Source organism: Microcoleus sp. BR0-C5 (genome assembly GCF_036705045.1).
GTDB lineage: Bacteria > Cyanobacteriota > Cyanobacteriia > Cyanobacteriales > Microcoleaceae > Microcoleus.
Window position 1 is genome coordinate 8,022 of the sequence record NZ_JAUBTR010000036.1, and the last position, 57,671, is coordinate 65,692.

45 protein-coding genes (1 of these 45 only partly in view) are annotated in these 57,671 nt (G+C 45.9%); 20 read left to right on the top strand and 25 right to left on the bottom strand.

All coding sequences use genetic code 11. The features are described 5' to 3' along the window. Nucleotides 1–215: 215 nt before the first annotated feature. Complete coding sequence (locus QUB08_RS18015; RefSeq protein WP_333225990.1) at nucleotides 216–821, top strand: chorismate lyase; 606 nt, start codon at nucleotides 216–218, stop codon at nucleotides 819–821. Between the two features lie 157 nt (nucleotides 822–978). Here the strand turns inward: QUB08_RS18015 and QUB08_RS18020 are convergent, their stop codons facing one another. The 13 genes from QUB08_RS18020 to QUB08_RS18080 form a co-directional block, all read right to left on the bottom strand. Next, nucleotides 979–2,283, bottom strand: a complete 1,305-nt coding sequence (locus tag QUB08_RS18020; protein ID WP_333225991.1) for a cytochrome P450 — start codon at nucleotides 2,281–2,283, stop codon at nucleotides 979–981. 201 nt (nucleotides 2,284–2,484) lie between these two features. Next, the gene (locus QUB08_RS18025; protein ID WP_333225992.1) at nucleotides 2,485–7,827 is read right to left on the bottom strand and encodes a PAS domain S-box protein; all 5,343 of its coding nucleotides are present in this window, start codon (nucleotides 7,825–7,827) and stop codon (nucleotides 2,485–2,487) included. Nucleotides 7,828–8,461: 634 nt separating this feature from the next. Next, nucleotides 8,462–10,486, bottom strand: a complete 2,025-nt coding sequence (locus QUB08_RS18030; protein WP_333225993.1) for an ABC transporter ATP-binding protein — start codon at nucleotides 10,484–10,486, stop codon at nucleotides 8,462–8,464. Between the two features lie 278 nt (nucleotides 10,487–10,764). Further along, entirely contained in the window at nucleotides 10,765–11,277 is a 513-nt protein-coding gene (locus QUB08_RS18035; RefSeq protein ID WP_333225994.1) for a hypothetical protein, read from the bottom strand. 334 nt (nucleotides 11,278–11,611) lie between these two features. After that, complete coding sequence (locus tag QUB08_RS18040; RefSeq protein ID WP_333225995.1) at nucleotides 11,612–11,815, bottom strand: hypothetical protein; 204 nt, start codon at nucleotides 11,813–11,815, stop codon at nucleotides 11,612–11,614. 162 nt (nucleotides 11,816–11,977) lie between these two features. Further along, the gene (locus QUB08_RS18045) at nucleotides 11,978–12,415 is read right to left on the bottom strand and encodes a DUF3574 domain-containing protein (RefSeq protein WP_333225996.1); all 438 of its coding nucleotides are present in this window, start codon (nucleotides 12,413–12,415) and stop codon (nucleotides 11,978–11,980) included. Nucleotides 12,416–12,785: 370 nt separating this feature from the next. After that, the gene (locus tag QUB08_RS18050) at nucleotides 12,786–13,136 is read right to left on the bottom strand and encodes a hypothetical protein (protein ID WP_333225997.1); all 351 of its coding nucleotides are present in this window, start codon (nucleotides 13,134–13,136) and stop codon (nucleotides 12,786–12,788) included. 333 nt (nucleotides 13,137–13,469) lie between these two features. After that, the gene (locus tag QUB08_RS18055) at nucleotides 13,470–14,552 is read right to left on the bottom strand and encodes an ABC transporter ATP-binding protein (protein ID WP_333226036.1); all 1,083 of its coding nucleotides are present in this window, start codon (nucleotides 14,550–14,552) and stop codon (nucleotides 13,470–13,472) included. 190 nt (nucleotides 14,553–14,742) lie between these two features. Next, nucleotides 14,743–15,606 (bottom strand): carbohydrate ABC transporter permease, encoded by an 864-nt coding sequence (locus QUB08_RS18060; protein ID WP_333225998.1) that lies wholly within the window; start codon nucleotides 15,604–15,606, stop codon nucleotides 14,743–14,745. A 71-nt stretch (nucleotides 15,607–15,677) separates the two neighbouring features. Further along, nucleotides 15,678–16,586: a sugar ABC transporter permease gene (locus tag QUB08_RS18065; RefSeq protein ID WP_333226037.1), complete on the bottom strand. Its 909-nt coding sequence runs from the start codon at nucleotides 16,584–16,586 to the stop codon at nucleotides 15,678–15,680. A gap of 336 nt (nucleotides 16,587–16,922) precedes the next feature. Then, entirely contained in the window at nucleotides 16,923–18,236 is a 1,314-nt protein-coding gene (locus tag QUB08_RS18070) for an ABC transporter substrate-binding protein (RefSeq protein ID WP_333225999.1), read from the bottom strand. 694 nt (nucleotides 18,237–18,930) lie between these two features. Further along, nucleotides 18,931–20,325: a DUF4912 domain-containing protein gene (locus tag QUB08_RS18075; RefSeq protein WP_333226000.1), complete on the bottom strand. Its 1,395-nt coding sequence runs from the start codon at nucleotides 20,323–20,325 to the stop codon at nucleotides 18,931–18,933. Between the two features lie 183 nt (nucleotides 20,326–20,508). After that, the gene (locus QUB08_RS18080) at nucleotides 20,509–20,691 is read right to left on the bottom strand and encodes a hypothetical protein (protein ID WP_333226001.1); all 183 of its coding nucleotides are present in this window, start codon (nucleotides 20,689–20,691) and stop codon (nucleotides 20,509–20,511) included. A 385-nt stretch (nucleotides 20,692–21,076) separates the two neighbouring features. On the opposite strand from QUB08_RS18080, the gene QUB08_RS18085 reads away from it, so the two are divergent. The 5 genes from QUB08_RS18085 to QUB08_RS18105 all read left to right on the top strand — a co-directional run bounded on the left by QUB08_RS18085 (nucleotide 21,077) and on the right by QUB08_RS18105 (nucleotide 26,515). Continuing rightward, nucleotides 21,077–21,286 carry a ribbon-helix-helix domain-containing protein gene (locus QUB08_RS18085; RefSeq protein WP_333226002.1) on the top strand — a complete coding sequence of 70 codons (210 nt, stop codon included), beginning with the start codon at nucleotides 21,077–21,079 and terminating at the stop codon, nucleotides 21,284–21,286. Beyond that, nucleotides 21,276–21,407 (top strand): hypothetical protein, encoded by a 132-nt coding sequence (locus QUB08_RS18090; RefSeq protein ID WP_333226003.1) that lies wholly within the window; start codon nucleotides 21,276–21,278, stop codon nucleotides 21,405–21,407. The genes QUB08_RS18085 and QUB08_RS18090 overlap by 11 nt, the downstream gene beginning before the upstream one ends. 70 nt (nucleotides 21,408–21,477) lie before the next feature. After that, complete coding sequence (locus QUB08_RS18095; RefSeq protein WP_333226004.1) at nucleotides 21,478–21,855, top strand: hypothetical protein; 378 nt, start codon at nucleotides 21,478–21,480, stop codon at nucleotides 21,853–21,855. A gap of 236 nt (nucleotides 21,856–22,091) precedes the next feature. Further along, on the top strand, nucleotides 22,092–22,490 hold the full coding sequence (locus QUB08_RS18100; RefSeq protein ID WP_333226005.1) for a hypothetical protein: 399 nt from the start codon (nucleotides 22,092–22,094) through the stop codon (nucleotides 22,488–22,490). Between the two features lie 122 nt (nucleotides 22,491–22,612). Continuing rightward, entirely contained in the window at nucleotides 22,613–26,515 is a 3,903-nt protein-coding gene (locus tag QUB08_RS18105) for an nSTAND1 domain-containing NTPase (protein WP_333226006.1), read from the top strand. Nucleotides 26,516–26,582: 67 nt separating this feature from the next. Here the strand turns inward: QUB08_RS18105 and QUB08_RS18110 are convergent, their stop codons facing one another. Both QUB08_RS18110 and QUB08_RS18115 read right to left on the bottom strand, forming a co-directional pair. Beyond that, a complete protein-coding gene (locus tag QUB08_RS18110) occupies nucleotides 26,583–27,719 on the bottom strand; it encodes a hypothetical protein (protein WP_333226007.1) in 1,137 nt (378 codons plus the stop codon). A 362-nt stretch (nucleotides 27,720–28,081) separates the two neighbouring features. Further along, a complete protein-coding gene (locus tag QUB08_RS18115) occupies nucleotides 28,082–28,372 on the bottom strand; it encodes a type II toxin-antitoxin system Phd/YefM family antitoxin (protein WP_333226008.1) in 291 nt (96 codons plus the stop codon). A 130-nt stretch (nucleotides 28,373–28,502) separates the two neighbouring features. Between QUB08_RS18115 and QUB08_RS18120 the strand changes: the two genes are divergently transcribed. Both QUB08_RS18120 and cysS read left to right on the top strand, forming a co-directional pair. Next, entirely contained in the window at nucleotides 28,503–29,078 is a 576-nt protein-coding gene (locus QUB08_RS18120) for a Uma2 family endonuclease (protein WP_333226009.1), read from the top strand. Nucleotides 29,079–29,149: 71 nt separating this feature from the next. Continuing rightward, entirely contained in the window at nucleotides 29,150–30,718 is a 1,569-nt protein-coding gene (gene cysS / locus QUB08_RS18125) for a cysteine--tRNA ligase (RefSeq protein WP_333226010.1), read from the top strand. Nucleotides 30,719–30,769: 51 nt separating this feature from the next. On the opposite strand, the gene QUB08_RS18130 is transcribed toward cysS, so the two are convergent. Beyond that, nucleotides 30,770–30,958, bottom strand: a complete 189-nt coding sequence (locus QUB08_RS18130) for a DUF433 domain-containing protein (RefSeq protein ID WP_333226011.1) — start codon at nucleotides 30,956–30,958, stop codon at nucleotides 30,770–30,772. A 111-nt stretch (nucleotides 30,959–31,069) separates the two neighbouring features. On the opposite strand from QUB08_RS18130, the gene QUB08_RS18135 reads away from it, so the two are divergent. Further along, complete coding sequence (locus QUB08_RS18135; protein ID WP_333226012.1) at nucleotides 31,070–31,297, top strand: hypothetical protein; 228 nt, start codon at nucleotides 31,070–31,072, stop codon at nucleotides 31,295–31,297. Further along, nucleotides 31,294–31,578 carry a type II toxin-antitoxin system mRNA interferase toxin, RelE/StbE family gene (locus QUB08_RS18140; protein ID WP_333226013.1) on the top strand — a complete coding sequence of 95 codons (285 nt, stop codon included), beginning with the start codon at nucleotides 31,294–31,296 and terminating at the stop codon, nucleotides 31,576–31,578. Before QUB08_RS18135 ends, QUB08_RS18140 begins: the two co-directional genes overlap by 4 nt. A 28-nt stretch (nucleotides 31,579–31,606) precedes the next feature. Here the strand turns inward: QUB08_RS18140 and QUB08_RS18145 are convergent, their stop codons facing one another. Next, complete coding sequence (locus tag QUB08_RS18145) at nucleotides 31,607–32,575, bottom strand: alpha/beta hydrolase (RefSeq protein WP_333226014.1); 969 nt, start codon at nucleotides 32,573–32,575, stop codon at nucleotides 31,607–31,609. Between the two features lie 145 nt (nucleotides 32,576–32,720). Here QUB08_RS18145 and QUB08_RS18150 point away from each other — a divergent pair, with 145 nt between their 5' ends. Next, nucleotides 32,721–33,833: an AI-2E family transporter gene (locus QUB08_RS18150; protein ID WP_333226038.1), complete on the top strand. Its 1,113-nt coding sequence runs from the start codon at nucleotides 32,721–32,723 to the stop codon at nucleotides 33,831–33,833. 409 nt (nucleotides 33,834–34,242) lie between these two features. Here QUB08_RS18150 and QUB08_RS18155 read toward each other — a convergent pair whose 3' ends face one another. Then, nucleotides 34,243–35,178 (bottom strand): OmpA family protein, encoded by a 936-nt coding sequence (locus QUB08_RS18155; protein WP_333226015.1) that lies wholly within the window; start codon nucleotides 35,176–35,178, stop codon nucleotides 34,243–34,245. A gap of 342 nt (nucleotides 35,179–35,520) precedes the next feature. On the opposite strand from QUB08_RS18155, the gene QUB08_RS18160 reads away from it, so the two are divergent. Continuing rightward, nucleotides 35,521–36,192: a hypothetical protein gene (locus QUB08_RS18160; RefSeq protein WP_333226016.1), complete on the top strand. Its 672-nt coding sequence runs from the start codon at nucleotides 35,521–35,523 to the stop codon at nucleotides 36,190–36,192. Nucleotides 36,193–36,287: 95 nt separating this feature from the next. Beyond that, nucleotides 36,288–38,276 (top strand): abortive infection protein, encoded by a 1,989-nt coding sequence (locus QUB08_RS18165; RefSeq protein WP_333226017.1) that lies wholly within the window; start codon nucleotides 36,288–36,290, stop codon nucleotides 38,274–38,276. 214 nt (nucleotides 38,277–38,490) lie between these two features. Here QUB08_RS18165 and QUB08_RS18170 read toward each other — a convergent pair whose 3' ends face one another. From QUB08_RS18170 to QUB08_RS18190, 5 genes are all read right to left on the bottom strand, one after another. Further along, nucleotides 38,491–39,663 carry a DUF4335 domain-containing protein gene (locus QUB08_RS18170; RefSeq protein ID WP_333226018.1) on the bottom strand — a complete coding sequence of 391 codons (1,173 nt, stop codon included), beginning with the start codon at nucleotides 39,661–39,663 and terminating at the stop codon, nucleotides 38,491–38,493. Between the two features lie 3 nt (nucleotides 39,664–39,666). Next, entirely contained in the window at nucleotides 39,667–40,293 is a 627-nt protein-coding gene (locus QUB08_RS18175; RefSeq protein WP_333226019.1) for a DUF3038 domain-containing protein, read from the bottom strand. A 105-nt stretch (nucleotides 40,294–40,398) separates the two neighbouring features. After that, nucleotides 40,399–40,521, bottom strand: coding sequence for a hypothetical protein (locus QUB08_RS18180; RefSeq protein ID WP_333226020.1), 123 nt, complete (start codon nucleotides 40,519–40,521; stop codon nucleotides 40,399–40,401). Nucleotides 40,522–40,849: 328 nt separating this feature from the next. Beyond that, nucleotides 40,850–41,356 carry a hypothetical protein gene (locus QUB08_RS18185; RefSeq protein ID WP_333226021.1) on the bottom strand — a complete coding sequence of 169 codons (507 nt, stop codon included), beginning with the start codon at nucleotides 41,354–41,356 and terminating at the stop codon, nucleotides 40,850–40,852. A gap of 172 nt (nucleotides 41,357–41,528) precedes the next feature. Then, on the bottom strand, nucleotides 41,529–43,733 hold the full coding sequence (locus tag QUB08_RS18190) for a cation:proton antiporter domain-containing protein (protein ID WP_333226022.1): 2,205 nt from the start codon (nucleotides 43,731–43,733) through the stop codon (nucleotides 41,529–41,531). A 564-nt stretch (nucleotides 43,734–44,297) separates the two neighbouring features. Here QUB08_RS18190 and rpsB point away from each other — a divergent pair. The 5 genes from rpsB (at nucleotide 44,298) to fusA (ending at nucleotide 52,847) form a co-directional block, all read left to right on the top strand. Continuing rightward, nucleotides 44,298–45,128: a 30S ribosomal protein S2 gene (gene rpsB / locus QUB08_RS18195; protein ID WP_333226023.1), complete on the top strand. Its 831-nt coding sequence runs from the start codon at nucleotides 44,298–44,300 to the stop codon at nucleotides 45,126–45,128. Between the two features lie 449 nt (nucleotides 45,129–45,577). Next, on the top strand, nucleotides 45,578–46,237 hold the full coding sequence (gene tsf / locus QUB08_RS18200; protein WP_333155030.1) for a translation elongation factor Ts: 660 nt from the start codon (nucleotides 45,578–45,580) through the stop codon (nucleotides 46,235–46,237). Nucleotides 46,238–46,539: 302 nt separating this feature from the next. Continuing rightward, nucleotides 46,540–47,475 carry a hypothetical protein gene (locus tag QUB08_RS18205; protein ID WP_333226024.1) on the top strand — a complete coding sequence of 312 codons (936 nt, stop codon included), beginning with the start codon at nucleotides 46,540–46,542 and terminating at the stop codon, nucleotides 47,473–47,475. Between the two features lie 217 nt (nucleotides 47,476–47,692). Beyond that, a complete protein-coding gene (gene recG, locus QUB08_RS18210; protein WP_333226025.1) occupies nucleotides 47,693–50,206 on the top strand; it encodes an ATP-dependent DNA helicase RecG in 2,514 nt (837 codons plus the stop codon). A 556-nt stretch (nucleotides 50,207–50,762) separates the two neighbouring features. Then, nucleotides 50,763–52,847 (top strand): elongation factor G, encoded by a 2,085-nt coding sequence (fusA, locus tag QUB08_RS18215; protein ID WP_333226026.1) that lies wholly within the window; start codon nucleotides 50,763–50,765, stop codon nucleotides 52,845–52,847. A 121-nt stretch (nucleotides 52,848–52,968) separates the two neighbouring features. Here the strand turns inward: fusA and QUB08_RS18220 are convergent, their stop codons facing one another. Then, nucleotides 52,969–54,105 (bottom strand): HNH endonuclease, encoded by a 1,137-nt coding sequence (locus tag QUB08_RS18220; RefSeq protein ID WP_333226027.1) that lies wholly within the window; start codon nucleotides 54,103–54,105, stop codon nucleotides 52,969–52,971. A 216-nt stretch (nucleotides 54,106–54,321) separates the two neighbouring features. Here QUB08_RS18220 and QUB08_RS18225 point away from each other — a divergent pair, with 216 nt between their 5' ends. Next, a complete protein-coding gene (locus QUB08_RS18225; protein WP_333226028.1) occupies nucleotides 54,322–54,756 on the top strand; it encodes a hypothetical protein in 435 nt (144 codons plus the stop codon). Between the two features lie 123 nt (nucleotides 54,757–54,879). On the opposite strand, the gene QUB08_RS18230 is transcribed toward QUB08_RS18225, so the two are convergent. After that, nucleotides 54,880–56,262, bottom strand: a complete 1,383-nt coding sequence (locus QUB08_RS18230; RefSeq protein WP_333226029.1) for a UDP-N-acetylmuramoyl-tripeptide--D-alanyl-D-alanine ligase — start codon at nucleotides 56,260–56,262, stop codon at nucleotides 54,880–54,882. 409 nt (nucleotides 56,263–56,671) lie between these two features. Here QUB08_RS18230 and QUB08_RS18235 point away from each other — a divergent pair, with 409 nt between their 5' ends. Continuing rightward, nucleotides 56,672–57,671, top strand: partial view of a hypothetical protein gene (locus QUB08_RS18235; RefSeq protein ID WP_333226030.1) — the 5' portion only. Its footprint extends 281 nt past the window's final position; 1,000 of the gene's 1,281 nt are visible here — the first part of the coding sequence; it begins with the start codon at nucleotides 56,672–56,674; its stop codon lies off the right edge, out of view.

Consider the following 57,671-nt stretch of genomic DNA (forward strand, 5'->3'; position numbering starts at 1 on the left):
AAGATGCCTGTTCCACACCAACTCAATTTTATTCAACAACAGGCAAGATGCCTGTTCCACACCAACTCAATTTTATTCAACAACAGGCAAGATGCCTGTTCCACACCAACTCAATTTTATTGTGGAACGGGCCGAAGAGCCCGTTTCTAAACAGATTTAAATTGTAGATTGCAGAAGCGTTATAATAAACAAAAAATTAAGTTTTGTAAAGACCCTTGACTGCAACATTTACACCCAAAAACAGCCGCACCTGGCACGCTCTCAACCCCCTGTGGCAAGGAGCAGAAGACGCAGTACAGAAGGGTTTGCCCCACACCAAGCTCGCACCGGCGTGGCAAATACTGCTCCTGGGCGACGGTTCCCCCACCCGTCACCTGCAACTGCTGACAGGGGAACCGACAGAAGTTGATGTCATCGATATGTCTTTAGTGGGTGAAGACGCAGACGGCGCACCAGAGCAAATTGTCGCGGTTCCGGGGCCGCGCCTGCGCCGCCAAGTGTGGCTGCGGACAGCTTCGGGACAGCGCCTGGCCTATGCGACTTCTTGGTGGGAAGCAAGCCACGTAGATGAATATTTACAAAATAAATCTTTGCCAATTTGGGCTAGTTTAGCGCGGCTGCGGACAGAGTTGTATCGCGATGTGCAGGGCATTTATTGCGGTGATTCGGTGGCTTTGGAGTCAGCTTTTGAAGAGTCGGGGCCTTTTTGGGGGCGACACTATTTGTTTTGGCATCACGGGAAGCCATTGACTCTGATTTATGAGGTGTTTTCGCCTTATCTAACTAAGTATTTGGGGTCGATGCAATTGGATGTTGATTGAGACTGAGATATTGCACCATTATCAATCAGGCTTTCAGGGCGGGCTAGAAGCCCAACCCCTACTCCGCACAATAAAATTCATCTCTTGTGGAACAGGCCGGAAAGCCTGTTCTCAAGAAGAAGAGGAAGAAAATAAGGAGGGTGTAGAACAGAAGCTTCTACCTATTCATAGTTGTTCGATGAAACTTCACTCGCAAACCGTCGCGGGGATGCGGAGTCGGTACTGTGACCAAATCCAAATCTTGATCGGGTAAAAGCTCCCATTCAAACTCCCGAACAATCTTTGCTGCAAACAACTTCATTTCTAATCGGGCAAATTCTTTGCCCAAACATTCTCGCAAACCTCCACCAAAGGGCAAGTAACTGAACGGTTTAGCCGATCGATCCGAGCTAAATCGATCGGGGTCGAAGCGATCGGGTTCGGGATAAAGTTGACTATCCTGATGCGTCTGATTGATTTGATAAAGCACCGTCCAACCCTGGGGAATTTCGTAGCCGGCGAACTCGCAAGCATTAATTACCTGACGAAAACCGCCTCCCACTGGCGGAACCAACCGCAGCACTTCTCGCATAACCTGCTCTAAATAAGTCATTTGTTTGAGTTGTTCCAAGGTTAGCGGTTCAGTTGCGGGGAACTGCTGCTGTTCGGCGCGGACTTTTGCCATCACATCGGGATTTTGAGCTAGGAGAAGACAAAAAGAGGCGATCGCCGAAGTTAAAGTTTCGTGTCCCGCAAACAGCAACAATAGCACTTGATCTTTTAACTCATCCAAACTCAAACTATTTCCCTCGTCATCGCGAGCCGAAATCAGCAAACTCAAAGCATCATTGCCGCTAGGGGTTCCTTGTTGGCGATCGCGAATAATCTTTTCAAGTTCTGCCAACAGCAGCTTGCGGGACTTTTTCGCCTTGCCAAACTGAGTCCACGGCACATCTAAAGGAATCGAAAATAAACCATTGCACCAAGTTTCAAAATTATGTCCCAGCGACGTTTCCGAACCATTTTCAATCCCTACCAACAACTTAGCCGCAACATCAAAAGTATAATTTCTCAGTTCAGGATACCAAGTCATGGTTTCCATTCTGCCCCATTTTTCCAAATAGCGCTGAGTGATATTTTCCATCGCGCCGATGTAGCCGGCCAAAGCTCGCGGCTGAAACGCTTGGTACAGCAGCTTGCGCCGATTTTGGTGGTTAGCACCCGTTTGTAACGACAAGGAAAGTGGCCCTAAAAGCGCTCTCGTGCTGGCAGGCCAAGTCACAACAAAATATTGGTTTTCATTGCTTAAAACAAACAAATTCGCCTCTGGGCCGCACATAAAAACTGTAGGCTGTCCGAAAATGCGGGTTTTGAAAATATTTCCGTACTGCTGCTGGCGTTTTTTGGCGAATTGGGCATCTTGCAAAAAGTTGATGGTATCGCCAATTAGGGGTAAACCGAAACTGCCGGGAGGTAATGCCATTTTAGATTTTAGATTTTAGATTTTAGATTTTTAATATCATATCAAGTTTAGTTGGAGGGTGGACAATACGCACCCGACAAATTTCTGGTAAAATAAGTTTTCTCTATTTGTAACCTGTCGGCTGCGTCAGTCTTAAAGTTATTACAAAAAAATCTGGTTTTTCCAACTGATGCACCTTAGTATTTTGGCCGAACCACAAATTTAATTTTCTGTTGTTTTAATCGGAATCTCGATTATAAATTCAGTGCCTTTCCCCACCACCGAGAAACACTTAATTTCACCTTTATGTTTTTCGACAATAATTGAATGGGAAATTGCCAAACCCATCCCCGTTCCTGAACCGATCCGTTTGGTAGTATAGAAGGGGTCAAATATCCGCTGCTTGACTTGATCGGTGATACCTGCACCGTTATCAGCAATTCTAATCACAACGAGAGTACCTTCTACCTCTGTACGGATGCGAATAATTCCCGGATCTTCGAGCGGTTCTTGTAACACGTCAATAGCGTTAGCGATAATATTCATAAACACCTGATTCAACAGTCCGGCGTAGCACTCCACTAGCGGCAATTCTCCGTATTCTTTAACGAGTTGAATGGCTGGGCGATGGAACTCCGTACCCGCTACGCTATCGGGCTGAACTTTCAGACGGTGTTCTAAAATCATCAATGTGCTGTCGATGCCTTCGTGAATGTTAACCTTTTTCATGTCCGATTCATCAAGGCGAGAGAAATTCCGCAAACTCCGCACGATATCCCGGATGCGAGTAGCTCCCACCTGCATAGAAGACAGCATTTTCGGCAAGTCCTCTAGCACAAAATCCAGCTCTAATACCTCTATTTCCTCCTGAAGAGCAGCAGAAGGTTCCGGGTATTCATCTCGATACATTTGCAGCAGTTTCATCAGGCTTGTGGTGTATTCTTCGGTGTAAGTAAGATTGCCGAAAATAAAGCTGACGGGGTTATTGATTTCGTGGGCGATTCCTGCTACCATCTGACCGAGACTCGACATTTTTTCTGCCTGCACGAGTTGGGTTTGAGCTTGCTGGAGTTCGCACAGAGTTACTTCTAGTTTGGCAGTTTGTTCTTGCGCTATCCGAGCTGAATCGACGCTTTGAGTGTAGAGTTCCGCTTGACTGATGGCGATCGCCAATTGATTGCCCACCGCCACTAACAGTTCCACTTCCTCATCGCTCCAACACCGCACACTGCTAGAAGCACTACAGCAAATCAGCCCGATTTTACCAGCAGATGTTTGAAGGGGAATGTCTAGCAAAGAATTGAATCCTATATAACTGAAAAACTCCCGCTCGACTGGATCGGTAACAGTCTCAAAATCATCGACCCGAATAATTTCCAAATTGGCAATCCGCTCGGCATGAGAACCAGTCACACCAGCAGGAACTAAACCCAACAACGAAGGCAAATCAGCATTTTTTGCCTCGTATTGCACGGCCCAAACTGGCGGCGAGGCGTCCGGCCAATACCACATAAACAGACAGCGATCGAGTTGCAGCAACTCACGAATCTGCTGCACAGTTGTAGCCAAAATAGTATCTAAATCCAGAGATTCCCGGATATTGCTAGCTAGTTGGTTCAGCAGCGCTTCCTGCTCGGCTAATTTGCGGAATCTCGCTTCCGACTTTTGCAACTGTCTTTGGGATTCTTTTTGTTTTGTAACGTCCAAACCCAAACCGATTAAGCCGATCACGTTACCGGAATCATCTTTGACCTGAGTTTTAATTGTCTCGAAATGGTGATAGGCACCATCAGTAAGCTGGAGAATTTCTTCAGAATAATAGGGAATATCTTGGCTCCACGCTTGCGCGTCAGATGCCAGAGAGTTAACAGATGCTTCTAATCCCAAAACTTCGGAATAGTGAGAGGCTGCTAAAAATTTTGATTCGGGAATACCCACATCTTCGCAAAAAGTTTTGTTAACTGATAACATCCGCCCGCTAGCATTTGTCATCCACACCCAGATCGGAGAGTTGTCAATAATTGCCCTTAAAGTTTGCTTTTGTGTAGCGAGAGCAACTTCTGTTTGTTTGCGCTTAATTCCCAGGGCGATCGTATCCGCACTTGACGCCAAAGCAATCAGCGTTGATTCGTTCAAATCCTGGCGAGCAAACATCGCGATTACTCCCAGCAACTGATTGTCAACAATTAGCGGATATCCAGCAAAAGCCACCATTCCTTCACGCGCAGCCCATTTTTTGTCCTGGATTCGGGGATCTTCTTTCACACAATTAGTGATGTGAGGTTGTCGCTCCAAGGCGATTAAACCAATCTTGAACTCGCCGACAGCAATGCGGCTGTGAGCGCCGTCAATATGAGTATATATCCCCGCGCTTGCTTGCAGTTGCAATACATTTCCGTCTTCATTTAATGTCCAAATCCGAGCAAAGGCAACATCCAAATGGCGCACAACTCCATCGGCGCAATATTGCAAAGTTTTACGCAAACCCTGGTTTTGAGTTAGAACAATTCCCACATCTGCTGTGAATAAAGAAAGTTTCAATTGTTCTGCTAAAGCTTGTTCTGCTATTTTGCGCTCTGTAATGTCCGTAGCAGCACCGAGACGCTGCTTAATTTTTCCCTCCTCTGTTCTGCTAAATACAATATCCCGGCTGACTAACCAGTGCCAACAATTCTGTCGATCGCGTACCCGATATTCGTACTCAATAACTTCGCCGTCGGGAGCATTTTCTAATTGCTGAAAATAGCCGGGAAATTTAGCTAAGTCGTCAGGGTGGAGGATGGTGGGCAGTAGATTGCTGCCCATGTTTTCAACTTCTGCCCTCGTATAGCCGAGGGTGTCAGTGATTTCGCGGTTGCTGTAGACATTTCGCTGCTCGGTTTCGTCGTAAACATAGAGAAGATTCGGGCTGGTATTGGCAATTCGCTCAACAAAACGCTGGCTCTCTTGCAGCGCTGCTTCTGCTTGTTTTCGATCGGTAATGTCCATCGAATTGCCTATCAGGCGGTAGATTCTGCCGGAGGCATCGCGCAGTGGCGTCAGAGTTACCATAAACCAATGTTCTACGCCTTCCAACTCGGTCTTGTTTTCGTAACAAATCGAGGTGCTGGCTGCCAAACAATCAACGTATCTTTGCCGAATATCTGCTGCTACTAGCGGGGGAAAAACCTCTTCTGGGGTTTTGCCTTGGACATCGGCGATTAAAAAGCCTGTAGAGGCTTCTGTAGCAGTATTCCAACCTGTGTAGCGCAACTCTGCGTCGGCGGTGACATCTACCACAAAAATAGCTTGATTAGAGCCGTTATAGATGCTGTTTAAAAATTCTTCTTGTTCGCGCAATTGGGTTTCGGCTTTTTTGCGTTCTGTAATGTCGGTGCAACTGCCGACAACGCGATAAATTTTGCCCGATCCGTCCCGCAGCGGAGTCAGAGTTACGATCGACCAGATTTCTCTAGCGTCAAAAGTAGCGGGATATTCGCGGGAAATCGAGCTGCCTCTTTCCAAACAGTCGCTCAAATTCTGCCGGAACATTGCTGCTATAGCTTCTGGGAAAAGTTCTTGTGGAGTTTTGCCGCGCCCAAATTGGCTGCTGATGCCTGCGAATAAATCTGCTGCTGGGTTCCAGCCTGCGAAGCGAAACTCTCCGTCGGCGCCGATATCTATTACGAAAATGCTGTAGTCTACGCTGTCGTAAATGCTGGCCAAAAATTCTGTTTGCTGCTGTATTTTTTCTTCTGTGATTTTGCGATCGGTAATATCGGAGTGCGCTCCCACCCACTCGCGAATGCTGCCGTCTGCGTTCAATACAGGCACACCGCGCACGCTCATGTACCTGTACTCGCCGTCGTGCCGGCGCAAGCGGTGTTCTACTTGGTATGAAGTGCAGTTGGCAACTGCATCAGACCAAATCTTTGCAGTATGTTGTCTATCATCTGGATGGATAGCATTTAGCCACCCCCATCCTTTAAGTTCGCTGTAAATCTGTCCCGTAAATGCACTCCATCTTGGTTGTTCGGTGACAAATTCGCCTTCGGGTTTAGTATCCCAAACAATTTGGGATGTGGCTTCAATTAAGCAGCGGTAGCGTTCCTCGCTTTCTTGTAGGGCTTTTTCTGCGCGTTTGCGATCGGTAATTTCGCGAGCAACTCCCACTACACCGGTGATGTTTCCTGCCCGATCGCGCAAAGGACTTTTGGTAGAAAGAAATGTCAGGATGTTGCCCTCGCTATCTTTTGCTACTTCCTCGATCTTTTCCTCAATACCAGATTGCCAGATCTGGCGGTCATTTTCCACAAGCATATCTGCAATATCCGGCGGAAATAATTCTGCATTTTTTTTGCCAATAATTTCTGATTTTGGGAAGCCAATAATGGCCGCCGCCTTAGAATTGACCAATAGGTGATTGCCCTGAGTATCTTTGACAAAAATGCTGTCGCCTGTACTTTCGATTACGCTTTCAAAGAGGATGTTTCTCTCTAGTAGCGCTGCTTCTATTTCTTTGCGATCGCTGATGTCGCGAGATATGGCAACTACGCCGACAATATTTTCTTGAGAGTCACGCCAAGGGTATTTTGCTGTTATAAACGTTCGTATAGCCCCGTTGTGTGGTATATCTTCTTCATATGTCAAACATTCTCCGGCGGCAGTCACTTTGCGGTCTACTTCGATAATTTGACTGGCTATTTCAGCAGCAAATAATTCTGCATCATCTTTGCCTATAATTTCCTCGATCGGTTTTTCCAAAAATTGACATACTGCAGAATTAGCGATTATGTAGCGGCCTTGAATATCCTTGACACAAATGATATCCGGCGTGCTTTCAATCACAGAATGCAAGATAGAATTGGTGTACTGGAGCGATTCTTGGGTGCGTTGGCGATCGGTAACGTCGCGGCCGACACCATAAATCAATTCTTCCTCGCAAACAGGACTAGCACTCCAGGCTACCCACTTGTAAGACCCGTTTCGACACCGCCAGCGGTTTTCAAACCCAACAGTATTATTCCCCGCAACAATACTTTCAGCTTGTTTTAAAGTAGTTTCGCGATCGTCTGGATGCACGAATTCAATAAAGAGTTTGCCCACAATTTCTGCTGGGGAATAGCCTAGAATGTTTTCTGCTGCTGGGTTGATGCGTTTTAAATAACCGTCAAAACCTATGACGCACAGCATATCTAGCGAGAGACTAAAAAAGCGATCGCCCCCGTCGGGTTTGCTGGATTGGCGATCGTTTTGGGCGGCGACAGCAGAGGCGTTTAAACGCGCCGATACCGCCAAAAAGACAATATTTGCTATTGCCAAAAATCCCAGGGCGAGTTGAGTATAGTACAAATTATCACGGCTGCCAGCTACGAAACACCCGTTTAACACCAGCAGTACAATTATCAAAATTGAGAATACACTGCCAGGGGCGATCGTCCCTACGCTGATTTTTTTTTCATACTCCTTGCTGCCTTCTGCCTTTTCTATTCTGGTGACTGCTGCGGTAATTTTTGTCAACAACACGTGCAGTAAGTTCGAGAATTTAGTGCTTTTTGATTCTTCGATACGAACAGAAGATTTCATTTTTTTAGTTGTGATCCCGTTTTACGTGTGGTGAGCCCAAATTACAATAAAGCTGTTTAAATATTGTTAAACTTTCCTAGCTTGCGAAATCTAGCGGTTTAACATTTGCGTAAATCTACGCAAACCGACCATAGAATTAAGTGTATTTACGGAATTAGGGAGTAATCTCTTTTTAGCTGGGGTGGGCATTTTCTACTTTTTCCGACTCATAGAGAGAGTTTATCTATAATACTACGCTACATATTGCTCTTAGTCATTGGACATTTGGCCTAATCTAGCTAATCTTGGACGCAGAACCTAATTATGTAGGGTTCGCCTGAAGCAGCTTGGCGCGTTATAGTAGCGTGTTATACGACTTTTGCCGTCCAGGAATGACCGAGTTTGATGTAGGAAAATACTGCGTGGAGCGCGCTGGCTGTGGGTTGAACAACCCGGAATATTAGTCAAGTTCAAACAGGTTGAATTTGAGCATAAATTATGAATTTCAAATAAAGATAAACTGTGGATTTCTGAAGATAAAATGAAAAAAATATTGGTAGCAGTTTTTCGTTGCACTCCTATGTTCGCGCGTAAGGGCTAATTAGTAATTGGTAACGGGCAATTGGTAATTGATACGAGTTTAAAACACTAGATATCAATTTTGTTGTGATTCATCAGCAGGCGATGGGGGCCAAGGCGCCACAGCACCCAAAGCAGATTTGCGGCCTAATTGCTGTTGCCGAATTCGCTCCAAATTACCCGCAGGAATAGCAGCTATAAGTTGCCGCGTATAAGCTTGCTGCGGTTGGCGGTAAATGCGCTCAGCAGTGCCAATTTCCTCGATTTTACCTTTGTTCATGACGATCGCCCGATCGCTCATAAACTTGACCACGCTCAAATCGTGAGAAATAAAAATATAAGTCAGTCCAAACTCTGTTTGCAACTCTTTTAACAAATTTAAAACTTGCGCCTGCACCGACACATCTAAGGCGGAAACCGACTCATCGCAAATAATAAACTTAGGATTCAAAGCCAAAGCTCTAGCAATACAAATTCGCTGCCGCTGTCCGCCCGAAAACTCGTGAGGGTAGCGCCGCATAAAATCTGGATTTAAACCCACTCTATCCAACAAATAAGCCGCGCGATCGCGCTGTTCTTTCTGGTTCTTACCAAAACGGTGAATCACCATCGGTTCCATCACCGCATCCCCAACATTTAGGCGCGGATCGAGAGAACTAAAAGGATCTTGAAAAATAATTTGCATATCGCGCCGCAGCCACCGCAATTTGCGATCGTACTCTTTTTTCATCCGATAATTAGCCATCCACTTGGCTGCCGAACTACTTCTGGCAGGAGGCGTAATTTCTTGACCTTCAAAAAACACTTTACCGCTGGCCACCGGAATTAATTGCAGCAAAGCTCTCGCCAAAGTTGATTTGCCGCAGCCAGACTCGCCCACCAAACCCAAAGTCTCGCCCGGGTAAACCTCAAAAGAAATATCGTTTACCGCCATAAACAAGCGTTGAGTTTCCCCAAACATTCCCTTCACAGGAAAACCGACTCGCAAGTTATTAACAGCCAGCAAAGGCTCGGAAATATTTGGCAGCCGAGGCTGTTTTCCTGTTGCAAAAGCGGAAAGTCCGCCGCTGCTGTCGCCGTCTAAATCGACATTTTTCTCGATAATTACTAATTCGCCGCTGGCATTTGTGGTGACATCCATAAAATCGGAAACCGTCGGCAAACGGCGCATTTGCCGATCGAGAGTTGGGCGGCAAGCTAACAGACCTTTTGTGTAAGGATGTTGAGGATTGCTGAAAATTTGTTCGATCGCACCGCACTCAACAATCTTGCCTCGGTACATCACCGCCACCGTATCGCCAATTTCAGCAATGACGCCCAAATCGTGGGTAATAAAAATCATTGCCATGCCTCTAGAGTCCCGCAACTCCCGCAGCAAAGCTAAGATTGTTGCCTGCACGGTTACGTCCAAAGCCGTGGTAGGTTCATCAGCAATTAATAAAGTTGGATTGCAAGAAATGGCCATTGCAATCATCACGCGCTGGATTTGACCGCCTGAGAGTTCGTGGGGGTAGCGATCGAGCATAGCTTGTTTTTGGCCGTTGACGAGCTGCATCAAATCGCGATCGTCCTCGCCACCTACTTCTTGCCGCAAAGCCAAACACCGCTGCCTGATTTCATCGTCGCCCGGTAGCAGCTTCACTTCTTGCAGCAAAGAAGCAGCTTTGCGCCGCGCTTCTGTCTGCGACACCTTTTGGTGCAAACAAATAGCTTCTGTGAGTTGAAATCCGATCGTATAAACCGGATTTAGCGAACTCATCGGCTCTTGAAAAATCGTCGCAATCTGGCTGCCCCGGTATGTTTGCTTTTCCCTGTCCGGCATTTCCAGCAGATTCACAGGCCCATTGCTAGCGCCGTCTTTTGTCGGAGAAAACCAAATTTCGCCATCGATTTTGGTTGACGAACTCGACAGCAAACCCATAACAGCCAGGGATGTTACCGATTTTCCCGATCCCGACTCTCCCACGATGCCCAGAGTTTGCCCTCGGTTGACCTCAAAGGAAATGCCGTCAACCGCTTTGACGGTTGCAGACGCATCGCCTGCGTCCGCAGATTGAAATTGAACCCGCAGGTTGCGAACTTCTAGGACGGTTTCACTCATGGAAGTCTATGGCAAAAATTAAAGGGAGACTAAGTGGATTGTAGCAGGGCCTGTGGAAGGCAGAAGGCACGGGGAAAGTTTTAAGATTGCTTCGTTCCTCGCGAAGCGTGGCAATCTGAAAACTCAGAGCTAGTTATAGCGGATCTCAATCAGGTGAGGTACTCGCCGGCTTTCTTACCAATTCCCCAATCGAAAATCGAAAATCGAAAATCGAAAATCCCAATCAGTACCTCACTCTATTGAAAATTGCGATAAGTGCCTTCTGCCTGCAATTTTCCTCAAAAACCGATGACTTGAGTGTCAGCAGGCAGTGCAGTGGCCTCGGAGACCTTTTTAAACACGGTTGCCTGATCGTTTAAGGAATTAGGTCTGGCCTGTCCGGGATTGGTGCCTTGCAACTGAAGGCGCATTTGACCTTCGGGAGTCAATTCAAAAACAGTCTCAACGGTTTCTGTGCTGCTGAGGCCGACATCAATGTGCATCGGTTTTTCACCGAGATTAACTTTGTACCTCATTTCTTTGGCGCGGGCGGCTCCGTCGGGGCCTTTCGCCATGAGAAACAATTTGCCTTCTGGGGCAAAGACGAAGGTGAAAGACTGACCGGAGGGGACTGTGCCTTGCCATTGGCCTAGGAGTTGCTGGTCGAGGCTGCTAGCGGCCGGGGCTGCTGTTTCTTGGGCAATTGTTGGTGTTGCTGCGGATGCTGGGCCGAGTGAGGCGTTGAAGCTAATGAGGATGCCCAAGCAAAGGCTACCTGCGATCGCTTTACCAATCATTTTTGAATTAGACATGAGACCGATCTAAAAATTGGTTATTTGTTTTGTACACTGTAGCGGTAAAACCGTACATTAGTTTAGTTTAAATCCCTTTTAGGGATAGATATAGGTTGAGGTTCAAACCTGCAACCCAGTTGTCATCCCCGGAGTAAAGCTTTTCCTGAGCTTGTTGAAGGGTTACCGGGCTTTCAGTTTTTTTTATTCTTGTAAAATCCCATACAAATCCGGCTTAACCTGCACAGTTCGCTGTTCTGAGTAGATTGTTCTTCACTCAAAACAGCTAATTGACTATTGCGTTCGATCGCACCCCCAGATAGTTTGGCAAATCGATCGCATTAATAGTCGGTCATTAATTTTTTTCAGTATCGGGTTCGACTTGTTCTGTCGGAGATTCCGGCGCGGGTTCCTGTGGATTTCGCGATCGTTTCATGTGATCCAATGCCTCTGCGTAAGACCAAGCCATGCTCACAAGAAAAGCTTTCGCCATGCCGGACAAATTTTGTGCATCCTCGCTTTCAGGCGCTTCAGCTTTTTGGTTGCCGTCGTTCATCATGTTTTTGTTTTCTCCCGGTCAGGTTTTTCTAGCGATTTTTTGCAGTGTGCGATCGATACCCACAAATTATGATTTTTCTTGCACCCGCACCCTACTTATGTTTGAGGATATGACCTTGATTACCACGAATAATATCATAAATACACTGATTCGATGACCGAATCAGAAAGAAACCTTAACTTCGCTGGTGGCCCGCAACACTGACTCCTGGTGGAAAGTGTGCTTGTAAGTTTCGATAATTTCATGAATAGCTTGATTCGTTGCCGGACTACTTTCATAAATTAAAATAACTATTTTAGAGTTTTCTCTAATCAGAATTCCAGAGCTGTTGAGAAACTGCCCGGAGCCGTCTAATACGGTTAGCCCTTCCCGAAAGCGAGGGGTAATAACCGCCTTGACAAACTCCTGCCATTCGGATTCAGAAATTATCTCGCCTCCCGGTTTTGTTAAGCCAAAATACAGTTCATCTTTGAGGAGATTTGTTTGCTTGGCATTAGTATCCGAAGTTTCGGAAAGTTGAGCGTGGGCAATTGTCGCCGGACAAACAGGCAGGATGAACAGCACGCCGGTCAAGCAAAGACTTTTAAGATGTTTATTCATCAGGAATTACGCGGAAATTCTATATTGTGGGCTGTTGTTTCTAGCGTGCCATTGAAATGCTGATTGAGAATACTGCAATATCTCAGTTTTAACCACCGAGTCTGAGCAACGAGTTTTTAACGCGAATTTGATTTAATTTAACATAAAAGACTTCCAACTCAAAAACCCAGTTTCTCAGGTGAAACCGGGTTTTTGAGCGTCAGCCCAAGTTTATTTATGCTCGCCTACTTGATTGCGTCTGTCGTATTAAGTAGCTCAACCTATTTAAACTTCAAACTTTTGAGGTGTTCAGAAACCCGAAAGGGCGATCACTCTTGGCTGCGCCCCTACAGCCATCAGGTTTCTCAGTGTTATATTTTTTTAGGTGGAGCTAGTTATCCTTTAATTCGCGGATACTTCTCTTAGCAGTGTCTTGATACATCTCCCCGAATTCTTTCACGGCTGCTCCTGCCTCTTGCCCAATCTTCTGAGCTCGTTCGCCCGGAGAGTCTGAGGTTTCGCGAGCTTCTTGCCTCCATTCCCGCGTTGTTTGGGGTCTTTCAGAATTGTTTAGCTCAGATTTTGAGCTGGCTTGCGTGCCAAAACCTTGGTTAGTACGTCCCGAATCAACAGTGGTTGTCAGCACCAGAAAACCGACTAGGACAACACTCAAAAAACTCTTAATTTGAAAGCCCTTAAGCAGGGAACTGATGCGAGCAATGGCTGTGGAAATCAAATTCATCTCAGTAATACTCCCTAAGTTGATTGGTGATAATTTTCAACATTTTTTCATCTAATTGACTCGCTCCAAAATTAGCAGCTAATGCGAGGTAAAGCCAACTTAGCTTTAACTTCCCATTAACCACCTAAGTAGAGTTATAGGTTAGCGATAAAATCTGGTAAATACGCAACCTATGTGTCAGCCAATTAGCTTTTTCACACATGAATATCACGTTAACAGCAGCCAAAGAGTTCTACCTCTAACTAAAGTCATAACTTAGTTAGAAGCAAAAAAAATATTTTTCAGCACAGGGTTAGACAATTTTTAATCAATCATGCTATGCAGGGCAACTTCTTATTGCAAGCGATCGCCCGTTTTCACGTCAAACCAGTGCAGCAACTGAGGCCCAAAAACCAGCTCTACAATTTCGGAATTCCAGTGGCGGTCATTTGGCAGCAAAGCCCGCACTGTTACTGACTCCACACCTTTAACTCGGACGCTAACTAAATTTTGCATTCCCAAGTTTTCCACTAAAAAAACCTCACCTTTAATTGCCTCGGGGGCCGACATATTGCCGGCCTCTACATCTGCCAAGCCGACGTGTTCCGGGCGAATTCCTAACACAATTTCTGGTGGCACAGTCGGCAGATTTGGGAGTGGAACTCCAGACTCGCCTAACATAGCAAAATTGCCCTGGCATTTAAGCACGAGCAAATTCATTTGCGGGCTGCCCACAAAACCCGCTACAAACTGATTGGCCGGACGAGTATAAATTAAATGTGGCGGGTCTAGTTGCTGCACGTTGCCGCTGTTGAGAACTGCGACTTTGGTAGAAAGCGTCATGGCTTCGGTTTGGTCGTGAGTTACGTACACTACAGGAGCTTTTTGGGAGGAAAATAATTGTTTGAGTTCGGCCCTAACTTTTTCCCGTAATAATGCGTCGAGATTGCTCAAAGGTTCGTCGAGCAAAAATACTTCCGGTTGGCGCACTAAAGCGCGGCCGAGGGCGACTCGCTGCCGCTGTCCGCCTGATAGTTTTCCTGGTTTGCGATCGATTAATTCCGTCAATCCGAGGGATGTTGCAACTTCTGTGACTAACCGGTTGATTTCGCTAGAGGAGATTTTGCGAAGTTTGAGGCTCGATGCCATATTCTCGTATACTGTCATGTGCGGATAAAGCGCGTAACTTTGAAAAACCATTGCAATATCCCGATCGCCCGGTCTGAGATAAGTGACATTGCGATCGCCAATTCTAATCTCGCCTCTAGTCGGCTGTTCCAACCCTGCAATTAACCTGAGAGTCGTAGATTTGCCGCACCCCGACGGCCCCAACAAAGTCAGAAATTCCCCTTCGCTGACATCCAAACTAATGTCTTTTACGGGAACAACTTTAGGGCTGTAGGTTTTATTGAGGTTTTTGAGTTGCAATTTTGCCATGATTTTTAAAGTGTTGACTGTTGACTGTTGACTGTTGTTACAACTGATATCTTGCACCATTCTCAATAAGCCTTTTAGGAACGGGCTAGAAGCCCATTCCACAAGAAATCTACTCTTTGTGGAACAGGCCGAAAAGCCTGTTCTTGAGAATGGTGCAAGATGTGAGTTACAACTGACTGCTGACAACTGACTATCCCTTGACTGCACCCGCAGTTAAACCCTGAACGATGCGCCGCTGGAACACCAAAACCAGCAAAACCAAGGGCAAAGTTCCCAAAACGGTAGCTGCGGCGATCGGCCCGTAAGGAATCTCAAATACTGACACCCCGCTGAGTTGAGCCGTGGCGACGGGGATTGTTTTTAGAGATTCGCGAGTCATAAATGTTAGTGCAAAAATAAACTCGTTCCAAGCTGAAATAAATGTCAAAATTCCAGTTGTGACTAAAGCTGGAAATGTCATCGGTAGCACGATTTGCCACAACATTTGGAAAGTGTTGTATCCGTCCACTTTAGCGGCATCTTCCAAATCTTTTGGCAATTGTTGAAAGAAACTCCGCATTACCAAAATTGTCAGCGGCAAATTGATAGCAGTGTAAGGAATAATTAATGCTAAATAATTATTCCCTAAATCCAAAGCTTTGACAATTTCCAGCAGTCCCAAAAATAGCAGCACCGCCGGAAATAGCGTCACAATCGTTACAGTTGCCAGGATGATTTTCTCGCTCCACAGTCGCAACCTGGCCAAAGCGTAAGCTGCAGGAGCGCCTACTGCTAAACACAGCAATGTTGAAGTAATAGAAACAAAAGCGCTATTTAAAATGTAAAGTGCAAACGGGCGGCGTTGGAACAGCGACAGGTAATGCTCGAAAGTAATTCGTTTGGGAATGTAGACGTTTGGAATCGCTGAAATATCTGCATTTACTTTGAAAGAAGTTAGCACCTGCCAGATAATAGGTGCGAGAAAATATGCGACGATTAATATCGCCGAGATTGGCAAGATTAATTGCCGGATGTTAAAGGTTTTTTGGGTAGGTTGTTCGCTGGCGATGGACATAATTTATACCAAGGAAATAAAAGTGCAATTGTTGGTTATCTCAAATCTCAAATCCCAAATCTAAAATCGTTTTAGTTTCCGCCGGCTGCATTGATGCGGGCTCTCGATAACAGGTAAGCGGCGAGCGCAACTGCTGCCACTAACATCAAAAAAGTACACACCACCAACGCCGCCCCGTACCCAAAGTCTAAATACCTCATTACCGTGCTGTAAATGTAGATAGAAACCGTCTCCGTTGCCCCCGCCGGCCCCCCTCCCGTCATCACCTGAATCAAGTCAAAAATGCCGAAAGATTGGGCAAATCGAAACAGCAAAGCAATCACAATTTGCGGCATCAGCAGGGGCACCGTAACTTGACGGAAACTCTGCCAGCTACTCGCGCCGTCAATCGCGTGTGCTTCGTACAAATCAGCGGGAATTGATTGCAATCCCGCTAGCAAAAGCAAGCTGACAAAGGGCGTAGTTTTCCACACATCTGCTGTAATTACTGCCATCATTGCTAAAGTCGGATCTCCCAGCCAGCTAATGGTATTTTTAATCAATCCTAATCGCCTCAAAATGTCGTTAATTACGCCGTATTGGTCGTTAAAAATCCACGCCCAAGCTACTCCCATCAATGCAGTGGGCAGCGCCCAAGGTAGCAGGGAAATTGTCCGAACAATGCCGCGCCCTGGGAAGGATTGATTTAATACTAAGGCAATGCCCATACCGATAATTAATTCCAGCACAACAGAGGCGACTGTAAATACTGTGGTGTTGCCTAAAGTTTGCCAGAAACGCCCGTCACCTAACATTCGACTGTAGTTAGCAAAACCGGAAAAAACCAGTTTTAATTCAGTACCGAGGTTTTGGGTGAATAAACTCAGCCAAAAAGCGCGTAATATTGGGTAAGCAAATACTAGCAGCAGAATTATCAAAGCTGGTGCTACTAATATCCATCCGGTTTTTTGTTCGCGCTGTCGCATCTTGTCTAATTGCATATTGTTCACCTTTAATTTATTTTTGGGCGGGCTAGAAACCCACCCCACAATTGAATTAACTTTTTGTGGAACAGGCATCTTGCCTGTTCGGGCGGGCAAGATGCCCAACCCCTACTCCCCAAAATAAAAAAAATCACTCTTTGTGGAACAGGCATCTTGCCTGTTTCTAACTCTTTGTGGAACAGGCATCTTGCCTGTTTCTAACTCTTTGTGGAACAGGCATCTTGCCTGTTCGGGCGGGCAAGATGCCCAACCCCTACTCCCCACAATAAAAAAATTAACTCTTTTTGGAACAGGGATCTTGCCTGTTTCTAACAGAATAGCAAGATGTCAGTTTTACGAAGCTTTGGCTGGTTTCAAACTGCCTAATAAATTGCGAGTTTCGCTAGCTGCTGCTTTCATTGCTTGTTCTGCACTCATTCTCCCGGTAAAAGCTGAACTTAAATAGCGCTGCAAAATATCAGAAGCTTGAGCGTATTGTGCCAGGGGCGGGCGCAAAGCTGGCCGTTCCACTACTTTTAGCAGTTGCGGGTAGTGGGGATATTTTGCGACTATTTCTTTGTTAGTAAATAGGGATTTGTAACTGGGAATCAAACCAGTTTCTAAAATAAATTTGCGCTGGGTTTCCTCGCTGGTAAGGTACTGAATTGCTCTCCAGGCTTGTTCTGGATGTTTTGAGGTTTTGGCAATTCCCCAGCCCCAGCCTCCCAAGCAGGAACCGCCTGTTTTACCCGTACTGCTGAGCATTGGCTCGATCGCAATTTTGCCTCTAACATTCGATCCTTCGGCATTTGCCAGCTTCCAAACATAGGGCCAGTTTCGCAAAAATAGCGCTTTGCCGTTTTGAAACAAAAGCCGGGTTTCTTCTTCGCCGTAGGTGGTGACACCCGGAGGAGAAATGCCCGAGGCGATCGTATTTTTGAGAAATTCCACTGCTTTAATTGCCTCCGGTTTATCTAACCCAACTTCAAAAGTTTGAGGGTTAGCCCAGAAGCCGCCGAAACCGGAGAGCACTTCGACAAACATCGCAGAGACTCCCTCGTATTGTTTGCCTTGCCACAGATAACCCCAAGTTGCTTTTCCCTGTTTTTGCAAGTTTTGAGATATTTTTACCATCTCTTCAAAGGTTTTAGGCGCAGGAATTTTCGCTTGTTCTAAAATGTCTTTGCGGTAATAAAGCATTCCGGCATCGGAAGCATGGGGAATTCGGTAAAGTTTGCCCCGATACCGTCCGCCTTCGACGTTACCTTGAATGAATTTGGAAAGTTGTTCCGGGGGAATTTTGTCTGTCAAATCGCTTACCCAACCTGCGGCTGCAAATTTGGGAACCCAGACAATATCCATGTTGATGATGTCGTAGGGCGATTCGCCTAAAAGAAAGGCAGATGTGTAAAGATTTTCTATGAGGTTGCTGTCAAAAGGCCCTTCTATAAGGTTGATGCGAATGTCGGGGTTTTTCTGTTCAAATTCTTTGACAAAGGGTTTCCAGTTAACAAGGTCTTGACCTTGCATTAACATGGTGAGCACGACTGGCTGTTGAGTCAGTGCCGGCAGAATAAATAAAAGCAAGACGGTGGCTAATGTGACAGCGAATAAGGCTAAAAGACGAGGCTTCTGCCTTCGTTGCTGCGGGGAATTTATTTTTTGCATTTGCTTTTGAGAAATGGCGGTGCGATCGCCTTCTTTCTCTCATAACTCGCTTTCTTTTGTTTCGCTGGATTTAGCGAGTTTGTGCAATAAAAGTTTAAGTAAACTTTAGCTTACTTAATAATTCTTGAGTGAAGATTGCACATTTTGATTTAACACTCTCGATAGCGAGTTAAGTCAACATCTATCTACAGAGAGATATTAAGAAAATTGTCTAAGATAGCAGTTGTCAATCGGATGAAACTCACATCTTGCACCATTGTCAAGAACAGGCTTTCCGGCCTGTTCCACAATGAAATTCATCTCTTGTGGAACAGGCCGGAAAGCCTGTTCCTAAACAAGTAATTGAGAATTGTGCAATATCTCAGATGAAACAAAGTAGGGACTTATACCCAGCCTAATTCCCTACAGATGCTCGCATACAATCTATATTTATTCCTACTTTTAAGCATTGGTATAACTTTTGTCGATCGCCCGATCGACGAGCTATTCTACTATAAAAACTCGGTTTCTGAGTAAGTTCTAAATACAAAAAACACCGCTCCTCAAAACAGGAGAACGGTGTATAGGGGGTGTTATGGGTTGTTGTCTGGAATTAAGATTAACAAATGACGATCGGCTGAGGCTATGCCTTGTGATGGTTAAAAAATTGGCACAAACCTGCACGATCGCCCGTTGATCGATCAACCGCGAGCAATTAGCCCAACCATTCCACAACAGCATCCTGCTTGGTATTGGTGCGCCGTTCTGGGGTTTCGCGGTTGAATTTCAAGTGGATGGCGCGGTTTTGTTCGCCGTCTGCTGCTACTGCAAAAATCGGATAGTCGATTAAGCCGTCTTGGAAGGACATCTGGAAGCGGAAAGTGCCGTCAGCATTGAGTTTAATCGGCTGTCCGCCTACGTAGACGGTAGCGTCGGGCTCGGTGGCGCCGTAGACGATCAGTTCGGCATCAGCAACTAACCAGAACTGGCGGGGGCGCATCGGGGCGGCGAAGCCAACTCCCGACATACCGACACCCGACATACCGAAACCGGACATGGTGAGACCGGACATACCGACACCCGACATGGTGAGGCCGGACATACCGACACCCGACGCGGTGAGACCGGACATACCGACACCCGACGCGGTGAGACCGGACATACCGACACCCGACGTGGTGAGGCCGGACATGGTGGGAGCCGCCCACATTCCGACGCCGGAGGGGAACACGTAGGAACTTAGAGCTTGTTCGTGGATGCCGACTTGCTGGACGGAACCGGCTACGTGCTGCATGGAACCGAAGACAGAACCGGCTACGCGCAGGGATTCGGCAGATTCTGCCATGCCGAAGATTTGTTCGTAGATGGCGTTGCTGGTGCTGTAACCACCGCCATTGACTGCTTTTGCGAGTTTCTTGGCCGGAGGAACCAGTTCGGCGAAGGTTTTGCCCTGCAATTCTTCTTCCCAGTCGAGGGTGATGAATTGATCTTCAATCCAGTCGCTGGGATACACGGGAGGAACGCGGACTTCAGCCGATCGAGCTAATACCAGCCAACGGCCATCTGCACAGCGGTAGCCGATGTCGATCGCGTAGTCCCGATCGCTGACGGGGATTGGCACGTACCATTCCCGCGCCAGTTCGTCGCAGGGATATTCTTGAATGCTGTGCGGGCTTTGAGTTTCGAGGTTAACATCTGTAACGTCGTAGATCCGCAGGGCGAGTTGTTGTCCTCCTTGGCGACGCAATTCTTCTTTGCGATTGTTGGGAATATCCCAGTAGGTGTAAGCCCATTCTGGGTCGCGGGGCATTAAAACCACCCGGCTTTCGCCGTAGCCGTTGGGCAAATCTGCTAAACCTTCATCTACAGACGACAAAGAACCGCCTGTTCTATCTTCTTGACCGAGTTCAAACTTTGCTGCTTCCACTGCTTCTTGTGCCTCTAATTTGCGAGATGGGCTGTAGGAAAATTTGGTGTGTTGAATTTCTTGAATTGATGCCAGAAGTTGCGATTTCCGCATCCGGCTGTAGCGAGAGACTCCACATTCGCTAGCAACTCTGCGGAGTTGTCGCAAAGTCATCTCTTCTAATGGTGGGCGTTCTTTTGCCATGAGTTGGTTCTCCACTAATTTAGGATGGCGGGTTAGATTTTTCCTTTCAACACAAATGTATTGACTTTTTGAGTTAGAAACTCTTTTAAATTGACATATTATCGAGCTTCCAAATCTCTCCAACCTTTGAAGCCTTGCTTGTTTTTAGCTTGTCTTTTCCCCTATGCGATCGGGGGTTTGGACTTATTGGCTTCTGCGCGCACCGTCCGATCTAAATAAAGCTTTATCTGTCGATTCTTGATTGACAAGATCGATTTTGTGAGTGCGACCGGTGCTGCTAGCTAGCAACGCTGTGCTGGCAGCACACGCGCTATTCGACTCCCAGGGCTGCTTAATCCAAGCATTTCTTTGGGATCGCTTTGTCATGACTCAATGTTGCAGACAAGTTGCGATCGGGTCAAGGGGTCTTTTGCCTCAATCCTGGGTACTTATACGCATTTTCGTGATTTTGGGGATCAATGTGTCAGGGACTCTTGACATTTGGGAGATTGGGGGGATCGGTGCAGCAGCAAATGTCAGGATTTGATGACATATTGCCCTAGGGGGCTTTTGATGGGTTTGGAGGGTGGGGGCGATCCGTCTGAAATATCTATATCTTTAGAAATACGATCGCACTTCCAGCCAACTATTCTCCCGATGCTTCCCTCTCCATCACTTCCTGTCACCAAGGGATTAAATTTTTGTTGGCGCGTTCATACTATATGCTACTATAGCATATAGTAGCATAGTAAAATCCAAGATAGAAGATACAATGTCTATAAAATTAAAAGAAAAAGAACTCGTGGGTGGAAAACGCAAGCGGGAGTTGATAGCGGTATACATCCCCAAAGAAAAGAAAGTCGCTTTAGAGGCGTGGGCAGCCTCAGAAGAGCGATCGGTTTCTTGGATAGTTGCCAAGCTGATCGATCGAGCACTTTGCTGCCGTCAACAGCAGCAGGAAGGTTCGGACAATGACAACTAACCCACTTAGCTATCTCGAAGATCCTGAAGATGAAATCCAGCGTATGGGGAATCCTCAAACCGAATCCGTTGTAGCAGGAACCAGAAAAAAAGCAGTTGAACGTTGCTTAGAAGAAGCATAAGGACGGAAGTTACTCGCCATTCAACACTTTCAGAAGAACATTTGGCAGTGTATTTTCCCAGGAGGCGAAGATGAAGACTAAAGGTACAATTGTTTGGGACTATAAACAGGGTTGGACTTCTCCAGAACTAGAAGTTCCGGCAACAGGTAAAATTGCTATTTTTGTCGATTACCCAGATGACGACTTAAGTATGCCCATCATCGAACCAGAAGTAGAAGAACTTTTGTCAAGTTTAGGTTATGTTGGTGAGGGTCGCTACATTGGAGAAAACGATCGCCTCAAACCCTGCGATACAAAAACTGTCACTTATGTAGAAACATTCTCTATTGAAGAGTTGAGCCATCATCTTATAATACTGAATCAAACTATCATTCCGAGGGAATGGTTTTATATCTTAAATTCAGAGGGAAATATTATCCATCTTCAAGAGGCGATCGTTCCAGCATAAGCGATCCGCTTGGGATTTACGCACGGGTGGCCAGAAACCGGGTTTTTGCGAGAAAACTTCGTCACAAGACGCAGAAACGCATAAAAACCCGGTTTCTTTGGTCTGAGTCGGCAAGTCCTGAGAATGAATATGTCTTTGGGAAGATGATAAACTCCAAAACATCCGGCTGAGGCTGTCGGAGGACTGAAAGTGAAAAGTAATCAGACTTCTTTAATATTGATAATCAAGGAGAAACTATGGACCCGATCACCTCAGCAATTTTTTTAGGAGTTGCAGGAAATTTAGCAACCGATGCGCTCACAGCCGCTTACACAAGCCTTAAAAAGGCTTTAACCAAGAAACATGGTCAAGATAGCGACTTGGTTGAGGCGGTTAACAAATTGGAAAAAACACCGGACAGAGACGATCGCAAAGCAACAGTAGAGGCTGAGGTAAAAATCGCTAAAGCTAATGATGATGCAGAACTGGTGAAATTAGCTAAAGATTTGCTCAATCAACTCAAAGACCAATCAGGTGGCGTACCTAATATCACCCAGAATGTTAGTAACGTTAAATTTGCTGCCACCTCTGCAACTGGAAATTCGACGATAAGTCAAATCAATGACAACGCACCAGCAGAAGACGGGAAGAAATAATCTTATACCCATTCTGAAGATTACAGCTAGACATAGCACGCTATATCTGTAAGGACACGGTAATGTCGTGTCCTTACCTGTAGCTCAAATTTTAAAAATATTACTTAACGGATTAGATAGACATGACTGAAGGCAATATCCAACAAACAATTAGTGGAACGCAATATGGTGCTGTTTCAGCAACAGGTGATGTATATATGTACGTCATTCACAACTACCGTGAAGATGACAGAACTGCGTCAATAAAATCTGCCGATATTTCTGTTGAAGAGCTTGAACGTCCAAGCCCGTATCGGGGTCTTTCTTACTTTGAAACCAAACACGCCGAATTATTTTTTGGACGTAATTCGCAAATAGATGAATTAAAAAAGGCAACTCACAATCGTAATTTTATTCCCATTTTGGGCGCATCCGGTAGTGGTAAATCTTCCTTGGTATTGGCGGGATTGATACCAAAATTAGCAGAACAAGGAAATTGGCTTTTTACCTATTTTCGTCTTGGTTCTAACCCTGACCCTTTCTATGTACTTGCTGAAGCACTGCTTCCCTTGTACAGGTCAGATGACGATCGAACTACTGCTATAGATTTAGCTCAAAAACTTAAAGACAATAAGCTGGAAATTGCCAAACTTTTTACCAGTATCCAAAGCCGGCATCCCCATCATAAACTACTGTTAATTGCCGACCAGTTTGAGCAACTATACACGTCCTACAATGACGAGACTCAGCACCTGTTTCTGGATTTGTTGTTAAGTATTATACAACCGTCTAATCACGAGTCACTTTCTACGGTGATGGTGACAACGATGCGAGTAGATTTCTTAGATAAAGCTCTTTCTTATCCACCGTTCGCAGAGGCATTGAAGCAAGGCGATATAAAATTAGGTTCGATGACACGCGACAAGCTAGAGCAGGTAATTGAACAGCCTGCTTTGAAATATGAAGTGGCATTTCAAGACGGTTTGGTAGAACGCATTTTAAGTGATGTATATAATAAAGAAGATTGTTTACCTTTACTGGAATTTGCTTTAGAGGAGTTGTGGAACAAGCGAAGCAAAAGACTGAAAAAAGCCAGTTTACAGAAAAAGCCAACTGACCTACAACTAACCCATGAAGATTATACAGAAATAGGGGAAGTAAAAGGTGCTTTAGCAACATATGCTGATGAAGTTTATAATAATTTGACTCCAGCACAGAAAGACCAATTACCAAAAATATTTATTCAACTTGTAAATTTTAGCCAATTTACAACAGATCGAACAGACAGGCGATATGTACGTAGGGTTGCAAAAAAAACTGAATTAGGAGAAAAAAACTGGCGTTTGGTACAGATTCTAGCCGAAAAGCGATTAGTTGTTACTAACCGCAATGCAGACGATGAGGATACGGTAGAAATCATACATGAGACACTAATTAAGCAATGGCTTCTGATCGAGACGTGGATGAATGACAACCGCGACTTCGGCACTTGGTTAGAAAGACTGCGAGCGGCTATGAGCCAGTGGGAGAAAAGCGACCGCGATTCCGGTGCATTGTTACGGGGCAAACCTCTCGCTGATGCTGAAGATTGGTTACAAAAGCATAAAGAAGACTTGACAAAAGAGCGAGAATATATTCAGCAAAGTTTGCTATTGAGAGATAGGGAAAAAGCTGAGAAAGAACGCCAAGAACGAGAAAAATTAGAAACTCAGGTTGCTTTAGAGGCAAAAGAAAAGGAAACTCGGATATTGGCGACTGCACACGAAAAAGCTAAAAAGAAAATTCGCTATGGCAATGTTTATTTAGCAGTGAGTATGTTTTTAGGTGCTGTATTTTTAGGCTCGGCAGCTATAGCAATTAACAAACAGATAGAAGCCCAAACAGGTACACAACTAGAACAGGCAGGCGTTAATGCTTTGTTCCAGTTCACTTCAGGAGAGCTAAGTTCTTTAGTCTCCGCAATGCAAAGCACTCAAGATTTACAAAAGTTGATTGGGAATAGAAATAACCCAAAAGATTATCCTGCTGTGAGTCCAGTATTGGCACTACAAAAAATCTTAGATGATATTCACGAACAGAATTACTTTGAGGCGGGACAGGGTGAGGTCAAAGGTGCTGTATTTCTGCCAGATGGCAAAGGCTTTATAACGGCTGGCGAAGGCAAAGAAAACAAAGAACGTACTCTCCAAATGTGGAACTTTGCTGGTAAAGAAGAAGCAAGTCTTCAAGGGCATGAGGGAGGTTTGCTGAGTGGTGTGAATGCCGTCTGTGTTGGAGGGAATGCCCAGAATCCAGTCATTGCTAGTGCAGGTGAAGATGGGACTGTCCGGCTGTGGAATAAATCGGGTCAGCAAATTAAGCAGTTGGTGGCTGAGGGTAAGCCGAACTATGACAGTTTTACCGCGATCGCAGTTAGTCCTGATGGTCAGAAAATCATCGCAGGAAAGGGCAACGGCACGGTTTATCTGTGGGATAAATCTGGCAGGCAACTCAAAACTTGGGCAGCGCATGGGAACAAGGTAACAGCAATTTCCTTTAGTAAAAATGGGCAAACACTCGCAACGGCTGGAAATGATGGACTGGCTAGGATTTGGACGATTACGGGAAATAAGCTGGGTGAACTCAAACATCCGCAAATCAAAAAAATGTTGGGAGTAAGTCTGAGTCCAGATGGCCAGTTTGTGGCAACGGCTTCCGATGATAATCGAGCCAGAATTTGGACAGTGAATGGGCAAGAAGTCCGGCGACTAGAAGGGCATCAAGGATGGGTGATGGTGGTTAATTTCAGCCCTGATGGTAAGAGTATCGCAACCGGATCGGATGATGGGAGTGTGAAGTTGTGGAATGCCCAAACCGGGGAAAATCTTCAGAACTTCCGGGGGCATAGGGGGGTAGTTTTAACTGCTAGTTTTAGCGGGGATGGGAAGCGATTAGTATCTGCGGGGCGAGATGGATTTATACGGCTGTGGAATTTGGCAGATAGACCAGTACAACGGCTTGAGTTGACTGGGTTTAAGGATGATGTGAATGCGATCGCATTTAGTCCCGATGGAAAGACTATTGCAGGTGCAGGCAATCAAGGTGTGATGCGGTTATGGGATGCTAAATCGGGAAAGGAATTGAAGGTTTGGAAAGAAGCTATTCAACGTATATCCAGCGGTAAAAACAACGTGCAGGATATTACTTTTAGTCCCGATGGCAACTTTATTGTTGCGGGTGGTTTAAATATTCCTATTGCGAGAGTGTGGAATCTCAAAGGTAGCTTAACCGAAGCACAAGCCAACCTAAATATTAATAAAGAGACACAAGAAATACATCAGGGAGATATCATGAGTGTTGCGGTAAGTCCCGATAGCCAGCTAGTTGCGACGGGAGGTACTGACAAGATGATGCGGATTTGGAAGCCGAAGAGTCCAACTGGCGAACTGGTGAAGGTGACTCAAAAGCAGGAAAATGCAATATTTAGTGTAGTGTTTACGGCAGATAAAAAGCAGATTGTGACAGCGGATGGGGATGGGAATGTAGCATTCTGGGATTTAGATGGCAACCAGATTAATAAATGGAAAGTGCATCAAACTCAAATTAGCAGTTTGGTGATTACACCGGATGGAAATCAGATTGTGACGGCTGATAAGACGGGCAATGTGAAAATTTCGGATCGTTCTGGAAAACAGCAGAAAGAATTCTTTAGCTATCAAAGCGGAATTAATGAGTTAGCCATTAGTCATGATGGAAAACTGATTGCGACAGGGGGTATGGATGGGACAGTTCGGTTATGGGATTTTCAGGGGCGGCAAGTAGCGGAGTTCCGAAATCCAAAAGGAGCAATTTGGTCAATTGCGTTTAGCCCGAAACAGAATGATCGGCGCCTTGCACTGGCTGGCGACAATGGATTTGTGAGTGTTCGATCTATTGATAACCTAACAGATTTAATGAAAAATGGATGTACTTGGTTGCAAGATTATCTTACACTAGACTATTCTGAGAAGGATGGCTTAAAACTTTCTCAGAATGATAGCTTAAAAATATGCAATAAAAAAATGTAGGTTAATTTAAGGTAGGTTGGGTAGAGCATAGCAAAACCCAACCTACAACCTACATTTTTAGCCTTCCCTAGTTTTGATTATTTAGATAGTCCATAGACTCCATAATCTTTCTTGCTTCTTGCCAGTTTATAGGATTGCTGCCCTCTGATGTCAAAGACAGTATTTTTTGAAAATCTCCAGGATATTCAGGATGAGAAGACAAGATTTCTCCACTAATTTTAGTGTTGTCGATCGACCGATCGAATTTTATTAATTGAAGATTTATTTGAGCGAATTTATTTGAGGAAATTTGAATATCTTTGACAACTGTAGGCTTGGACATATACACGCGACAAGGCCGAGTTTGGATATAAAATGAGCTATTGCTCGAATTGCTATAAGTAATAAAATAGCTATATCTACCTAACTTTTCTCCAGGATATTTACCAGGATAGTCACATAGAGATATGCTGAAGTCCTTCACTTCAAATCCAGGCGGAACATAGGTCGGTAGAATAGCTTTAACCTTCTCTAATTTGAGGTTTGACTGCTCTACCGGGACAGTCAGACGATTTTCCATCTCTATTAATTCTTTGATTTGCTTAGGAGTTAGTTGTGCGGCCTTTCCAATAGAGGATGCTGAACTTGAAATGTTAGTTGATTCATTAGCTGTTTCACCTTGAGTTTTTACATCACCTTGAGGTTTTACAGCTCTTACGGTAGGCTCTCCTACTTTGGCATTGACACTACTTAATTTAGTTCCCAGAAATTCTTTAAATTGATTAGCACGTTCTTCGCTAGTGAAAGATGCGACTTGTATAACGTATTTTTTGTCCTGATCTTTTGTGGTTATTTTAAAAAAAGCATCTCCACAATAATTATCCTTGATAGTTTGTAAATTGCTGTCGCTGTAATCAACAAACACTGGATATAAGTTAACTGTATCTGTTTTACTGACAGTTGGCATTTTATCGCCACAACCTGCTTTGGGGAATGAATCGCTATCAAAAGGATTAGTTGGTTTTGTCGATGTGGATGTGGGTGTGGGTATTTTTTCAGATACTACCGGAGTGGGTGTCGGTGTGGGTGTTTGTTCTGATACTACCGGATTGCTAGTCGGATTAGCTGCAACGCTTGGTGATGGTGATGTTGCAACTGTCGTAGTGTCGTTACAGCCAACTAACAGTGCGATCAGTAATCCAGGGATTGCCAAATTTAGTTTCATGTTTAAGATTTATTTGTATGTATAGCATCAATTCCGACTGTCAGGCAGAGTCATCAGGATGTTTTACGCAGATAAATCTAACTAAATAAGTCGGTTTCTCAGCCCGATCGCAAAATTTCTAGTTCGGCCAGTCTTGACCAAAAACTAATTTTGTGTAGACAGATATTTACATAAGTTTTGTATAATTAATCGATCAGCTCGATTTATTCAATTTCAGGACTTTCGCATGGGGCCCAGAAACCGGGTTTTTTCCGAAATAATCGTCACAACCCGCAGATTTGGTTAAAAACCCGGTTTCTTCGATCGAAGCGCGTCCAGGACTGACAATGCAACCGAAAACGATATGACTTGATATTTCTGATTCATCGGGAACGGTCTAACTTGTCAAACAGTTGATTAAAAAAATCTTCCGCTTTTTTCCCTTCCCCTCGCGAGCTTTGTTCCCACCCCAGTTTAATTCCCTTTAAAGTCTCTAATAACTCAGCCGCATCCAAAAGCTTCTGATAGGATTCTGCATCTTGAACAACTAACTCTGCTTTCCCGTTGACAGTTAGAACTAAAGGATGTTTTGTTCGCTTGAGCCGCTGCAACAACTCAGTCGTATTACGTTTGAAATCGGTGAGAGAATGTATGTCTCTTGAAAGGTTTATCATAAAAAGGACAGCAAATTAGCATCTAATTAAATGTTAAATGGTATCTGCGGAGTTTGTCAATCAAATTTTGATAGTAAAAAAAGATTGTGACACGATAGAATAGATAATAGCCATCGCGAGACCGCACAGTATGCTCAAAACCACCATTACCATTCCCCAAACCTTCAAAGTAACTCACGAACAGTTCCAGCAAATTGCTGCCGTCAACCGTGAGTTAAGGCTAGAGAGAACTGCTACAGGAGAATTAATTGTTATGCCCCCCACTGGAAGCGAGACAGGCAATCGAAACCTAGATATTGAAGGACAACTCTGGCTGTGGAATCGCCAAACCAAGCTGGGAGTAGCATTTAACTCTTCTAGCGGTTTTCAACTGCCCAATGGTGCCGATCGCTCCCCAGATGCCTCCTGGGTTAAATTAGAACGGTGGCAAACTCTCACACCCAAACAACAAGAAGGCTTCGCTCCCCTTTGTCCAGACTTTGTTGTAGAATTGCGTTCTAAGCCTGACAACCTGGAACCATTGCGGGAAAAAATGCGGGAATACATGGCAAATGGAACAAGTTTGGGGTGCTTAATCGATCGTAAAAATAAGAAAGTCGAAATATACAGACAAAATCAGGATGTGGAAATATTAGATAATCCCAGCACTTTGTCAGGGGAAGATGTGTTACCGGGATTTGTCTTAGATTTAACAGATGTTTGGTAGTGACACCGAAAGATTCACCAACAGCAATATAATAAATTAGAGCAGTACGTCAATCCCAAATATCAAATCCCATGCCCCTAACGCTTTACAACAGCTTGACCCGTCGCGAATCACCTTTTGAACCCCTCGAACCAGGCAAGGTGCGGATGTACTGCTGCGGCGTTACGGTGTACGATTACTGCCATGTCGGCCACGCCCGCGCTTACATTGTTTGGGACATGGTGCGGCGCTATCTGATGTGGCGAGGATACGATGTGCGCTACGTGCAGAATTTTACAGATATTGACGACAAAATTCTCAACCGCGCCCGCGAAACCAATTCCACAATGGAAGCCGTGGCCCAACGCTTCATCGAGGAATATTTCGTAGATATGGACAAGCTGAATATTCTCAGGGCCGATGAATATCCCCGCGCCACCCATACAATGGACGGCATTAAACGGCTGATTCACGAATTAGAAAATAAAGGTTATGCTTATGCTTCCGGTGGCGACGTTTACTACAACGTGAGGCAGTTTGCCGATTACGGAAAACTTTCGGGCCGCAAGTTGGAAGAAATGCAGGCCGGGGCTAGCGGTAGATTGGAAACCGCAGAAATAGAAGCTCAAAAAAAGCAAGATTCGTCAGATTTTGCCCTGTGGAAAAGCGCTAAACCCGGAGAACCTGCTTGGGATTCATCTTGGGGAAAAGGTCGCCCCGGATGGCACATCGAATGTTCGGCGATGGTGCGCGATTGCTTGGGCGAAACAATTGACATTCACTGCGGCGGTTCCGATTTAACTTTCCCCCACCACGAGAACGAAATTGCTCAATCTGAAGCCGCGACGGGCAAGTCGCTTGCTAATTATTGGATGCACAATGCTTTTGTGACTGTCAATGGCAAAAAGATGTCGAAATCTTTGCACAATTTTATTACAATTCGCGATTTGTTGGATGGGAATTGGTCGAGCGATTTGGAATCTAACCCCCCCCAGCCCCCCCTTGGTAAGGGGGGGAGTAAGAGTGACAATGAATCTGCCCTTGCTGAGGGGGGGAGTAAGAGCGATAAGTCAAAAGCGGTGGAACCGATGGCGGTGAGGCTGTTTGTGTTGATGGCGCAGTATCGCAGTCAAATTGATTTTACCGAAGAGGCGATCGCTAGCGCTCGAAATGGCTGGAATACCATCAATGAAGGTTTACTGTTTGGTAGCAGATACGGTTCTCAACTGAGTTGGGACGTTGAGAAAACTGGAGAGGATGGCAAAGCTGTGCAGGAATTTCAATCAGCGATGGATCATGATTTCAATACTCCCGGCGCTGTGACGGTTTTGTTTGAATTGGCTAAGGAATTAACCAAAGAAGGTAATGTTTTAGTGCATCAGGGAAAAACAGAGACTTTGCCGGATTTGTTGCAGCAAAAATGGGTAACTTTGGTGAGTTTGGCGGGGGTTTTGGGTTTAGAAGTTCAGCCGGAAAGTGATAGCAATGATGCTGTTGATGGTTTGAGTGATGAGGATATTGAGGTGATGATTCAGCAGCGGAAAGATGCCCGGAAAGCTAAGAATTTCGCTGAGGGCGATCGCATTCGCAACGAACTTAAGGACAAGGGAATTACTTTAATAGATCAAAAGGATGGTACAACAATTTGGCACCGCAGTTAAAACCAAATTCATAGTTGGAGGAGGCAGACTTCGCTTGACTCTTAAGCGATTTCAATCGCGGAATTCTAAACACGCTCTAATGTCTTCCTCCCTCAACTCTGGAAAGTCGTCCATAATCTGTGCATGAGACATTCCCGCAGCCAGCCAACCCAGCACATCATAAACGGTAATTCGCATTCGCCTGATGCAAGGCTTTCCACTGCGTTTACCTGCTTCAATCGTAATGATGTTGTCGCTCATGACAAAACCGAGTTTAGTACATTTTTTTTAGTGTAGCCTAGTCTTTGAATAAGCGATATAATTTACTCAACTTCGCAAGTTGTTCAACTTTAGAGCTAATAGCCTAACTCTATGAATACCCTCGACCAAGTGCTAGAAACTGCTTTACAACTGTCCTACGAACAGCAGGAAATGCTGATAAAAATCCTGCAAAACCGTCACCGCGAGAGTGTCCGCGCGGAAATAGCTGCTGATGCCCAACAAACATTAGCTGATTTCCGTACAGGCAAATTTCGACATCAGTCAGCCGAGGATGTTATTTCAACATTACGCCAGTCTTTGGACGAGCCGGAAGCATGAGACAACTGGTTCTGACTCCCAAATTCAAACGAGCATTTCGCAAGTTTGTCAAACGAAATCCTGAGTTCCAGCAACGTATTGAAGAATCTCTTCAACAAATGGAAGCAGATGTATTTTTTCCAAACCTAGGTACCCACAAACTAGGCGGCAAACTCGACGGTCTTCAGTCCTGCTCTTGCGGCTATGATTGTCGTATCGTGTTCTCGATAGAAGAGGATACGGAAACAAATAGTGAAGTCATTGTTTTACTCGATATTGGGACACATGATGAGGTCTATTAACTGTGTCAGTTATTATTAGACGACCACTTCATAAAGAGATTGAATTTTTATTTAACTTATCCACAAATTCGGCAACAGCCGCGACAAATTCTGCGGTTGATTCGTAAGGTAAAACATTCCGCCCCGGAATTAATAAACCTTCCGCATTGGGAAAATAGGCTAAATATTGCGCTAATCTTTCATCCGGTTTCTCTTCCTTACCCGCTTGACTGATGCTTGAGGCTTTTTCTCCCATGACAATGAGTGCGGGTCGATCGAACTTTTGAATCGTACCGCTATAATCCTGGCGCCAAAACCCCGCTAAAAACGAGAAAACGGCGTGACGGCTGTCAGGATTTGCTGCGCCCGCCTGCAAAGCATCTAACCATTCGCTGTCAACTTTCGCCGCATCGCCAAACAGTTGTTTCACAGAAAAAGAACGCAAAAATTCAGCGCGTCTGGCGTAGCGGTAAAAAGCGTTTCCCAAGGGAGAATTTAACAAATTCCAGACAATTCTTTGCTGTCTTTCTGTCGAATGTTTGTTCATTACCGCCCAAGCTGGAGGCCCGGCGAGAACTAAGCCGCGAATTAAATTTGAGCCGCTTTCCTGCTGCATTTTTGCTAAAGCCAAGCCTACAGACAGTAAAGCACCTTGCACGAGGACGATCGCAGGTTTTTTGACTACAGTTTCCAAGAAATACTGCAACTGTGCCGCCCAATCGTCTGGATAGCAAGCCACAGCGGGCATTTCGCAATCGCCGCAGCCCAAAAGGTCGGGATTGTAAATCGGATTAGTGTTGCCTGATTTGTACCAACTCTCACAAAATCTCTGCCAAAATACTCTTGACAATCCAACTCCTATAGGATGGATTAATAACAAAGGGATGCTATCTTCTGTCGCAGTAATTGGGTTATAAACATCATAAGCACAGCGATAATTTTGCCAGTCGTAAAACAGTGTTGGTGATTTTATAGACGAAATGGTGGAGAAATCTTGGGCTGAATATGGCGGTTGCATATTTTTTTTTTTGAACCGATGTTACTTTTTATTATAATATGAGTAGGTGCGGGTTTTACCGAACATATATTTGGTAAATGAGAATATAAATAAACCCGCCATGCGGGATGACATAAGCGCCAATACAAACCTTGATTACTTAATCATGTCAGAACAGCGGATTACCATTTCTTTACCTAACTTGCTGCTAATTGTAGCATCGTCCTTGCTGCTAGTGCTGCTGTGGCAATTGCGGAGCCTGCTAGTAATTCTGATGATATCAGTTGTGCTGGCTGCTTCGATCGTCCCGATCGTTAATTGGGCCCAAACGATGCGGGTTCCCCGCTGGCTGGCGGTGATTATGGTTTATTTAACTCTCATCGGCGGATTTAGCGGGACGGTAGTGTTAATAGGGCCCACGGTCATTGAACAAATAGAGTTACTGCTGCGGCAGTTACCAGTTTATGTCGAAAGCCTGGAAACCTTAGCAACTAATGTATTGAGTCGCCTAACCGACGATGCCCCTGCCTTAGTCGGTCAGTTGGTGGACACTCAATCGCTGACTAATTGGCTGATTCGATCAAGTCAACAACTGGTTTTGCGATCGTACAGTTTAACTAGAGGCATTCTAGGCGGTGTCTTTAGCCTAGTTTTAGCATTATTTATTTCAGGTTACATGGTTGCGGACAGCGACACACTAATCAAAAGTTTGGTGCAGTTTTTCCCGAAACCTTGGGACGGAAGATTAGCCGCACAAGTGGCGCCAATTGGTCAAAGAATGGGAAGCTATATTCGTGGGCGAGTGTTAGTTTCGGGCATTTTAGGGATATTTATTACCACAGGTTTAAGCATTTTGGGAATGCCGGAATTTGCTTTAGGCTTGGGTGCGATCGCAGGTGTTACCAACTTGATTCCCTTCATCGGGCCCGTGTTGGGAGCAGTACCAGCATTAATCGTAGCATTAGCTAAAGGTGGCTGGGTACTTTTGTGGGTATTACTGTTATTTGTAATTATCCAGAATTTAGAAACTTACGTCCTCGATCCTTTGCTGGTTGGCTCATCGGTTGGTGTGCATCCTTTATATCAATTGCTGTCTGTATTGGGAGGCGTTCAAGTCTTAGGAATTATTGGAGCGGTAATTGTGCCACCTTGGTTTGCGGGAGTGGCTGCTTTGATTGAAAACTTGTATTTAAAACCGAAACTTAGAAGCGAACATCGAGAGGCAATAGATCAGGCTAAAAATAATTCTGACTTGCCGCCTGTTACACCTTCGGCGTGACAGCAGGGGAGAAGAGGAGAAGGGGAGAAAAGGAGAAGGGGAGTAGGGAATTGAAACATACAATTTATATCGTTTCTGTTGGCATCGGAATAATAATTTTCGGAGTTCAGCGCTTACGTGACCGATCGCGGGGACACTCGTACTTGGGTATAATTCCGTAGTTGCCAGGTTTGATCTTAAATTCACAACAGCAATTTTAACATCCCAGAAGCCGTTTGATATCAAATCCGTTGGCATCGGAATTATTCATCTCTCTCTTCTCTTCCTCTGCGTCCTCTGTGTCCTCTGCGGTTAAATCATTCCGGTTCAACCGGATGTGATATGACTCCAATTATTCGATCGCTACCATTGACACTTCAACAGTATCTACAAGTCTGCCGACTGATGACTGATGACTGATGACTAAAAACTAAGGACTAATTGCCACTTCAATGCGGCGGTTGCGCTGCCGATTAGTATCGGAACTATTATCCACCGAAGGGCGACTTTCCCCATAGCCGATCGCCACCCAATGATACTTCTGACCGAGTACACCCGACAAATACTGCACCACAGCCTGAGCCCGCGCAAACGACATATTGCGATTATCCGCCGCTTCCCCCGCGTCGTCAGTGTGGCCCGCAACCCGCACAGTTGCCCCCTCGTGATTGCTCAACTCCGCCACCAAATTGTCCAAAATCGCACTTGTGCCCGCGCGCAAAGAAATGCTGCCAGTATCAAACAAAACATCGCTAGGCAGAGTCACCATCAGCCCATCCCTCCCAAACACTGGATTATTGGCATTCTGTGGGGTAGTATTCACCGTTTCAGGGTTCAGACTCGGGCTGCTGCCGATCGCCGGTAAAGCAGGAACAGGACTTGTCGCCGTTTCCGGCGCAGCCAATTCGCGCGACATCAACTGCAAACGCTTTTCCAAAGTTTCCGTCGGGCGGCTGCTGCCCAACTGACTCTCCAAAGCAGCCGTGCGACCAATCAGCGCATTGAGTTCGCCCTGCAACTGTCTCAAATCCGACTGCAATTTCTCTCTCTGGGCAGGACTGACTGTTGACTGGGGAGTCGGTGTAGGGGTGGGTGGCGGAAGCGCCGGAATTGGCGTTGCTGGGGCGCGTTTGGGGCTGGAGGTCAAATTTTGAGTTACACGCAGCAATCTCTCTGCCAGCGGCATTTCCGTCGCGCCTGACGGATAAATTTGAGCGATCGCCATCCCCAAAACCCACGCAAAACCGCTGCCCACCCCCAGCAGCAGCAGTCGAAAAATCAGCGACAGTACAAGCAAACCTTTTCCCCGCGGCTTGGAGACGCGAGTGGGGGGGATTGAAGGTTTTTGGTTAAAGGATCGCGTCATATTTCATCCCTCTCGGTGTACAGACCAAATTAATTTCGATACTATAGCAATCCTTGCAGGAGTCGTAAATTTTTTACCCCACCCCAACCCTCCCCTTATCAAGGGGAGGGAGTAAGAAATTTACAAATGATGCGAGGATTGCTATATCTTACCTATCCGATTTGAAATTTTAGATTTTAGATTTTAGATTTTGCCTCCAATCTAAAATCTAAAAAAGAAACCCGGTTTCTATAAATCTGGGGTTTGGTGGCGAAGCATCGAGGCAGAAACCTGGTTTCTAGTCAGTTGCCTGCCAGCCTGAATCTGTTGGATAATTCAGTAAAACTTTTTGGAAAAAAACCGATGACTGACCCTTTAAATAGCCCTTATCCCGTTCCTTGGGAATGGATTAGTGCCACTCATGCTAAAGTGATCTCCACTGCCGGCACAGGCCTCCGCTACTATCGCAGTCCATCCCTAGTATCAACTAACGGCCAATACGCAGCTTACAGTCGAATTGAGTTGCAAGTGCAGCCGGAATTCTCCCGGTGTCGGGTTAGCAGCGTCATGTTTGTGGAAAATCTCAAAACCGGGGAACTGCAAACAGTGGCGGCTGCTTCGCCACTGGCCGAAAGTGGGATGTATGCTAGCGATGATACAGATATGTCCGGGACGATCGCCATTTTAGTGCCTGTTTCTTGGAATCAAGACGGTTCCCGCATTCTCGCCCGCGAATTTGAAGCACTTTTCAACTCTTCCGATATGTCCGACTACGGTGTCATTTGGGACAAAAATGATAATTACACTTATACCGTTGCTCCTGCTCGCAGTCTTTACACTCATGCTGTATTGTTGGGTTGGAGTCAAGTTTGTCCCGGAAAAGTTCTGTTCCGCGCAGGCAATTTGGGCGATCGATCTTGGCCACTTTGTGCAGTGGATATGACCGGCCAAACGGTAGCAGTCACCGAGGACAAACCTCTAGTTTTCGGCAGTCAAGCCAGCACAGACTGGATCGAACCTAAAACTCGTTTTTAGATATTATGGCGGCATTTTCTTGGATATGGCCCACAATTTTTCTAGTGTCAGGTCAGTCTTTTAACCAATTCATTTTGACCCTGGGGCTGATAGTTATGGCTGTTATTTCCGGTCTAACAGCTTTTATTTTTATTCGGATTTTCCTTAATTGGTTGCAAGCGAAATTGGAGGGAAACCGCCATTTTTTTATACGCTCGTTCACCAGAAAGACTGGCAATTCAACCGCTAGTATTTCCGAACCTAAAAAGGTTTTTTTAGAACCCCGATTCGTAGAAAGTGACGGCACTTTAGCGGCTACTATTTTTGGAGGAACCAGCGATATTTCAATAGCGATTGAGCCGGAGATAAACTGCGAAAATTCAGCAGCAGTTGCCTATCTCTACAAGCCGATCGCTCTTTGGCACGGGCGCTTAATTTTGCCCTCACACGAACAGCGCCAGCCCAACGGTACAGTGTTTTTTGAAGTAATAAATGCACCAAAAAAATATAAAAATTTTATTGGCAAAACAGCATTTTTGAAATGGAGTACAAATCGGGAAGTACAGTTTTTTGTCCACGCAGTCAGTCAAGATATCAACTTCACAAAACAGACTAAAAATAGTAAAAAATCTGGCAACATTCATCCCGATAGATTGAACGGCTGGCGAAATGTAGGCCCTTTAGAAACTCTAGCAGGCACCAGACTCGAAGACAGCGTGACTGTGATGCTGCGTAGGCCAGTGATTGCGATTAAGTATAGCAGCAGCGATCGCCAGGAACTCACGATCGATCGCGAACCAGTACAAATTATCGGAAGTTTCTGCGCCTTAGTCACAATTTTACAGCGAAAAGAAGCCGACAGCGACAAATTTATTGTCCGGCATTTCAACAAAACATCTCAACAATTTGATGGCGCCGCCGAAATCATTCGGATTCCGCAAGTACAGCCAGACAAACATGGCGTAGCGAGGTCTACCAATCACCTAATCGAACAATCGCCATTAAATCCAGACGGTTGGTACATTTACGGCGAAAGAGACGAAGATAGTATATTTGTAGTACAGGCAATCGAACCACGTAAAATTGCCCAATTAACACCAGATGAAACACATTTAGGACTGAAAAAATCTCTCGCTTATTTAAGCAACAAAAATTGGGAAAATACACCAGTCCAAAAAGGGCAAGCAAAAAGAGTATTGTTAACCCCAAATGATGCTACAGAAAACGCTTCAATCTCCCCTTGGCAAGAAGGAGATATCGGGATAGTGATTCACAGTTTCGGGGGTATCGGCGGGAAAAAAGGCGAACGGCCACCGCTGGGAATTGTCACCGGACATTTTGCTTTCGGAGTAGCAAAAGTAGTGCGCGATCGCTTTACCAGCGAACTGCGTTTTGACATAGAATACAAACAAGTTTACGCCCACAATCCCGACGGAATAGTTGCCGGTTCCAGCAAATGGCAAAGCTACATGGGAGACTTGCAGCGCGGCTGGTTGGGCGATCGCCCGGTTTGCGATATCATCTGTAAATTAGACTGCGTGTGTTGCGACTACGATTTTGACGGCATCACCTTGTCGCCTTTAACCGAATTAAATCAGCAACTAGATATCATGATGGCCCGCTACCGCAGCGGAGACGGCACCGGCGCAAGTTTAGTCACGCCAGCAACTTCTTGCGTCCAAGATTCAAGTCAGGCAATTTACGCGACAATTAAAAAAATTACTTCCGAAATAGAGTCAAATCCTCAAATTCAAGACTGGTTGAAAACACATCCCACCGACGCACAAACCCAAAGGTTTCACCAGTTAGTAGCTTTAGGAGAAAGTTTAGAAAAAGTATTAATGCCCCTCGGCATTGTGCGTCCAGATTGGCGGAAAAATTCGACATTGGCGGGGATTGATGCGGAACTGAAAAAAACCTTTTTTGCTGGTATAGCAACCCTGATAAAAACTGCTATTAGTTACCGAACAATGCTGCCGAGGCGAACCCAAGATGAAATAGCCAAAGTTTTATTAAAACAAGGAGCTTTTTTGTGGATAATTCGCACCAATCAAGTTGGAGGATTTGACCCAGACATTAAGCCGATCGCACCAACAGGCCTTTAAATCAGCCATCGGTTTGTAGATGATTCGGCGATTGATATCAAATCCGTTGGCATCGGAATTATTCATCTCTCTCTTCCCTTTCTCTGTATCCTCTGTGTCAAGAGCGGTTTCATCATTCCGATACAACCGGAATTGATATAAGCCGGATTTGGTATCACTCAACCGTCAACCGTTAACAGTCAACAGTTAACCGTTAACAGTCAACAATCAACAATTACCAAGGAGTGACTACAACAGTGCCACCCGGTGCTAAAACTACGCGGAAATCAGCCAGCGGTTCCGCAGGTGGCCTGGTGCCAACAGGTTTGTAAAGCAACTCCGACAAAGGCGTTTCGGATCGATCGACTGCTGCCGAATTTTCCGGCTTGTAACCGACAATCGCCCCGTCTGGGGCCACACTCACCCGATAAACCAACTCCGCATCAACCGGAGGCTTATCCTTCACAAATCCGTCAATTTGCTGGGAAAGTTTGCCCCTCAACAGCTCAATTTGCCCTGGATCGGTAATTGGCACGGCTGCCAACTCTGGGCTTGCCAAACCTTCAGCAACAGGACTGGGCGTGCTTTCCGGCGAAGTGCTCGACTGCGGTGTGGCCAACGGTGAAGCGTCCGGCTGCGGTGTGGGGATCGGAGTCGGCGAACTCGATTCAGCGTTCGGAGTTTGATCCCCCGGCAGCAAACCGTCAGCAGGGGGCGTGGGATTGGGATTAGGCGAACCCGATCCGCCCGGATTCGGCGTCCCCTGATTCTGGCCCGCAGGATTGGGCTGCGGCACCGGATCTCTCTGGCGCTGGACTTCCGGCACCGGCACCAAGAAAAACGCCATCGCAGCCAAAGCCAAACTCGACACCCCCACGACAGCAGGTAAAGTCCGCTTCGCCAAAGGTTCGGCTGACTTGACGTAACGCTTGGAAATTGGGGTTAATTGCAGCGACAATTCCGGCAGCGTCTGCGTGTCTGCAAAAAACTGATCGATCGCCTCTACCAAGTCAAATAGCTGTACCGTCGTCAAATCTACTTTTGCCGACAGTTCTGTTTTTTGATCGATTTGGCTTGGGCTGCCTGTGGAGGCGGGTAGAACCGTCAATCGGTGCAAATTCCCGTCAATTCTGTGCAACTGTACCATGCCCAAATTCGGGCCGTAGCGATCGGGATAATGCACTCCGCTCATAAATTCTTGAGCGTAGCTGCTGACGGCCCTCACCAAGCTTTCAAAAAACTCTCGTCCCCCGCTTAGGGGATCGCCGAGACCGGTCACATAGCATTCAGCGCTCATTAATATCGAAAGCACCGGCCGTATATCTAACTGGCTGGCTGCCGATCCATCGCTCAACCCTTCTAGAACCAGGGTGCAATTTGGCAGACTGTACTGACGCCTAATAGTCATTTTTTATTCAACTTCTCCATCAAACAGGCTAACCCAGAAGCGCTGCATTCCGGCTGTGCCTGTACAAAATAGCAGTTTGCTCAACAAGTTCAAAGCTAGTTCGTTGAGCTTGTCGTCGGAATCGTAAGCTGCAACTAGCGATCGCTTGGGGTTCATGCGCGATCGAAAGTGAGCTCGAAAGCGTTCTAAATACTCGGCCAGCGGCAGGTTCTGGTTGAGGGGGATATTTCTCGATCGCAACTGCTGCGAGTCTAGCAGCAACTGCCGAATTGTGGCGGTTAACTTACGCGCCATATTACAGGCGATCGCCACCAGCGCTTTTGCCTCCACAATGGTTAGGGAGCGGCGCTGGGTATAGCGTCTCAGCGGGTTAGTATTACGCATCAGCCAAAGGGCCACCCGATTTTTGATAATTGATTCCAATTCCAGGTCCTTTGACACTGCCAGCATTTCTTCCGCACCTCCGAGATACAAGGCTTCGATCGCCAGCAACATCAAGTCAATTTGCAATCTGGCTCGGCGGGGACATCCCCCATCGGAAGGCGACAAGTCTGGCAAACTGTCTAAAATTAACGGGTTTGACTGGGTAAGCGAAGTTTCTGACGGCATTAAGATCACGGCAACATCCATTCCAAACAAACTATACGGGCACGGGGGGTCTTGAGCAAGACAAATTCTCAACCAAGAACTTCTCTCGGATACTTTATTTTTATCATTGACTTTTAGGTATATTTTCTAATTTAGCAGCAACCGACCGTCACAGGCGAGCTCCGGCGGCAGGAGTTCGATCGCCCACTCCCCCACCCCCGCCGTCGCTTTGTGATTCCTTGCTTCGCCAGGGGTGAAGGGAAGAGTCAATCGATTTTCGATTTTCGATTTTCGATTTTAGAATTGAAGCATTGACCCAGCCCAAAAACGGATACGCTGCCACGTACAGGAGTCGTGGAAAGATAAAAATTTTCGACCCTAGTTCAAGCTCCCAGATTTATCTGTGGGGTAAATCGAGAATCGAAAATCGAAAATCGAAAATCGACTGACCCCACGGATCAATTCGGGGACTTTTTTATCGGATACAGGTTTTTTATTTCTGGACGGATGAATCACGTGGCGGGTATCCTGGATGCTTTCGGTCGGAAAGCGACAAAGAATTACCCATTTCCCATTTCTTATTCTCTATTGGGCTCAATCAATGTTGCTGCTTCTGGGGTTGCACCGCCGCTTCTCTTTGAGCCGTAAAATCAGTAGCCGCCGTCTTATCAGTTAGACTAATTTTTCCCTTGAGGCTTTCTTGCTCCACAATTCCGCGCATTTTAACAGAACTGTTTTGACCCGTTGCTGTGGAGTCGCTGCAACCAGCTAAATTAGGAACCGCACCCGACAAGTTCAATCCTTGAGTTTCCCACTTACCAAATAGAGAAGGTTTCTCCTGGGCTGTTTTTTCCCTGCCCTCTCTGCTGCCCGATCGCAAATTACCGCTCAAATAAACACCCGATTGCTCGATTGTCAATACCAAAACATCAGAATTCAGACATTCGGGCAAACTGTTAGGATCGAAGCGATAATTTCCTGCAATTGCCGGGGCCGCCTTTAAATTTGCTTCGCCGTAAGCAGTTACTACTTTAAACAGCAGTGCAACTGAGCCGATCGCAATGCCGTAAAATGCCAGTGATTTGAGGCTTAAATGATTCATCATCTTGGTAATTGGTAATTGGGCAAACAGGGCATTGGCCAAACAGGGCATTGGGCAAACAGGGCATTGGCCAAACAGGGCATTGGCCAAACAGGGCATTGATACTAACTCACAAATAACCAATAACCAATAACTAATAACAACAGTCAACAGTCAACAGTCAACAGTCAACTGACTACCTTTGAGGAAGTACCGATGCCAAGTGCGATCGCACTCTAACGTAGCACCGCGCAATCAGCAGCGAAGAATGACACTGCACAGCCAATTCATCAGTATACTGTCCCAAAGTTTGGCGCTCAATTCCCCACTCCCGACTCGTACCCGCAATAGTTAAATCAGCATTAGCAGAAGCCGCCACCACTGCTTGAATTGGCTCAGCAGCCTCCACAATCGGAGTTTCAATTCGCGATCGCACCTCAACCGGTAACTGATCCATCACTCGCTGAAACTCGTAACTCAGATTGTTTTCAGCTTCCCCGTCAACCGCCACCCGCAGCACCGTCAAACGGCGTTCTTCGCTATTAACTAATAGTCTCAGTGCCAATTCTAACCCCAAATCATCGTGAATGTTTGCCGCGTAAGGTACTAACAAGTTATTCAACCTTTCCCGGCCTCTGTCAACAAAAATTGCTACATCCACCTTAGCGTTGCTGAGAATTTGGCCGACACGTCCTCCCAAACGGTTGCTGCTAAAAGTAGGTCTGTGCCATCCTACTAAAATCAAATCCGCGCGATCTATTTCCGCAATTTGTGCCGTTTCCCTGGCAACATCATTAGTAACCCGAATGATGGGATGTACCAATTTTTGGGCCTCCGGCAGTTCCAGACTCTCAATCAATTCTGATAATTTCGAGCGGCGTTCTTGAATAATGCGATCGGCTTCCGCAGGCGTACTTTCAAAGGCATAATCCTCATTTAATTCTATTAAACTCAGAGGATGAACCGCCGCCGACTGTAAATCCTCACCACCCATACCAGCAGCAGGCTGCGCCAGCGCTACCGCTAGTCGCAGTAAACCTTTCTGCGTGCTGGGATTGGCAACCGGTACTAAAATTCGATAAGTTGGCTGCAATTTATTAGCAGTTTCTTCGCTGCTGTCAGCAATTTCTAAATCCTCTAATTCTGAATCCTCAGAGTTAACTTCTGAAATATCTAATCTAATTAACCGTTTTGGATAAGTCCACTCCAACAGAGGCGAAGTCATAAAAGTTGTCACTAAAGCCATGATGACTAACATCGTAAATAGCAGCGGCGAAACTACGCCCAAGGAAAGACCGATATTCAGCACAATTAGTTCAGTCAAACCGCGAGTATTCATCAGCCATCCCAGCGCTGAAGCTTCGCGGTTGCTGATGCCACAGACTCTGGCCGCAACGTAAGTGCCGACGTATTTGCCGATAATTGCCACTCCCAAAACTGCGGCGCACAGCAGCCACAATTCGGGACTGTTGAGCAAGCCGATTTCAGTCCGCAAGCCGCTATAAGCAAAAAATATTGGCAGCAGAAATATTAGTACAAAGTCTTCTGTTTTTTCTGCTAATTCTCTGGTTAATCCCGCATTTTTCGGCATGGCAGCACCAAGCAAAAATGCACCGAAAATTAAATGAATTCCGATCAATTCAGTAATTAAGGCAGAAGCTACAACTCCCATGTAAATTCCCGAAAGCACTAACTGTGTTAATCTGCCAGTGCGGTTGTAGTGTTTGGAAAGTCGCTGCAAGAACCAGCGGACTACAGTCAGCATGAAACCGATGTAAATTAAAGACTCAATAATTGTCGGCAAAGCACCGATCATCGAATTAGTACGAGTAACTGCGATCGCCACCGCTAACAAACACCACGCCGTCACGTCGTCTACCGCAGCGCAAGTCAAGGCCAGCGTCCCCAATTTTGTATTCTGCAAGTTGTGTTCTGTAATAATTCTTGCCAGCACCGGAAAGGCAGTAATTGACATCGCAGCGCCCAAAAACAAAGCAAAGGCGGTAAACGAAACGCTATTATTTGAAACGATCGGGTACAGCAGCAGTGCTAGGATGCTTCCCAGGGAAAACGGCACTAGAATGCTGACGTGGGAAGTTAAAATCGCTATATCTAAATTGCTTTTGAGGTACTTGGGATTCAGTTCCAAACCAATCAAGAACATGAAAAAAATCAGCCCCACCTCAGACAACACATTGAGGAAGGGAACGGCTTCGGCTGGAAAAAGTGCAGTTGCGGTGGCAGGTGCAACTAAGCCAAATAGAGAAGGCCCAAGCATAATTCCTGCTACAATTTCTCCAATGACTTGAGGTTGTTTGATCGCTCGAAATCCTAAACCGACAAGTCTCGAAAGTGCGATAACAATTAGAACTTCAAGCAGGACGAGAATGGGTATGGGCATGGCGTTTTTAGCTTGGGGATTTTTGCGGATCTAGAGGGCAGGGTAGTAAAGCTGACTGAATTGCCGATCAAAAAAAATGGATACCAGCTCGATCGAAGGTAGAAGGCACAAGAGGCGCACCAACAACGCCATTGTCTCACAAGCCAACAAAGGCTTTGGCAACCTCCCACCTGGATTTTTCGTTTTTTACAAGTGCTTGCAAGTAACTTTAACCGCAGCCGGCGCACCCCGGACTATATCTCACCTCCGCGTGCCCACCGCCCATTTAAACTCACATCTTGCACCATTCTCAATTACTTGTTTAGGAACAGGCTTTTCGGCCTGTTCCACAAGAAAACTCATTCTTTCTTTGTGGAACGGGCTCTTCTGCCCGTTCTTGACAATGGTGCAACATCTGAGTTTAAACCTAGTGATATAAAATTGTCAGCAAAAGTAGCACGCGCTGTGATAAACTAGAAAAGTTGTTTAAATTCGCACATCCGGGTTTTCGGGTGTTTCTAGGGCGCAAACCTTCAGAAATACGACCGGGTGGAGGATTAACCCGAATTAGGAGTTAAAAATACAATGCCAGTAGTCAGTTTGGCTCAAATGTTAGAGTCAGGGGTTCACTTCGGACACCAAACCCGTCGGTGGAACCCGAAAATGTCTCCATACATTTTTACAGAGCGCAACGGGGTTCACATCATCGACCTCGTGCAAACCGCTCAGCTTATGGAAGACGCCTACGAGTACATGAGAGTTGCCTCAGAAAAAGGCAAAAAGTTTTTGTTCGTGGGTACGAAGCGCCAAGCTGCCGGGATTGTAGCCCAAGAAGCTCAACGCTGCGGTGCTTATTACGTCAACCAGCGCTGGTTGGGGGGAATGCTCACCAACTGGACGACGATTAAGTCCCGCGTGGAGCGCCTCAAGGATTTAGAGCGTCGCGAGGAAATCGGCGCTCTCGATTTGCTGCCGAAAAAAGAAGCTTCGGTACTGCGCCGAGAAATGGCGAAACTCCAGAAATATCTGGGCGGGATTAAATCTATGCGGAAAATTCCCGACGGAGTGGTGCTGGTAGATCAACGTCGCGAGTATAATGCGGTGTTGGAATGCCAAAAGTTGGGAATTCCGATCGTCTCTCTGTTGGATACCAACTGCGACCCGGATTTGGTTGACATTGCGATTCCGGCGAATGACGATGCTATTCGATCGATCAAGCTGATTGTCGGCAAGTTGGCTGATGCCATCTACGAAGGTCGTCACGGTCAGCAGGGGGGCGACTCTGAGGAAGACTACGACTACGACGGTGGTTACGAAGGCGCTGAATATGATGTCGAAATCGAAGAATTGGATGACCCCGATTATGTAGATCCCGACGACGCCGCTGACGCTGACGGCGAAGAAACCGAGAGCTAGTATTGCCCTCGGAATCTGACACCAGGAAATTAAAAATTAAAGATTGAAAATTAAAAATAATAATTATTATTTTTAGTGGGATATTTTTAATTTTTAATTGTACATATAGCAATCCTTGCAGGAGTCGTAAATTTTTTACCCCACCCCAGCCCTCCCCGAACCCGCGGGGAGGGAGTAAGAAATTCAGAAAGGATGCGAGGATTGCTATAGCACGAGTCTAAGTCATTAGTAGAACTCTGGCAAAAGCATTCATTGTGTCAGGGCCAGAATTAATTCTGGCGCTACACCTACAAAGTCGGTACTAATATCGACTGGGTATTTCTTCACTCTGGTCTAATCATTAACATTAAAATTAGTGACTAATGACTGATGACTAATGACTGATGACTAATGACTGATGACTGATGACTAATGACTAATAACTAATTTTGATGGGGAACTTAAAGAAGATGGCGGACATATCTGCAAAACTTGTTAAAGAACTGCGCGAAAAAACTGGCGCGGGCATGATGGACTGCAAAAAAGCCCTCGTTGCAAACGAAGGCAATATGGAAACATCCATTGAGTGGCTGCGGAAAAAAGGTCTGGCTTCGGCAGGTACTAAAGGTGGACGAGTTGCCTCAGAAGGACTTGTAGGCAGCTACATTCACACGGGCGGCCGCGTGGGAGTGCTGGTGGAAGTTAACTGCGAAACAGATTTTGTGGCACGTCGCGAAGAATTCCAAAAGTTGGTGCGGGATATTGCGATGCAAATTGCAGCTTGCCCGAATGTGGAATACGTGAAAGTTGAAGATATCCCCGCCGAAGTTGTCGAAAGAGAAAAGGCAATTGAAATGGGCAAAGATGACTTGGGCAACAAGCCGGACAACATCAAAGAAAAGATTGTTCTAGGGCGGATTGAGAAGCGCATGAAAGAGTTATCTTTGATGGATCAGCCTTTTATTAAAGATCAGAATATCTCGGTGGAAGAGTTGGTGAAACAAACGATCGCCCAAATTGGAGAAAATGTCCAAGTGCGCCGATTCGTGCGTTTTGTATTGGGCGAAGGCATTGAAAAGGTAGAAGCTAACTTTGCCGATGAAGTTGCCGCCCAAATGGGTGTTCAATAATCCCAAATTAAGATTGAGAATTAAAAATTAAAAATGTGAAAACTTGATTTTTTGCATTTTTAATTTTTAATTTTTATAGGACTTAGGGATCAACTATATTTGTAGGGTTGGCACTGCAAACCTTACTACTAGAGACAGCGTAAAAATTGAAAACTTGCGTAATATCAAATCCGTTAGCATCGGAATAGTAAATTAGAGTTCACTGTCAACTGTCAACGGTCAACAGTCAACGGTCAACAGTCAACATCATTCCGGTGTAACCGGAAATGATATAAGTCCTATTTTAATTTTATACGAGAGATATGGTGCGACCAAGAGAGAGAATAGAGCAAGATTTGGCAGGACTCGAAGAGGCTTTAGCAGCATTAAATTTGGAGTTTCACAGTACCTACGAAGGTTATTTAACTGCGTTGGGACAAGCGGTGCGACAGCAGTTAATTTTGGCTTGCTATCACCTTTGCACTCAAGCAGTACCGGAGTCGTTTCTCAAGTTGTCCTTCGAGGGGCGGCAAAAAATGCAGCAGTCTGTAAAGGCTTTGGCTGCGGCGTCGGAGGAAAAATTGCGATCGCTGGTGACTGAATCAGAAGCAGATGAAGAAATAGAGGAAGAGGAAGAGGAAGAGGAAGAAGAAGACGAAGACGACTTCGACAAAGACGAAGAGGAAGAAGAGGAAGACGAAGAAGACGACAAGGAAGAAGACGAAAAGGAAAAAAACCAAGTTTCGGCCATTAACTATCTATTTTCATTGGCAAATTATCAATTGCCAAGTGCCAATTCCCCAGAAAGTTTGGCACGCTGGCAAAATAGTATTGAAAAGTCGATCGTCCATATACTCAAGCTGCTTTCTCGCGACACCAACCGCTTGCTGCAACAGTCGGGAATCTTGCCGAGTCAATTACCAGAACCGGTTCTCGAAGCTGCTTCTCAAGCTGAATCCTCCGGCGATAGTGTTGCCGGGCCGCCTAACTTATTAAACTTAATCATTGAAACCGATGCCTCATCAGCATCGCGAAAATTGGCAGCAACCTTTGGTAGTAGGGCGCTGCACATTACAGCGATTAAACTGCGGCTATCGGAAATAGAGTTTGCCGATGCGGGAACCTCGGCTTGGCGCCAGCAAATTCGTAACCTGTCTGTAAAGTTGAACTCGCTGGGCCGCGATTACCAGAAAAAGCAGCGGGAACTCGCTGTGGTGGAGGCTGAGTCGGCTTGGCGATCGAGTTGGTTTGAAGATTGATCGGATGTTGAGGGAAGAAGGAAGAAGGAAGAAGGAAGAAGGAAGAAGTCCGATGGAAGTCGGAAAAACGTACAACTTTTAAGCTATTGGAAACCGAGTTTCTTAAAGAAACCCGGTTTCTCGGTGTTATAATTTTTTTGGTGGAAGCTTCTTAAAAGAAAAATTTAAAATCTAAAATCTAAAATCTAAAATCTAAAATCTAAAATCTAAAATTGATATGACTAATAATCAACCCGAATGGCAGCGATTGCAAAAAGCTCTTTCAGTAGAAGCCGATCGCGGATTTAACGACATCCAAGGCAGTCAATACCGCTTCAGCGAGTTTCTGGGCCTCAGTTTGAGACAGTTGGCAGGTTCTGTGGCAGCTTCTGCGCGCGATCGAGCCCGACAACTAGCCGCTGAATTTGACATCTACCCTGAGAAAGATCTCGAACAGCGCCAACATTCGATCGCCATTACGGTCAGTTTTCTGAGGCAAATGGAGCAAGTTTGGGAACAAGAAACTCGCCACCAGCAAGAACAAGTAGCACAAGTCAGACCCGCAAACGCTAACGCTTCTGAACCAACCGCCCCAGCACTTTCCGTTCCCCGAACTGCACCCCTGAGTACAGCAGCCGCCCCACCCAGCCTGACTCTCGACCAACAGTTAACCCGCACCACCGGCATCGGCCCCGCCAACGGCAACCGCTTGGCCAAACTGGGTTTATACACTGTATATGACTTGCTTTACTACTATCCCCGCAATCACATCGACTATGCAAAGCAAGTACAAATTCGCGAGCTAGTAGCTGGGGAAACTGTCACTTTAATCGCCGAAGTCAAGCGCTGCAATTGCTTTTCTAGTCCGAAGAATAAGAAATTAACAATATTAGAAGTTATTTTAAAAGACCGCACCGGAGAAATAAAAATCAGTCGCTTTTTTGCAGGGCCTCGCTACAGCAATCGCGGTTGGCAAGAATTCAAAAAGCGCGAGTATTGTACAGGTGCGGTGCTGGCAGCTTCCGGGTTGGTGAAGCAGGGTAAATATGGCATTACTTTAGAAAATCCTGAGTTAGAAGTATTAGACGATTCCGAAGGTGCGATCGAATCAATGAAAGTCGGCCGCCTGATACCAGTTTATCCGCTGACTGAGGGGGTGGATGCTGGTTCGGTGAGGCGATCGATTTTGGCTGCAATGCCGGCGGCGAAAATGTTGCCAGAATCGCTACCAGAGGATTTGCGCGAGCGTTACGGTTTAATGGGTTTAGCCGATTCCGTGACTAATATTCACTTTCCGCTCGATCGAGATTGTTTGGCCGCCGCCCGCCGCCGCTTAGTTTTTGACGAATTTTTCTACCTGCAATTAGGACTTTTAAAGCGCAGGCAAACCCAAAGGAAAGCTCAAGCTAGTGCAGTCATCCTTCCTACTGGCCAATTGATCGAACATTTTTATGAAATCTTGCCTTTTGCTTTGACTAATGCTCAGGAAAGAGTAATTAACGACATCCTCAACGATTTAGCTTCGTCGCAACCGATGAATAGATTAGTGCAAGGCGATGTCGGCGCTGGCAAAACCGTAGTCGCCGTCGTGGCAATGCTAGCAGCAATTCAATCCGGCTATCAAGCCGCTTTAATGGCACCGACAGAAGTTTTAGCAGAACAGCACTATCGCAAATTGGTAGGTTGGTTTAACTTAATGCACTTGTCTGTCGAACTGTTAACTGGTTCCACAAAAATAGCCAAACGCCGCGAAATTCACAACCAATTAGAAACCGGAGAATTACCTGTTTTAGTAGGAACTCATGCCCTGATTCAAGATACGGTGAATTTCCATAAATTGGGGTTAGCGGTAATTGATGAACAGCACAGATTCGGTGTGCAGCAGCGCGCTAAATTGCAGCAAAAAGGCGAAGCTCCCCACGTTTTGACGATGACTGCAACTCCTATTCCCCGGACGTTGGCGCTGACACTGCACGGGGACTTAGACGTGAGTCAAATTGATGAACTTCCCCCCGGCAGGCAGGCGATTCAAACAACTGTACTGTCTGCCAAAGAACGCATCCAAGCTTACGATTTGATTCGGCGGGAAGTGGCAAGCGGGCGTCAAGTTTATGTGGTGCTGCCGCTGGTGGAGGAGTCGGAAAAGTTGGACGTGCGATCGGCAATTGAGGAAAAAGAAAAACTTGAAAAAAGTGTATTTCCTGAGTTTAAAGTGGGTTTGCTCCACGGCAGGATGAGCAGTGCTGACAAAGATGAAGCAATTACTAAGTTTCGAGACAAAGAAACTGATATTTTAGTATCTACTACTGTGGTCGAGGTGGGAGTAGACGTGCCCAATGCCACGGTAATGCTGATTGAAAATAGTGAGCGTTTTGGACTGTCCCAACTGCACCAGTTGCGGGGTAGAGTCGGTCGGGGCAGCAACCGTTCTTATTGTTTGTTAATGCCCGGTTCCAAAACAGCCGAGGCTATGCAGAGAATGAAGGTTTTAGAACAATCTCAAGATGGCTTTTTTATTGCGGAAATGGATATGAGATTGCGCGGGCCCGGTCAGGTTTTGGGAACTCGGCAGTCGGGCTTGCCAGATTTTGCTTTAGCAAGTTTGGTCGAGGATCAGGAGGTTTTAGAGTTGGCGAGGGCGGCGGCTCAAATGGTAATTGAGAATGATGAAAGTTTGAATCAGTGGCCCGTGGTGCGGGATGAATTGGAGCGGAGATATCAGCGGATGATGAGTGGGTCTATTTTGACTTAGATAGTTTTGGACGCAGCAACGGGGTTTTTAATAATATTTTGTAGTGGCCGGTTAAGCAAAGATATATCAAAGCTGCCAGTTTATTGCTGCACTCAGCCGCCCTCCTCCCCACAGGGAGGTTTATGTGCACCTACTTATTTAATGTCAGTAATGTAAGAAATCGGTTTTCTTCCCATAAACTCACGTAAAATCCTAGGTTTTTTGTCAGGAAACGCGGTTTATACTTTTTTGCTGAGACTGCTGCAAAATATCAGGTTGAGCGAAACGTCAAAAACACGAAGTTGTTGGGTAGGAGTGCCTCAACCCAACCTACTTTCGGAGACGATTTTTCCCTTGGTCTAGGGTATTTTTATGAGTTGTCAGGCTTGGGGCTCTTATTAAACCAAGAATCCTTCGCAGGAATGACGGAGAAGTGTCAAAATTAAGATAGTCCTGCCAGAAACAGGAAAAAGGAAATCCGGCCTGTACTGGCCTTACCAGGCAACATTGATTCCTCGCTTGTCACGCTTGCAGGTGGTCGCCGACGGTTCGTCGCATTTAATCTCAACACTAATTTATGAAAGATCTCACTCGTTATCGAAATATCGGCATCTTCGCCCACGTAGATGCTGGCAAGACCACCACAACTGAAAGAATCCTGAAACTGACGGGTAAAATCCACAAAATCGGTGAAGTTCACGAAGGCGCGGCGACTACTGACTTCATGGAACAGGAGCAAGAACGCGGTATTACGATTCAATCCGCTGCTACCACCTGCTTCTGGAACGAGCATCAGCTCAACATCATTGATACTCCGGGACACGTCGATTTTACGATCGAGGTTTACCGTTCTTTGAAGGTTCTCGATGGTGGCATTGGTGTGTTCTGCGGTTCGGGTGGAGTTGAACCGCAATCGGAAACCAACTGGCGCTACGCTAACGATTCCAAAGTGGCTCGCGTCATCTACATCAACAAGCTCGATCGCACGGGTGCAGATTTTTACCGGGTTGTCAAGCAAGTTGATAAAATCCTCGCAGCTAAACCGATGGTAATGGTATTGCCGATCGGCATAGAAGAAAAGTTTTGCGGCGTAGTCGATTTGCTGACCCGCAAAGCCTGGATCTGGGATGACTCGGGCGATCCGATGAACTACGAAATTAAAGATGTCCCCGCCGATATGGTCGATGATGTCGAAACTTGGCGCGAACAGTTGATCGAACTGGCCGTGGAGCAAGACGACGCTCTGATGGAACAATATCTCGAAGGCAATGAGCCGAGTATTGATGACCTCAAGCGCTGTATTCGCAAAGGTACTCGCGATCGGGCATTTTTCCCCACCTACTGCGGCTCATCGTTTAAAAACAAAGGCGTGCAGTTGGTTCTGGATGCCGTAGTTGACTACCTGCCAAACCCGATGGAAGTCACACCGCAGCCAGAAGTCGATCTCGAGGGCGAGGAAACCGGCGAGTTTGCGATAGTCGATCCCAACAGGCCATTGCGGGCACTGGCGTTTAAAATCATGGACGATCGCTACGGTGCTTTAACCTTCACGCGCCTGTACTCCGGTAAGTTGTCCAAGGGCGACACCGTACTCAACACCGCCACAGGCAAAACCGAGCGGATCAGCCGTTTGGTGGAAATGCACGCCAACTCTCGCGAAGAAATTGAATCGGCCCAAGCAGGAGACATTGTGGCGATCGTCGGCATGAAAAACGTCCGCACCGGACACACCATCTGCGACCCCAAAAATCCCGCCACCCTAGAGCCGATGGTATTCCCCGATCCCGTTATTTCGATTTCGGTCAAACCGAAACAAAAAGGCGGCGAAGAAAAAATGGGAGCAGCCCTCACCAAGATGGTACAAGAAGACCCATCCTTCCACATGGTGACGGATCAAGAAAGCGGCGAAATGATTCTCAAGGGGATGGGCGAGTTACACCTCGACATCAAAGTAGACATTCTCAAGCGCACCCACGGCATCGAAGTAGAAGTTGGCGAACCACAGGTAGCCTACCGCGAGTCGATTACCAAGCGCCTCGAAGACGAATACACCCACAAAAAGCAATCAGGTGGTTCCGGTCAATTTGCCAAAATCGGCTATATCGTCGAGCCCGGTGAAGTCGGAAGCGGCTTCGTGTTCGAGTCAAAAGTGACAGGTGGTAGCGTGCCGAGAGAATATTGGCCAGCGGTCGAAAAAGGCTTTGAAAGCTGCATCGACAAAGGCGTCTTGGCCGGATTCCCCTGCTTGGACTTGAAATTCACGCTTCTAGAAGGCGGTTTCCACCCCGTTGACTCGTCAGCAATGGCCTTTGAAATTGCTGCCAAAGCAGCCTATCGCCAGTCTCTGCCGAAAGCGGGGCCTCAGTTGCTCGAACCGATTATGAATGTCGATGTATTCACTCCAGATGATTACATGGGCGACGTGATCGGCGACCTCAACCGCCGCCGGGGGATGATGAAATCTCAGGAGACAGGACAAACAGGAGCGCGGATCAAGGCAGATGTACCGTTGAGCGAAATGTTTGGTTACATTAGCGACTTGCGTACTATGACATCTGGGCGCGGACAGTTTTCCATGTCCTTCTCGCACTATGCTCCTTGTCCGAGCAACATCGCGGAAGAAGTGATTAAGGCGGCAAAAGAACGTCAAGCTGCGAAGTAGTTCATTTGACTCCTGGTAGGTTCTATCGGGAGTCAAACAGAAAAATTAGATCTCCGCTTTTTGAAGAAATCGGGGATCTAATTTTTGTAAACTATCGGTTAGAATAAGTCAACAAAACATATTAGATAGTAGAACCACGAGCAGACTTCAACAACATCTTGATTTCTTCAAGACTAAATGGTGGTGAACGACGATGAATCATAGCGTGACAATTTGGGCAAACAGGACGCAAATCTTTTATAGGATCAATTTCATATTCTTCTGCAATCTCTGAAAGGGGTCGTAGATGATGAACATGAATGAAACCTTTTCCCAGTTGCCCAAAAGTTCTGCCAAAATCGAAACCACAAATAGAGCAACTTGAACCGTGAGAATCAATACATTTTTGCCGAGCTTTAGGATCTCGTTCATAGGCGTTGATTGAAACTTGCCGTACTGCCCCCTCACGAAATGTTTGTACTGAATCTACTTCATCAGGAAAGTATTTAGTAGTAGTTACAGATTCCTGAACCTGAAGCGGATTTTGCCAATCCCTCAAACATTTTAGGTAGTCCTCAAAACGGTCTTCCTCACCAAGATACACATTTATTGCAGCACGAAAGATAGCAAAGAGTTCGACAAAGTTATCAATCACTGGCTGAGCTGCATCTAGGTCTTTAATAGGAAGAATTAGGGATGGAGTCCAAATATAGGTACTTTTCCAATCTCGTTCAGAAACCAATTGCATCTTGTTAATAAACTCATCATACTCTAATTCTTCAGCTTCTTCCGGTGTAATAGTAGGTGTAATAGTATCAGAGCTAATTCCATATCCACCTTTTTTCAAAATCAGAGTAACATCTTTCAAATGGTTCTTCATGACTTGGATAATCGGATTACTTTCTAACCCTCTTAATCCATAAATTTGCACATACAAGCTATCATAAGTACACTCGAACCTCAGTTGGAGACACCTATTTTTTATTCCTTTTATAATCAAGCCAGCGGTTGCTATTTCGACGGGCTTGGTTTTTTTGGCTCCAGGTCGATGAGCTGGTGTAGTCGTTATTCGGCAATCTGAGAGTACATCTGTGCCATAAATTTGCTCAATTAGGTTACAAGTTTGTTCAATGAGAATTTTAAGCTTAGGGACAAGTAATTCTTTTAGCTTATCAGCACGCTCTCGATTGTCTTCGATTGAGAAGAGATATTGTTCAGCAGACCCTATGAGTGGCAAGTCAACGATTTGTGACAATTCGGTTTCCTCAACTGAACTCATATTTGTTCTCCGACATGACAAGTCCAACGAAAACTAATCGATATTTTAGCTTTTTTTCGACATATCCTGAAATAGGTCATGCTTCCCCGGCTCCTAAAACTTGTGCTGTGGTGAGTTTCAGCCTTGTAGGGTGCGTCAGTTAGAATAGTTACGGGACAAGGGAAACGCTTATGGACTGACGCACCCTACTATCGTCTTTTAAATGCCGAACAGCTTATGACTCAAATAAATCCCGATCGCACTGCTGGTACAATTGCGATCGACGTTTGCGCTCAATCAAACGGGCAGTATCTTTGTCAGATTTCGTCATCTCTGAGCGATCGCCCTGATGATACCATGAATTTTTACGGACAAACGAAAGAACACGCGATCGCGATCGGCTTAGAACATTTAGCCTCTCACTACCGCCAGAAAGCCGAAGAATCTCAAAATATAGATTGGGACTCGGTAGAAATTTCGGATTCTGGAGAGCCAATTGAAAAGCGTTACCACGTAATTTTGCATTACGAACGAATTGCTAAGGATGAATCTAAGTTTGAGGCAATGCACAATACAATGCTCGGAAATACAGTAGTTGAAAATGGCAAGATTTCAATAATTGAGATTTCTCCAGATATCGAAATCGAGGCCAGAGGGCTATCAAAATATTGAACCCTCTGGACTTAGGTGCAGATGGGCATCTTACCCTACGCATCAGCGATCGAAACGTGAGTTTGAGGCGGCGATCGACTAGAAGCGATCGCATAATTTAACATCCCCAAAATTTCTTTTCTATTACTCCCCCGCAGAATCTGCCCTAAATTTCTCCACAACTCGATTCAACTCAACTGAATGAGAAGCTTTAAATAAAATCCGATCGCCCTTTTCGACAAATCCCAACAACCGCTTTGCTAAATCTTCCCGCCCATCCTTGGCTGTAATATCTCCTATCTCCACAAAAGGCAAACCCGCCGCACCCGCAGCCATCGCCGCAGCTTCCTCAAAATCAGCAAAAACAAACAAAGCATCCAGATTCAATTCTCGCGCCGCCCTTCCCACTTGTCGGTGAAACTCCATCGCCCTGTCGCCCAATTCCTTCATCGTTCCCAACACCGCAATCCGGCGCTTTCCTGGAGTATCTGCTAACAGTCTCAAAGCCGCCAACATCGACTCCAAACCAGCATTGTAAGTCTCATCCAGAATCACAATATCCTGCGGCAAATCGTAGCGGCGCGCCCGTCCATCCGGTAACTGCACAGACAAACCTTGCTTTAAAACTTCCCAATCAATACCTAACACTTTTCCTACCGCCAAAGCCGCCAAATAATTCACAGCATTGTGACGCCCCGGTAATGGCAGTGGCAACTCCATACCATCTAGAAGTATGGTATCATTATTTAGTAATTTCCCGCACAAATCTCCACCTTCTAAACCATAAGTTAAAGTTTTTCCCTGCCAAACTTTCGCCGCCGTTGCGATTAATCTCTCACCATCGTGATTGAGAATAGCAATGCTATCAGCAGGCATTTCGGCTAAAAGTTCGCACTTAGCTTGGGCGATCGCCTCTTCGGAACCCAATCGCCCAATATGCGCCGTTCCTACATTAGTAATTACCGCCACAGTAGGACGCGCAATTTGCGACAGTAGCGCAATTTCACCACGGCCGCGCATTCCCATTTCAATTACAGCATAATTGTGTGCGGGTGAAAGCTCCAACAGAGTTTTTGGTACGCCAATTTCATTGTTGTAGTTATATTGAGTTTTAAGAACATTTCCCGTCGTTGACAAAACCGCCGCAATTAACTCTTTAACAGTAGTTTTACCTACAGACCCAGTAACAGCAACTATAGGTATACTGAATTGGTCACGCCACCAACGGGCGATCGACTGGTAAGCTTTTAAAGTATCGTCAACGCGCAACAGCGGAAAATTAGGCAATTCCACTTGCCAATCTCGATCGACTATCGCCGCAATCGCCCCCAAATCACGGGCTTTTGCTACAAATTGATGGCCGTCAAAATTGTCTCCCCGCAACGCCAAAAATACTTCGCCCCCCTCAAGAGTGCGCGTATCTGTGGCAATACCTGTCCCTAAAGCTGTCAAAATGCCCTCAGACACAGTCGGCAAAGGTACACTTAAAATTTCAGCAAGTTGGGCGATACTTACGCGACAAACCATAACCAGCACTCACATTTCAAATAATTATTTTCACAGCTAATTCTACCTCGCCCAACCTCAAATTTAACTAACAGCGGGCTGCGAATCAGGATTGACCTTGATCATCCTAATACTAAATCGTCCGCCCACCCAGAAATTATCCCGTACCCACCCACAATCTTTACCAATACTTTACAAAGTCGATGGTGATTTAAGGCCTTGCTAATTACCAACAATTCATGTCATGCTGGTGTTGGTAAATAGTTTAACTAAGCAAAAAATATCGATCGGCTTAAGCTGCTGACAGCTTCTATCCATAAGCCTCATCCGGCGAGAAGCTCGGTTGACTCAATTATTGCGATTCATTGGCTAATTCATCAAGCTAATAGCGCTGAAAGCTCCTGCCTCAGCCTCGGAGGGTTAATCCACAGTGAACGACTACAACAGACAAAGCCACGAAGAAGAACAGCTACTTTACAAGCACTGGCTGGAGTTGGTACAACGAGAACAGCCGGCCGAACTCATCAGCCGCTTTCGCACTTTGTTTATCCAGGGTACCGGATATCCCGATCGCTCCGTCGCCGAAGCACTCGAAAAAATAGCAGCCTCAGAACACGCCCAACAAGAGTTCAAATACATTCTCAACCGCTGCTGCCACATCCTGATCAACCGCTGGCAAACCTACCCCAGCAAGCAAGCAGCCATCCCTGAATTGATCGCTATGTTTGAAGAAGCGCCCAAAATATTATTTGGATACAATCGATCGCGCGGGCGAGGCTCCATCCCCCAATTAGTAAATCAATTTACCGAAAGTGAACAGTACCTCACCCTCCAACGCTTAGCCAAAGTCATAACTCACAGCAATGAAGATAGCAGCAACAGCAAAACCCCTGCTACCCTTGCCCTCGGAACCTTAATTCCCCGCTACCCTTACCTCTACAAACACTGCCTCCTCAGCGACGATAGCACCTACGAACAGCAAAAAATCATTAAAAAAATCCAAGCTCAAAAGCAGCAGCAATTTGAGATCAACCTCTCACAATATGTCGCTCACCAAGTGAGGAAATCCCAAATAGCGCGTCGGGAAACCTCCCTTTCCTTCGGCAGAAATATACAAGTTATAAAAAATCCGACCTTGTTGACCGACCCGGAATTATTCTTTGCCCTCAAGCAATTTGTCGGAAAAGTAGAAGGAGCCGATACCTACAGAGAGCTAGCGGGCCGTTTCACGGCGAACGCCAGCACACATCAGTCCTACCGCTCCTTTAAAGACGACTTATACGAATACCTGATTTCTTCTGTCACCGACGATCGCTACGGCAAACGTCAATTTAACGAAAAATTGTATAAGCAACTACAAAATACCCTGCCCCACAGCGACGATCAGAAGTTTAATGAATTTTTAATGATCAGAACTTGCAGCCAGTTAT

Excerpts from the sequence above, each read along its gene's own strand:
- QUB08_RS18020 (WP_333225991.1), bottom strand. The coding sequence starts at position 2,283 with ATGGCATTACCTCCCGGCAGTTTCGGTTTACCCCTAATTGGCGATACC.
- QUB08_RS18025 (WP_333225992.1), bottom strand. The coding sequence starts at position 7,827 with ATGAAATCTTCTGTTCGTATCGAAGAATCAAAAAGCACTAAATTCTCG.
- QUB08_RS18030 (WP_333225993.1), bottom strand. The coding sequence starts at position 10,486 with ATGAGTGAAACCGTCCTAGAAGTTCGCAACCTGCGGGTTCAATTTCAA.
- QUB08_RS18035 (WP_333225994.1), bottom strand. The coding sequence starts at position 11,277 with ATGTCTAATTCAAAAATGATTGGTAAAGCGATCGCAGGTAGCCTTTGC.
- QUB08_RS18040 (WP_333225995.1), bottom strand. The coding sequence starts at position 11,815 with ATGATGAACGACGGCAACCAAAAAGCTGAAGCGCCTGAAAGCGAGGAT.
- QUB08_RS18045 (WP_333225996.1), bottom strand. The coding sequence starts at position 12,415 with ATGAATAAACATCTTAAAAGTCTTTGCTTGACCGGCGTGCTGTTCATC.
- QUB08_RS18050 (WP_333225997.1), bottom strand. The coding sequence starts at position 13,136 with ATGAATTTGATTTCCACAGCCATTGCTCGCATCAGTTCCCTGCTTAAG.
- QUB08_RS18055 (WP_333226036.1), bottom strand. The coding sequence starts at position 14,552 with ATGGCAAAATTGCAACTCAAAAACCTCAATAAAACCTACAGCCCTAAA.
- QUB08_RS18060 (WP_333225998.1), bottom strand. The coding sequence starts at position 15,606 with ATGTCCATCGCCAGCGAACAACCTACCCAAAAAACCTTTAACATCCGG.
- QUB08_RS18065 (WP_333226037.1), bottom strand. The coding sequence starts at position 16,586 with ATGCAATTAGACAAGATGCGACAGCGCGAACAAAAAACCGGATGGATA.
- QUB08_RS18070 (WP_333225999.1), bottom strand. The coding sequence starts at position 18,236 with ATGCAAAAAATAAATTCCCCGCAGCAACGAAGGCAGAAGCCTCGTCTT.
- QUB08_RS18075 (WP_333226000.1), bottom strand. The coding sequence starts at position 20,325 with ATGGCAAAAGAACGCCCACCATTAGAAGAGATGACTTTGCGACAACTC.
- QUB08_RS18080 (WP_333226001.1), bottom strand. The coding sequence starts at position 20,691 with ATGACAAAGCGATCCCAAAGAAATGCTTGGATTAAGCAGCCCTGGGAG.
- QUB08_RS18085 (WP_333226002.1), top strand. The coding sequence starts at position 21,077 with ATGTCTATAAAATTAAAAGAAAAAGAACTCGTGGGTGGAAAACGCAAG.
- QUB08_RS18090 (WP_333226003.1), top strand. The coding sequence starts at position 21,276 with ATGACAACTAACCCACTTAGCTATCTCGAAGATCCTGAAGATGAAATC.
- QUB08_RS18095 (WP_333226004.1), top strand. The coding sequence starts at position 21,478 with ATGAAGACTAAAGGTACAATTGTTTGGGACTATAAACAGGGTTGGACT.
- QUB08_RS18100 (WP_333226005.1), top strand. The coding sequence starts at position 22,092 with ATGGACCCGATCACCTCAGCAATTTTTTTAGGAGTTGCAGGAAATTTA.
- QUB08_RS18105 (WP_333226006.1), top strand. The coding sequence starts at position 22,613 with ATGACTGAAGGCAATATCCAACAAACAATTAGTGGAACGCAATATGGT.
- QUB08_RS18110 (WP_333226007.1), bottom strand. The coding sequence starts at position 27,719 with ATGAAACTAAATTTGGCAATCCCTGGATTACTGATCGCACTGTTAGTT.
- QUB08_RS18115 (WP_333226008.1), bottom strand. The coding sequence starts at position 28,372 with ATGATAAACCTTTCAAGAGACATACATTCTCTCACCGATTTCAAACGT.
- QUB08_RS18120 (WP_333226009.1), top strand. The coding sequence starts at position 28,503 with ATGCTCAAAACCACCATTACCATTCCCCAAACCTTCAAAGTAACTCAC.
- cysS (WP_333226010.1), top strand. The coding sequence starts at position 29,150 with ATGCCCCTAACGCTTTACAACAGCTTGACCCGTCGCGAATCACCTTTT.
- QUB08_RS18130 (WP_333226011.1), bottom strand. The coding sequence starts at position 30,958 with ATGAGCGACAACATCATTACGATTGAAGCAGGTAAACGCAGTGGAAAG.
- QUB08_RS18135 (WP_333226012.1), top strand. The coding sequence starts at position 31,070 with ATGAATACCCTCGACCAAGTGCTAGAAACTGCTTTACAACTGTCCTAC.
- QUB08_RS18140 (WP_333226013.1), top strand. The coding sequence starts at position 31,294 with ATGAGACAACTGGTTCTGACTCCCAAATTCAAACGAGCATTTCGCAAG.
- QUB08_RS18145 (WP_333226014.1), bottom strand. The coding sequence starts at position 32,575 with ATGCAACCGCCATATTCAGCCCAAGATTTCTCCACCATTTCGTCTATA.
- QUB08_RS18150 (WP_333226038.1), top strand. The coding sequence starts at position 32,721 with ATGTCAGAACAGCGGATTACCATTTCTTTACCTAACTTGCTGCTAATT.
- QUB08_RS18155 (WP_333226015.1), bottom strand. The coding sequence starts at position 35,178 with ATGACGCGATCCTTTAACCAAAAACCTTCAATCCCCCCCACTCGCGTC.
- QUB08_RS18160 (WP_333226016.1), top strand. The coding sequence starts at position 35,521 with ATGACTGACCCTTTAAATAGCCCTTATCCCGTTCCTTGGGAATGGATT.
- QUB08_RS18165 (WP_333226017.1), top strand. The coding sequence starts at position 36,288 with ATGGCTGTTATTTCCGGTCTAACAGCTTTTATTTTTATTCGGATTTTC.
- QUB08_RS18170 (WP_333226018.1), bottom strand. The coding sequence starts at position 39,663 with ATGACTATTAGGCGTCAGTACAGTCTGCCAAATTGCACCCTGGTTCTA.
- QUB08_RS18175 (WP_333226019.1), bottom strand. The coding sequence starts at position 40,293 with ATGGATGTTGCCGTGATCTTAATGCCGTCAGAAACTTCGCTTACCCAG.
- QUB08_RS18185 (WP_333226021.1), bottom strand. The coding sequence starts at position 41,356 with ATGATGAATCATTTAAGCCTCAAATCACTGGCATTTTACGGCATTGCG.
- QUB08_RS18190 (WP_333226022.1), bottom strand. The coding sequence starts at position 43,733 with ATGCCCATACCCATTCTCGTCCTGCTTGAAGTTCTAATTGTTATCGCA.
- rpsB (WP_333226023.1), top strand. The coding sequence starts at position 44,298 with ATGCCAGTAGTCAGTTTGGCTCAAATGTTAGAGTCAGGGGTTCACTTC.
- tsf (WP_333155030.1), top strand. The coding sequence starts at position 45,578 with ATGGCGGACATATCTGCAAAACTTGTTAAAGAACTGCGCGAAAAAACT.
- QUB08_RS18205 (WP_333226024.1), top strand. The coding sequence starts at position 46,540 with ATGGTGCGACCAAGAGAGAGAATAGAGCAAGATTTGGCAGGACTCGAA.
- recG (WP_333226025.1), top strand. The coding sequence starts at position 47,693 with ATGACTAATAATCAACCCGAATGGCAGCGATTGCAAAAAGCTCTTTCA.
- fusA (WP_333226026.1), top strand. The coding sequence starts at position 50,763 with ATGAAAGATCTCACTCGTTATCGAAATATCGGCATCTTCGCCCACGTA.
- QUB08_RS18220 (WP_333226027.1), bottom strand. The coding sequence starts at position 54,105 with ATGAGTTCAGTTGAGGAAACCGAATTGTCACAAATCGTTGACTTGCCA.
- QUB08_RS18225 (WP_333226028.1), top strand. The coding sequence starts at position 54,322 with ATGACTCAAATAAATCCCGATCGCACTGCTGGTACAATTGCGATCGAC.
- QUB08_RS18230 (WP_333226029.1), bottom strand. The coding sequence starts at position 56,262 with ATGGTTTGTCGCGTAAGTATCGCCCAACTTGCTGAAATTTTAAGTGTA.